Source organism: Sphaerisporangium sp. NPDC049002, assembly GCF_040649355.1.
Lineage (GTDB): Bacteria > Actinomycetota > Actinomycetes > Streptosporangiales > Streptosporangiaceae > Sphaerisporangium.
The window spans coordinates 1-43,568 of the sequence record NZ_JBEZFH010000034.1 but is presented as its reverse complement, the minus strand read 5'-3'; the positions used below and the strand labels follow the sequence as shown (position 1 = coordinate 43,568).

The window sequence follows — 43,568 nt, the reverse complement described above, 5'->3', positions numbered from 1 at the left end:
GATGGCACTGGGCCGTGCATGGAAGACTTGTCATCATGTTGCGCTGGTTGACCGCAGGTGAGTCCCACGGCCCCGAGCTCGTCGCGATCCTTGAGCCTCCTCCTCGGTCCTGGCGTCGTGGTGGCTCACCTCGAAGGCGGGGACCAGGACGCCGCGCTCGATGGAGCCGTCGCCCAGGTTGGTGTCGGTGATGACGATGTGCGTGCTCAACGCGGGTCCCTCGAATCGCTGTCGGTGCGCGTCGCCGGAGCGGATCCGGCGAAGCTGGAGTCCTCGCCCAGGCCCTCGGGGCCCATGGCCAGGTAGCCGCCGTCCACGGGCAGTTCCACGCCGGTGATGAAACTGGCGTCGGAGGAGCACAGGAAGGCGATGGCGCGGGCCACCTCGTCCGGCTCGCCCAGGCGGCGCAGCAGGTGGAAGCGGCCCCAGACCGGTTCCCAGGCGGCCCGGTCGCCGTGCGCGGCCCGGCTCACCTCGGGCGTCCAGATCCATCCCGGGCTGACCGCGTTGACCCGGATGCCGTCCGGGGCGAGGTCCATCGCCATGCACTTGGTCAGCGTCAGGATGGCGCCCTTGGTGGCGTTGTAGGTCCACCGCGCGGGCTGGGCGACGTGGGCGGAGACGCTGGCGGTGTTGACGATCGCGCCCCCCTCGGCGCGGGCCAGCAGCGGATGCGCCGCCTGCACCACGTTGCTGATGCCCTGCACGTTGACGCGCAGCACCCGGTCCCAGTCGGCCTGCGTCACGTCCAGGCCCCGGGCCAGGAAGTTCACGGCGCAGTTGACCACCGCGTCCAGGCGGCCGTGCGCGGCCCCGATGCCGGCGACGGCCCGGCGCACCGCCTCACCGTCGCCGACGTCGACCACCTCGGCGGTGGCCGTGCCCCCCGCCCGCTCGATCGCCTCGCGGGTGGCGGCCAGGCCGGCCGCGTCGACGTCGAATCCGATCACGTGCATGCCGCGCGAGGCGAAGCGCAGGGCCGTGGCGGCGCCGATCCCCGACGCGGCGCCGGTCACGACGCCGACACGATCCGTCCAGTCCATGATTGTTCCGCCTTTCGGTCCGGCGTCCAGGTCAGCCGGACACCCACGCGTTGAGGAAGCTCGGCACGCTGTAGCGCAGCCGGGCAGGCTCGTCGAGGTCGATGCTGTGCACCCGCTTGGACCAGATGAAGCCGATCGGCGCGCTGGTCGTCCACACCCACGGGAGCTCGCTGGTCAGGACGGCGTCCGCCTCGTTCCACAGCTTCTTCTGCTCCTCCGGGGTCTTGGCGACGCGCGCGGCCTCGGCCTTCTCGTCGAAGGAGGCGTCCTTGAACCCGCCGGTGTTGAGGTCACCGCCCGAGTGCAGGAACCGGTACGGCAGCAGGTCAGGAGTGAGGAATCCGGCCATGGTCCAGCAGATCGACGCGTACTTCTTGCCGAAGAACTGCGCCAGCCAGGCCGAGCTCTCCAGCGCGTCCAGCTTCACGTCGAACCCGGCCGCCTTGAGCTGGGAGACGATGACGTCGGAGGCCGCACGGGCGTTGTTGCAGGTGTAGGTGAAGGATGCCTTCTTGCCGGTCTCCGTCTCGTACGCCTTGATCAGCTCCTTGGCCCCCGCGAGGTCGTACTGCGGGTCGGCCTCGGCGCCGTGGAAGGGGTTGCCCTCGGGGAAGAGGCTGACGGCGGGCCTGCCCAGGCCCTCTGTGGTCAGGTCGGCGATCTCCTGGCGGTTGAGCGCCTTCGACACCGCCTGACGTACCCGCTGGTCGTCGAAGGGGGGCCTGGTCACGTTGAGGATGATGCTGTCCTGGTCGCCGCCGACGCCCTGCACGAAGCCGACCTGGGTGTTCGCCTTGGCCGTCTTCATCAGCGTCGAGGAGGTGGTCGCCATCAGATCGACGTCCCCCGCGAGCAGCGCCTGGTAGGCGCTCTGCGGGTCGGCGATGGTCTTGACCACGACCTTGTCCAGATAGGCCTGCTTGTCCTTGTTCCAGTAGTCGGGGTTGCGGACCAGCTCCACCGGGCTGCCCGGCGACCACGACTGGAGCTTGTACGGCCCGACGCCGGCCGCGTGCGCGGTGTAGTCGTCGCCATACTGCTTCAACGCCGTCGGGGAGGCCACGTATCCGGCGGTGCCCGAGCCGTCGTAGGCGAACGCGTACGGCAGGTTGCTGAAGGGCTTTTTGACCTTGATGACGACGGTGATGTCGTCCTTGACCTCGACCGAGTCGACGGAGGACAGCAGCGCCGCGGCCGTCGAGCCTGCGGCCCTGTTCCGGTCGAGGTTGAACTTCACCGCCTCGGCGTCGAAGGGCGTCCCGTCGCTGAACTTGACGCCCGTGGGCAGCGTCATCTCCCAGCTCAGCTGGTCGGCGCTCTCGACCAGCGACTTGGCAAGGTTCGGCTGAGGCTGGTCGCCGATCTTCGGCACCGTCATCAGCGTGTCGTAGACCGCCGAGCCGATCAGCGCCATCGTGTTGGCCGAGCCCTTGGAGGGATCCAGGGTGAGCAGGTCGGCCCCGGCGGCGACGGTCAGGGTTCCCCCGGCCTTCGGTGCCGCTTCGGTGGCGGAGGCGCCGGGAGAGGTGGTGGTGGTGCCGCTCTGCACCGTGCAGGCGGCCATGGTGACCACCGCGGGCGCGAGGAGGAGGGCGAACGCCCTGCTCACGCGGCTACGCCGATATGGGACGCGCATTGACTTGCCTTCTTTCTCGGGGGGTGGTGAAGCCGATGTCAGCGGACGGCGGGCTCGAACGGGTGGTAGCAGGCGACCTCATGCCTCGGGGACAGTTCCTCCAGCGGGGGAGGAGCGGCCGTACACGCCGGGGTGACGGACGGGCACAGCGCGGCGAAGCGGCAGCCCGGAAGGAGCCGGCCGTCCACGTCGTCGGTCGCAGTCCTGGTGCGGATCCGGGGGGTGAGGTCGTCGGTCAGGTCGAGTGAGGGCACGGCGTCCTGGAGGGCGACCGAGTAGGGGTGGCGGGGACTGTTGGCGATGTCCGGCGCCGCGCCCTGCTCGACCACCCGCCCGGCGTACATCACGGCGGTCCGGTCGCACAGGGACGCGACGACGCCGAGGTCATGGGAGATGAACAGCATGGCCAGGCCCTGCTCGGTGCGCAGCTCGGCCAGAAGCTCCAGGATCTGCGCCTGGATGGAGACGTCCAGGGCGGAGACCGGCTCGTCGCAGACGAGCACCTCGGGGCGCAGGATCGTGGCCCGGGCGATCGCGGCGCGCTGGCACTGGCCGCCGGAGACCTCGCTCGGGCGGCGGCCGGCCATCTGCTCGGTGACGCCGACCCGGCCGAGCTCGGCCAGCGCCCGCGCGCGCCGTTCCCTCGGGGTGCCCTTGCCGTGAACCCGCAGCGGTTCCGCGACCGAGTCGAGCAGCGACCGCTTCGGGTTGAACGACGCGGCCGGGTTCTGGAAGATCGCCTGCACCGAGGCCCGCAGCCGCCGGTCGTGGACGCCCACGGGGGCGCCGTGCAGCGTCAACCGGCCGCCGCTCAGCGGGACCAGGCCGAGCATCGCCCGGGCCGTGGTGGACTTCCCGCATCCGGACTCCCCGACCAGGCCGAGGATCTCCCCTGGGTAGAGCCGCACGGAGACTCCCGAGACGGCTTCGGGGCCGCCGCCGTACCGCACGGAGCCGTTCTCCAGCGTGAAGATCGGTCGCTTCCGCTCCGTCATCGGCTCGCCTTTCCTGGGTGCCAGCAGGCGTACTCGTGGCCGGGGGCGTCGCCGAGCGCGAGCAGCGGCGGCTGCTCGTCATGGCAGCGCGCCGTGGCGTGCCCGCACCGGGGCCCGAAACGGCAGCCGGGGGGCGGGGCCAGCAGGTTGGGCGGCTGCCCGGGAATGGGACGGGGCAGAGATTGCTCCGCCGCCCGGTGCCGCGGGATCGCGGCCATGAGCGAGCTGGTGTAGTGCATGCTCGGCCGGGCGAAGACGGCCCGCACCGGGCCTCGTTCGGCGATCCGCCCGGCGTACATCACGGCGACGTGGTCGGTGTGGCGGCCGACGACGCCGAGGTCGTGGCTGACCATCACCAGCCCGATCCCGAAGTTCGCGCACAACTCGTCGAACAGGTCGAGGATGCGGGCCTGCACGGTGACGTCCAGGGCGGTGGTCGGCTCGTCGGCGAACAGCAGCTTGGGACGGCAGGCGACGGCCATCGCGATGGCCACCCGCTGGCGCATCCCGCCGGACAGCTCGTGGGCGCGGGCGTGGACCCGACGGGAGGCCTGCGGGATGCCCACGGTCTCCAGCAGTTCGACCGCCCGCGCCGAGGCCTGGCGGCGGGTCGCCCGGGGGTCGCGGCGGACCGCCTCGGCGATCTGCTCGCCGATCGGCGTGATCGGGTGCAGCGCGCTCAGCGGGTCCTGGAAGACCATGGCGACCTCGCGTCCCCACAGCGCCCGGCGGCGGCGTTCGCCGAGCTCCAGCACCGAGTGCCCGGCGATCACGACCTGGCCGCTGATCCGGGCCGAGCCCGGCCGGGTGAGCCCCATCGCGGTGCGGGCCAGCACGCTCTTGCCGGAGCCCGACTCCCCGACGATGCCGAGGCGTTCGCCGTGGCCGAGTTCGAGACTCACGTGGTCGACCGCGCGGACCGTACCGGCACTGGTCGGGAACTCCACGACCAGGTCCCTGATGCTCAGCAGCGTGTCGTCGGGGGAGGAGGTCATCGCGCACCTGCCGTCGCGGCGTCGGAACGGGACAGGAAGCGGTCGGCGATCAGGTTCAGGCCGAGAATGGTCAGCAGCATGAACATCGACGGCACCGCGACCAGGCGCGGATCCTCGCTGATGAAGATCCGGCCATTGTTGATCATGCTTCCCCAGGAGGGCCGCTCGGGTGGCACGCCCATCCCGAGGAAGCTCAGGCCGCCCTCGATGAGGATCGCCGAGCCCACGCTGACCAGCGCGTACGCCAGGATCGGCTGGAGGATGTTGGGCAGCACGTCGCGCACCACGATCGACCACGTCCGGGTGCCGATCACCTGACTCGCCTCGACGTACTCCCGGCCCGCCACCGACATGGTCTGCGCCTTGGCAAGGCGGACGAACACCGGCGTCATCGGCACCAGGATCGCGATCATCACGTTGCTGATCGAGGCTCCGAGGAACGAGGCCAGCGCCAGTGCCAGCACCAGCCCGGGGAAGGCGAGGATCACGTCCACGACGAAGGAGACGACCCCGTCCACCCAGCCCTTGAGGTAGCCCGCGAGCATGCCGAGCGGCACGCCGATGAGGGCGGCGGCCGCCACCGAGCCGAACCCGATCCCGAGCGAGATCCGCGCCCCGGACAGGGCTCGGGCGAGCAGGTCGCGACCGTAGTTGTCGGTGCCGAGCCAGTGCTGGGCGGAGGGTCCGACGAGCCGTTCGGTCGCCGACATGGTCTCGGTGTCGAGGTGGAGGAACAGCGGCAGCGCCAGAGCGGCGAGGGCGAGGAGCACGAGCCACGTCAGGGACAGCGCTTCGGTGAGCCGCCAGGCGCGCAGCCGCCGTCGCCAGGTGGCGCTCGCGGCTCCGGCCGCCGGGAGGAGTCCTGTGCTCACGCGACCGGCACCTCGCGCCCGCGCCTGACCTGGCGGCCCACCATCCGCGTCTTGCGCAGCCGGGGGTCGATGAAGCCGTACAGCAGGTCCACGACCGCGTTGATCAGCACGAACGAGGTGGCGGCCACCAGCACGACCCCCTGCACGGTGACGTAGTCGCGGGCGCTGACCGACTGGGCCAGGATCGACCCCAGGCCGGGCAGGCTGAACAGGTTCTCGATGATCACGCTCGACCCGATCAGCACGCCGACCACCACGCCGAGTGAGGTGGTGAGCCCGAGCAGGCTGGGCCGGAACGCGTGCCGCACGGCCATCCGCAACGGCGAGATCCCCTTGGCACGGGCGACGTTCATGAACTCCTGTCCGTACGTCTCGACCAGGTCGGCTCTCAGCACCCGCTGGTAGAGCGCGGCCGGACCGGCCGCGAGCGCGAGGGAGGGCAGCAACAGCGAGCCGAGGTTCTGCCCCAGCCCGGCGCCGATCGGGATGAAGCCGTTGGCCGGGTACAGCCCGAGCTTGATCGCGAACACCCAGATCAGCACGAACGCCAGGACGAAGGAGGGCACCGACACGGCCACGAACACCAGCGAGCTGATGCCGCGGTCCACCGCCGTGCCCCGCTTGATCGCGGCGACGGCGGCCAGGGGCACGGCCGCCGCGAGCGCGATGATCTGGCTGAGGACGATGAGCTCGACGGTGACCGGGATCCGCTGGAGGATGATGTCGGCGACCGGTTGCCGGTTGGCGTAGGAGCGGCCGAAGTCACCCCGCAGGATGCCGCCCAGCCAGGTCACGTAGCGGTCGGCCAGCGGCCGGTCCAGCCCGAGCTCCCGGTGCAGCGCCGCCACCGCCTGGGGGGTGCCCGCCTCGCCGAGGATCGCCCGTGCCGGGTCCCCCGGCAACAGGTTGAGGCTCAGGAAGCACAGCATCGACACCACGAGCAGCACGGCCGCCAGGCGGGCCAGCCGCAGCACGACCGTCCGCGTCCTCATCGCGGGCCCAGGTGAACGCGGACCGTGTGGCGGCCGGGACCGAGCCTGACCTGCCCGGCTGCCGCCGAGCCCCCCGCCTCCAGAGCACCCTCGGCCTCCAGTGCGGCGCCGGCCGGCGCGTGCACGGTCGCGTACGCGGCGCCGGGCACCTCCAGTTCGTGCTCGACGACTTCGCCGGACCATCTCCAGTGGCTGCTGATCGGGCCGGCCGGGCTGTCGTAGGCGGACCTGACCCAGTCGAGGTCGCGGGTGTAGGTGGCGCGCACGGCGACCTCGCCGGTCCAGGTGGTCTCCGTCGCGTCGATTCCCGCCACACCCTCGAACAGGTGACGGCCGACCGCGCCGAGGGCGCAGTGGTTGAAGGAGTTCATCTCGGCGGTGGCCAGCGTCCCGTCCGGCTCGATGCCGTTCCACTTCTCCCAGATCGTCGTCGCGCCCTGGCCGACCATGTAGAGCCAGCTGGGCATCTGGTCGCGGAGCAGCAGCCCGGCGGCGAAGTCCGCATGCCCGTGGGCGCTCAGGACGGGCAGCACGTGCTCGACGCCGTGGATCCCGGTGGTCACGTATCCGATCCGCTCGATGCTCTCGCGGAGCCGGTCGGCCATCGCCCGCGCCGCCTCGCCCCGCACCAGGCCGTACCCGACGGCCTGGGCGTAGGCGGTCTGGGTCGCCTCCTTGATGCTGCCGTCGGGCAGCAGGAACGCCTCCAGGTACGCGGCGCGGATCCCCTCCGCCCTGGCCGCGAGCCGGTCCGCCTCGCCGTCCTCGCCCAGCCACCGGGCGATCTCCGAAAGCTGGACGAAGGAGCGGTAGCTGTGCCCCGTCCCGACGATCGGCCGGGGAGTGGTCGAGTACGCGCCGGTGTACTCGAACCCGGTGTGCCGCTTCAGCCCCTCGCGCTCCGGCAGGGACAGCCAGTCCCCGAAGTCCGCGCCGGTCTGGTTGACGCGCAGGCCATCGGGGTTGGCGCGGTCGACGTGGCCGAGGAAGCGCACCATGGCAGGAAGCAGCCGCCGCGCGGCGGCCAGCTCGCCGTACCGCTGGACGAGCAGGTGCACCAGCCGGATGAAGCCGTCGGACCAGCCGGGCGCCCCCGGGCTGAGCGAGCTGGGCGGCACGGCCGGCGCGTAGTTGCGGATGACCCCCTCGGCGTCCTGGGTGTCGGCGGCGTCCTGCGCGAACTTGGCCACGAACGCGGAGACGTCGAAGTGGTAGGCGGCGGTCGGGGCGATCACGCCCGCGTCGCCCAGCCAGCCGTGCCGTTCGTCCCGCTGCGGGCAGTCGGTCGCGGCCTCCAGGAAGTTGTCCCGTACGGTCCACTCCACGTTGCTCGCCAACCGGGTCAGCCGGTCGTCGGAGCACTCGAACCAGCCGGTCCGGGTCGGCAGCCCGGTGACCGAGCGCGCCTCGATGGAGGTCTCCGGCAACACCTTGTACCCGCCGTGCGGCGTCGTCGACGGCAGCCCCCACACCTCGGCGTAGCGGAAACCGTGCATCGTGAACGAGGTCGAAAGGCTATGCGGCCCCCGGTCGGGAACGGTGTAGCGGTCCTCCTGGAAGGCGCCGCGCAGGTTGTCGCGGTAGACCAGCAGGTCCGGCGTGAGGATCTCGCCGTGCCGCACGATCAGCTCGACCGAGGGCGCGCAGGGGGTGGTGAGCCTGGTCCAGCCGACCAGGTTCTGCCCGAAGTCGAAGATGGCCGGGCCTCGCGCGTGCTCGTGGACCAACCGGCCGGGGTGGACCTGGTAGCCGGTGATCGAGTCGTGCGGCTGCGGCAGCACCAGCTCGGGCGCCCCGGCGAACGGCCGGGCCGGAGCCCAGGCGCTGTCGTCGAACCCGTTCAGGTGCCAGCCCCCGGGCTCCTGCCGCAGGTCCTGGATCTCGCCGCGCAGCAGGTCGGATGCCTGGAGGGCGCCGTGCCCCGTGCGCCATCCGCCGTCGGTGGCGAGGACGGGGACACCGTCGACCTCCAGTTGCGCCAGGAAGGCCGGCCGGTCGCCGTAGTGGCCGGGCTCGTTGAGCAGGCCGAGGCGTCCCGCGTACCAGCCCTTGGCCAGGACGGCGGTGAGAGTGTTGCGCCCGGGCCGCAGCGCCGCCGTGCCGTCGAAGGTCTGGTGGTGGACGCGGATGGCGTAGTCGGTCCAGCCGGGCCGGTACAGCTCGCCGGAGGTCAGTTCGACGCCGTTGAGCCAGAGGCGGTAGAGGCCGAGCGCGCTCGCGTACACCCGGACCGTGCCCACGTCCTCGACGTCGAACTCGCGCCGCAGGTACGGGCAGGGGTCCAGACTCTCACGCGGGAACGCCACCGGCTCGGCGGCGATCCACTCTGCCCGCCAGTCGGCGGGCGAGGTCAGCCCGACCTCCCACGACGCGACCTCGCTCGCAAGGCGCAGGCCGGAACGATCCACGGCGGTGACCATCCAGTGCAGCCGCTGCCGCGCGGCGGGCTCCGGCCCGCCGTAGCCCACCCATGGGCGCTCGCCGCCGCCCGACCACAGCACCGAGCCGTCCCGCAGCGCGCGCTCCGATTCGGCGACGGACACCTCGAATGAGGTGCCGGGATCTATCCGGGCGTCGGGCGCGACCGACCAGGACAGGCGCGGCGGCGTGCCGGGCATGCCCAGCGGATCGACGCGCCCCCCGGTGCGCAGCGAACCCAACGCCGAGCTTGTCTGCTGCCTCATCATCGCGAACTGCCCTTCTGGTTTTCGGCCCTCCGGAACGCGCCTCTGTAACGCACCGTTCACACGAGCGGAATCGTGCGCCACCTCGCATCGACCTGTCAAGGATGAGAACCGAAGTTCACATGGGTGAACTTTCCGTAGAGATTTGATCTACTATTTAGATCTTTGATAGCTAGTTTCACATATGTCTGATTTTGGTGTTAAGTGCATGATTAGGCGAATTCGGTTCATGTACATGAACATGGGTCCAACCTCTTGACCCTGCGCCGCACGGTGGGGCAGCATCGCGCCATTCGTTTCGATTACGGCGCGTCCGTCTGTGCGCGCGCCCCCGGTGCCCGGGGGCGCCAGGCCCGCCGGCGGCGCGACACGAAGATCACATGGTTCGGCACTCGGCGTCATGGGTCGAACGCGGATAGTAACTTCGTCGTGAAGTTGATCTATGAGGACGTCCCTCAGAGTGGGAGTTCAAGATTGATGTCACAACGATCCAGATCCGCGATCACCGCCCTGGCCTGCGCCCTGTCGGCGCTGCTGGCCGCATCGGGGACGCAGGTGGCGGCCGGTACGGGCGCGAGCGCCGCCACGTCCGTACGGCAGGCCGTCACGCGAGCCGCGGCCGCGCCGTGCGTCCGGCCGGGGCAGGCGACCTACCCCGTCAGCTACTACTGGAAGAACGCACTCGGCATGCAGCTGGGCAGCGGGTCGGTCTCGGTCGACACCTCCCCACCCCTGTGGGGCGGGCAGATCACGCCGGGCGGCACGTTCACCCTCACGCTGACGCACCGCACGGCCCGGTGGCCGCTACTGGTCAGCCGATACACCACCATGTGGGACCTGTCGTCACTGCTGGCCAACGCTGACGTCGTCAGCCAGTCGGGAGCCGGCTCCATCAGCGGCACCACCCTGTCGATCCCCTCGCAGGGCACCAAGACCGACCCATCCCCGAAGGTCATCACCTTCCAGGTGAGGCAGGGCACCATCGGGGGCTCCATGACCATCCGGCCGACCGGGATCAGCAGCGTCATCGCCGCCCCGGGCCAGCTCGGAGCCAACACCCCCGCCCCGCCGATCCAGATCGCCGGCGGGCAGTCCATCTCACCCACCAAGGCCGCCGACGACACCTCCACCACCACGCAGGGCACAGCCGTCAGCGTGCCAGTCCTGGCCAACGACACCGCGAACTCGCCGACGATCAGCGGTGTCACCAAGCCGGGCAACGGCACCGCGACGATCTCCGGTGGCAACGTGATCTACACACCCACCGCGGGCTTCAGCGGCCCCGACACCTTCACGTACACCATCACCACCGCCTGCGGGACCAGCACCGCCACGGTCACCGTCACGGTCACCTGCGACTACACACCGGTCAACCTGGTCAACGGAAGCTTCGAGTCGCCACCCGTGGCCACGATCAACAGCTCCATCCCCGACGCCTCCATCAACCCGAGCGTCGGCTGGCACACCACCGCCACCGACAACAAGCTGGAGTTCTGGCACAGCGGCCAGACCGGGGGCGGGAGCATCGCCGTCCCGGCGGCGGACGGCCAGCAGTTCGCCGAACTCAACGCCAACCAGGTCTCCACGCTCTACCAGGACCTTCCCACCGTGCCGGGAACACCGATGACCTGGTCGCTGTACCACCGAGGCCGCGCGGGCACCGACGTGATGCGGGTGCTCGTCGGCGCACCGGGCGCGACCGTGGCTCAGGTCCCCACCGGGGCCGCGTCCCCGGACATCTCCGACGGCAACACCGCCTGGGGCTTCTACACCGGGGTGTACATCGTGCCTCCGGGACAGACGACCACCCGATTCGCCTTCGAATCGGTGTCGGCGGCGGGGGGCAGCCAGGGAAGCGGCAACTTCCTGGATGGCGTGGTGTTCGGAACGCCGCCCTGCCTGTACCCGACCAAGAAGGCGGCGAGGACGGGCGGCTCCCCGGGCGCGCGCCTCAACCCCGGCGACGACCACTAGTAAGGCGGTCCGGGGACCACACCGAAGTGGGGTCCCCGGACGTCCCCCCGTCGCCGTCGTCACGCATCCGTCACCGCCAGGCCGAGCCTGGCGGTGACGGATGGGGACCGGAGGTCGTGCCTACGGCGTCCAGGGAGAGCTGACGACCCAGCTCACGTCGGCCGCCCACGAGGTGGCCGAGTCGAACGCATTGGAGCCGCCATTGCTCGCGATGTACACGGTGTCGTTGTAGTGGCGGATGAACCTGGTCGGGAAGTTGTACGACGCGAACGAGGTGCCCTGGCCGCTCTTGCCGGCCTGCGGGCAGAACGTCGCGTCGGAGCGGAACAGCGCGGTGCCGTCCATCGGCTGCCTGAACAGCTGGTAGTTCGAATGCCGCAGGAAGTCACCGGGGAAGTTCCTGGACTCGAACGACACACACGAGTTGTTCGCGAGGCCGCGGCGCACGATCCACGACGCGTCGCCCTTGTCGACGGCCGAGCTGCCGGACGTGATCACGGACGTGACCGCGTTGTTGTTCTGGTGGCGGATGTGGCGCGTCGTACAGCACGCCGTGGTCGCGCGCAGCGAGATCGTCGATCCCGGGTTCAGTGTGCCCCCCGCGACCGGGCTCGCCGCGCCGTATCCGACGGAGACGATGTTGGCCTGCACCGAGTTGTCGGCCGCGTCGGTCGGCAGACCCGCCGTCATGACGCCTTCGAAGAAGGATCCGATGGACCCGTTGCTGTTGTCGCCGCCCGTGCCGAGGACGATGGAGCCCTCCTGGTGCATCGGGGAGTAGCCGCCGCGCGTGGGCTCCGGTCCGGAGTACCGCGTCGTGAGGCCGCCCGATTGCGCGTTGCCGTCCTTGAGCGCGAAGAAGTTCTGGCCGTTGTTCTTCAGCAGCGCGGTCACGAACGGAGCGCTGTTGCCCGTGTTCGACGAGTTCTGGCTGGGGCCGGCGCTGGACTGGAAGAGGCCGTTCTCCAGATCCGCCTGAACCCAGGGGCCGGCTCCGTAGCACGGCGCGAACCAGCATTCCGTACCGAAGTTGATGGCGTCCATGTGGCCGTTGCCGGTGTCGGCGATCTGCACTTCCACGTTGCCGTAGTCGAAGCAGCACCTGTTGTTCACGTGGGTGCCTGACGTCACCATGTACATGCCTTCCGGCTGGCCGTTCACGGCGACGCCCGACGCGGCCGTGTGCCGGTAGCCCATGAGGCCCGAGAACGACGCCCCGTAGACCGTGTGCCCGCCGGCGGTCACCGGCAGCGCGTCCGCGGGGACGCCGGAATTGGCCGGCCCCGCCGTACCCGCAGGCTCGATGAACAGGTCGTTGTGGCGGGCGGTCTGGTCGTAGATGACCGTGATGACGCACGCCGTGTTCGCGCAGAACGAGTCCTGCGCGGCGGCGTTCGCGTAACCCCCGGCCGCCAGTAGGCCGATGTTCTGCGTGGCGTTGTCCGAGGAGCGCCGCACCTGGTAGAGATTGCCGCCGTAGGCCGCGAAGAGCGCTCGCGTGGTGCTGTGCGCGGCCACGCACGGCGTGCCGGCGGAACCGTAGATGTCGCAGGGGAGTGGCCCCGCGGCCTGGGAGACGCCGGGTAAGCCGACCAGCGTGCCGGCGATGAGCGCGACCGCCGTGGCCGCGAGCAGTAAAGCCTTTCTCACGCACTGAAGTCGAGACCGAACGATCGTGACCATTTCCGCTCCTGTGGGGGGTGACACGTGAATGCCTGAAGCGCGGATCAGCGATCGGCAATTTGTTAGCGCTAACAAATATGCCGTCGATTCGTGGAGTGCCGATGTCCGTTCGACTAGATCATCCCGCGCTTCTCACGGGGTAGGGGCTCGTCGGAGGTATTCCGGCTGGCGCTCCGTCGCGGCCCGCGATCACGAAGAGAGGGGCGAGCGCGCCATCCGAGCCCGGAGTGAACGCCTCCGGACCTCACTAATGTTTGCGCTAACATTTCACGGCGTCCATTGGGCATTTTCCACTCCTCCGGATCCCGGCGATGGTAACCCCGGTATGAGACGGCCACAAGTGCCATGCCGCGAACCCGCCGCCCGACTCTCGCCACGGCACGCCCTCGCGCTGGCCCGGCCATGTCCGGCTCCCCAAGACGCCCACCCGAGCGGATGTAACTTTCACGCCTCTGCCCACCGCTTGGCGCGGTCGCCGCGGCCGGTCCGCGCCGCCCGTCCCGCGCCGCGTCCTCGCGGCGCGGGAGCAGTGTGACCCAGGTGGCTGACTGCGAAACGTGAGGAGTCAGATCAACGGAAGGCGGCGTATTCCCGTCATGGTCGGTGCGGGCATGAACTCCACGGGGTCATCCGGATCGGTGCGCAGGGGATCGAACCGGTCGAGCAGGATGTTCAGCGCCACGCGTCCCTCCAGCCGGGCCAGGGGCACGCCGAGGCAGAAGTGGATGCCGTGGCCGAAGGCGAGATGCGGGTTGGGGGCACGACCGGGGTCGAAGGCGACGGGGTCGGGGAACTGCCGAGGATCTCTGTTGGCCGATCCGAGCCAGACCATGACCATTTGATCGGCCGGTATCGTCACGCCGCCGAGCTGGGCTTCGCGGGTGGTGGCGCGGCCGAGCAGGGCGAACGGGGTGAACAGGCGCAGGGATTCCTCGATGACGGCCGGGATCGAGGCGCGGTCGGCCCGCACCCTGTCCTGCTGCTCGGGGTAGGCGTCCAGGCAGAGCACGGTGTTGCCGAGCAGCATCGTGGTGGTGATGTGCCCGGCGAGCAGGAGCACGATCGCGAAGTTGACCACCTGGTCGCCGGGCAGCCGTTCGCCGTCCACCTCGGCCTCGACCAGCCGGGTGAGCAGGTCGGTGCGCGGCTGCCGTTTGCGTTCCGCGGCGTGGGCGGCGAGATAGTCGGCCATTTCCTTCCACGGTCCCAGCGTGGCCTGGACTTCCGCCTTCTGCGCGTCGGTGGGCTCGGCGAGTGAGACCTTGGTATCCCGCTGGAACAGCGCGTCGGCCCATCGCTTGAACAGGGCGCGATCGCTGCTGGGCACCCCCAGCAGTTCGGCGATGACGATGACGGGGAGCGGGTAGGCCAGATCGGTCACGAGTTCGAACCGGCCGCGATCGCGCGCCGCGTCGAGCAGCTCGTGGGTGAGGGCGGCGATCCTCGGCTCGAGATCCGCGACCACCTTGCGGGTGAAGGCGCTGCTGACCAGCTTGCGCAGCTTGCCGTGCTCCGGCGGGTCGATCTGGGTGATGAAGCCGTCGAGCGAGAACTCCTCGCTGTCGGGCTTCATGCTCTCGGGGACCACGCGCAGGGTGTCGGAGGAGAACGTCGCGGGGTCGCCGAGGACCTCCTGCAGTTCGGGGTAGCCGTAGACGTTCCACATCCCGGCGCGGGCGTCGAACTCGACCGCCGGGCCCGATCGCGGACCGCGCAGCCAGAAGAGCTGTTCGGGGATGTTGTAGCGCTTGACGATGTCGGTCATCGTCTCTCCTTGGTCGTGATTTCACTGCGGCAGAGCACGCGCTCGGAACATGACCCGGTACCCCGTGGCCATGTTCCGCCGCGCCGGCAGAGCTTGGAAGTCGACCCTTTTCCGCGTTCATTCGGCGCTCCGGTTGTCGTCTCCCTTCTTGCGGTATTCATGCCAGCGCTGGAGGAACTCGTCCGCGTCGCGCTCGGTGAAGGCGAAGAACTCCTTGGTCTCCTTCAGCCGCTCCCGCTGCTCGGGCCGAGCGTCGCCGATGACCGACATTCCGAACTCCAACGCCTCCAGGGCCGGTCGCAGGGCGTCCATCTGGACCCGCATGACGTGCGCCCATCCGCCGCTCACCACCTGGTAGCGATGCTCGCGGTTCGGCGTGGGGACGCGCTCGATCATCCCGGCCATCTCCAACTGCCGGGCGACCATGCTGATCGCGGTCTTGCTCACGCCGAGCTGTGCGGCCAGCTCGGTGAGCGACTGGTGGGGCGGCTCGCAGATCAGCAGCCACGCGTGCAGGCGGCCCATCGTCCGCGTCGCGCCGAGACGATGAGGGCCAGGAGCGCCGCGACGATCCAGGAGGAAATCTCCATGAGGGACGCCTCGGAGACCAGTGACCTGGCGCTGGCCACGGTGGTTACCAGTCGTAAGTAGCCTCATGATGCTTCACTATTGACCCCCACCGGCAAGAGCCTCATTCCCCCCGCGCTGGCCCTCGCCGGCTGGGCCATCGAGCACGTCGCGCACATCGAGGCCAGCCGAGAGGCCTACCAGGCCCGAAACCGATGACCCGATGCCCGTGCCCAGCCAGGGCCGGTATGACGGTGGCGGTCATGGCGCCCGTTCAGCGTGATCGCAGAAATGCCAGTGTGCGGTGCAGCAGCAGCGTGGCGGCGCCGGCGTCGTAGGACGGCAGCGAGCTGTCGGCGAAATAGTGCTGGTCGCCGGGATAGAGATACAGCTCGGCGTCGGGGGCCTCCTCGACGAGCGCGCGGGCGGCCTCGGCGTCGCCCTCGTCACGGAAGACGGGGTCCGCGTCCATGGCGTGGATCCGTACCGGGACCTCGGCGGGCCACGGCCCGAAGTAGGAGGTCGGAACGCACGAGTACACGAGCACGGCGCCGCGGGCGCCGGGCCGCGTCTGGGCCAGTCTCTGCGCGTTCAGCACCCCGAGCGAGAACCCGACGAAGACGACTTCGGCCGGTAGGCCCGAGACGGCGCGGGTGCCGCGATCGAAGATCTCCTCGACGCCGAGCTGTTCCGAGTACGCCACGCCGGCGTCCAGCGTGTCGAAGGTCCGGCCGTCGTACAGGTCGGGCGTATGGACGGTATGTCCCTCGCCCCGGAGTTCCTCGGCGAAGCCGATCACGCCCGGGGTGAGGCCCTGGGCGTGATGAAACAGGACCACTTCGGCCACGGTGACCACCTCCATGACGGCATCCGAGGATACCCGCCTGGCACGTATCGCCGCGGGACCGGCCCCGTCAGGCGGCGCCGGTTCGCGCCGCGGTGACCACCATCGCGGTGTAGCGCATCGTGAAGCGACCTCCCACGGCGTCGACGGCGGCTCCGATGCCCGCCAGCACCTCCGCCTGACTGGCAGGCGGGAACTGGGAGTGGACACCGGAAGTGGGCAGCTGGTCCAGCCACTCGTCCCGGGTGTAGGACCGTTCCCAGTCGAATAGCCACTCCTCCGGGTCGCCGAACGCGCCCGTCGCCCGTACCCCGTCGGCCGCCCTGGTGCTCAGCACCGAGTACCCGTCCGACGCGGCCTTCATCCGGGGGGCGAGCGAGTCGGGCATCACCCGGCGGTAGACCTCGGAGAAGGCTTCCACCAGGTTGGGCGGGGGCTGGAACGCGTTCCAGAACACGGCCAGCCGGCCGCCGGGCCGCAGCGCGTCCGCCGCCTTCGCCGCTCCCGCGACCGGGTCCACCCAGTGCCAGGCCTGCCCGGAGACGACGGCGTCGAACAGCCGGCCGGCGGGATCCCAGGCTTCGAACGCCGCGACCTCGACCTCAAGCCCCCGCTGTCGCGCCCATTCGGCCATCCGCGCGTCGACCTCGACCCCGAGCACCCTGCAGCCGGCCGCCTGGAACTGCCGGGCGGCGATGCCGGTACCGCAGCCGACGTCGACGACGTCGGGGCCGGGGCTCGCGGCGACGACGCGGTCCACCATGGCGCCGGGATAGCGGGGCCGGGTCCGGTCGTAGCGTTCGGGGTCAGAGCCGAATGACTCTGCCAGCTCACGGGCCTGATGAGGCTCGCGCTCGGAGAAGGGCACTCGTTCCGGAGGTACAGTGGGCATGTGCCCACCATAGTGGGCAACCGCCCACTCGACAACCGGGTGTGCCTTGGCGACGAAAGGGATGGATGCACGGTGCCGACAGGGGTGGCCATTCGCGACGCGCGCGAGCAGCTGTTCGACGCCGCCGAGCGTGTCCTGCTCCGGGACGGGCCGAGCGCGCTGACGAGCCGGGCGGTCACCACGGAGGCGGGCTGCGCCAAGGGCGTCCTGCACCGGCACTTCGCCGACTTCGACGGCTTCCTCGCCGAGCTCGTGCTGGACCGCATAGCCCGGATCGACCACCAGGCCGCCGCGCTGCGCGACTCCGCCGGGACCGGCACCGTCGCCGGCAACCTCACCGGCGCGCTGACGGACCTGTTCGGGTCGGTCGCCGTGGCGATCGTCGGCCTCGTCATCTCCCGGGACGACCTGCGCGCCCGGCTGCGCCAGGCCAGGCCGACCGGCGTCCCGCTCCTGACGGAAGCCGCGGCGATGATCGCCTCCTACCTCAGCGTCGAGCGCGAACTGGGCCGCATCGCGGCGGACGCCGACGTCGACACGCTCGCTCCCGCGCTGATCGGCACCGGGCACCTGCTCTTCGCCGACCGCAAAGGCACCCCGCCGGAGCCGGGTGCCGTCCACAAGGCCGTGGCCACCGTCATCGCCGACGTCGTGCAGAGACGGCTTCTGTGAACGGTCCAGCGGCTGGGAACCGGCCGCGCCCAGGAGCGGCGGGCGTGGAGGTCCGCTGAGCCTGCCTTCCCCCGAGGGCATGGGCGAGGTCACGCCGGGTGGTGACCCCGAGCTTGGTGTAGATCTTCTGCAGGTGGTTGTCGACGGTGCGCACCGAGAGGACCAGGGTCTGGGCGATGTCCTTGCTCGGGGTGCCGCCGGCGGCCAGAAGCGCGATGTCACGCTCGCGCGCGGTCAGGGGAACGGCCTCGTGGCCGGTGGCCAGAAGAGGTGTGTCCGCGCCTTCGCAGCGCGCCCTCAGCTCCGTGGCGCGTGCGGCCGTCCCGCCAGCCATTCCACACGTGCCCGGCTCAGCGCGTTCCACGTCGCCCCCTGGCCTGCGGCTCGCCCGGTGAGCAGGCCGGCGGTGCCGCGCGCTCCGATCTCACGAGCCAGCGCGAGCCGGCCGTCCTCCGCCGCCGCGTGCGTGAGCGGGAGCACGTAGGTGAACGCCGGGGAAGGCGGGGCCTGCTCGTCCCGCGGATGCGCCCGGTGGGCGCGCTCGGCCGCCTCGGCCAGGGACCACGCCTCACGGGTACGGCCGAGCAGCGCCAGCGCGGTCGCCTTCGACGAGGTCGCCCACAGCCACCCGTTCACCTCCTTCGCCCGGAGTTCCTCCCGCGGAAGCGCGTCCAGCAGCCGCACTCCCTCGGCGGGCCGGCCGGACATCGTGATCATGGTCGCCCTGTCGATGAGCAGGAGTTCGCGGTCGGCTCCATGGGGGACGCGGGAGAGCGCCTCGTCGTTGAGTTCGAGGGCCTCCTTCGTCCGCGCGCCCATCCAGAACAGGTTGTGGGTGCGCAGCCTGGTCGCGACCCGCCGTTCCCGTTCCGTGGACGCCTGCTCGTACGCGCCGGCAAGCACCGCCTCGGCCTGCCGGCACTGGCCCGTCTCCATGAGTGCCTCGCCGTACAGGAGCCGGGATCCGGTCGTGTGATGTTCGGTGTCCACCGTGCTCAGCAGGGCGAGGACGCGGGCATGGTCGCCGGCGCGGCGAGCCGTGGCCGCACCCCGTACGAGCAGGGCGGGGTCGGCGGTGCCGGTGGCCGCCAGCCGCCAGGAGGCGATGCGCAGCGCGTCGTCGTCGCGGCGGGCGCCATGAGCCTCGATCCGCTCGGCCTGGCGCAGCAGCATGGCCCGGCGCCTGATCAGGGGGGTCTGCGCGCGCAGAACCTTCCCGTACAGGGGGTGGGCCAGGGTCAGGCTGACACGCCGCCCGTCACCGGACGCGCGGATCACCCCGGCCCGTTCGAGGTCGATCAGGGTCTGGGGGAGGGCGTCGACGTCGAGCGGTCCCAGCGGCTCGCACAGCGCGAGAAGCTCCAGGAACCGACGTCCCGTGCCGCCGGCGCACGCCAGCCGCGCGTTGATCAGCTCGGTCAGTCTGGGCGTGTGCGTCGGCGAGCCCGTGGCCAGTTCCCACAATGTCCCCTCGCTCGCGAGTGCCCCGGCGCGGAGGGCTCCGAGGACCAGTTCGCGCAGGTAGAGCACGTTGCCGCCGGACGCGGTGAACAGCTCGTGCAGCGTGCGCCGTCCGACGGGTCCGCCGAGCACGGTCCGAAGCAGCTCCTCGACGGTGTCCTGGTCGAGTTCGGCCAGGTCGACCCGGTGTACCGAGTCCTCCCACCGTATGAGTTCCATGGCGGCGGTGACGGGCCCGTCCGTACGGATCGTCCCGATGAGGAAGATCAGGCCGACGTCCATGAGCTGCCTGGTCAGCACGACAGAGGCCGGGTCCAGCAGCTGCAGGTCGTCCACCAGCACCACCAGCCTGTTCCGCGCCGCCTCGGCCGGCGCCTTGGACACCGAGACGAATCCCGCCACCGGGCCGGCGGGGTCGACGTCGTACGGGAGCAGGTGGGCGATCGTCCCGAACGGGATCCTCGCCGCCGGCGCGCTCGCCGCCGCTCGCACCGCCTCGTATCCCTGGTCCACCGCCGCCGTCACGCACTCCTCCACCAGCCGTGACCTCCCGACGCCGGAGGGTCCGCACACCACGAAGCCCTGGATCCACGGATCGGCGAGCACCTGAGCGAAGCGCGTCAGCTCGTCGTGGCGGCCGACGAGCGGCCAGCGCCCCGTCAGCGGGTACGGGCCGGTGGACGTCTCGCCCATGGCGGCGGCGCCGGTCCATCGCCTCGTCGGTCCGCCGTTCGACCCTCGGCCTGCCGGAACGCCGGGACGCCGAGGGTACGTGACGTTGATCATTACGCTCCGCCTTTCCACGGTGGACGTTCCCCACGATGCGAAAGGCGGATTGAAGATTTCTTGCCGTTCCCTTGGGATCCGGTCCACGGGCCTTGAACATTGATCCCGCATCCGCCCCCGGTCCTCGCAGCCTCCTTGTTCACTACTCTGTGGTACCGTGTAGTGGTACTCGGTACTACAAAGTACCAGGAGATCGAAGAGGACCCACGATGGACGACCTGACGGAGATGCTGAAGGGCACGCTTGAGGGCTGCGTGCTTGAAATCATCGGCAGCGAGGAGACCTACGGGTACGCCATCACGCGCCGGCTTAACGAACTCGGCTTCGCCGACGTCGTCGAGGGGACGGTTTACACCATCCTGCTGCGACTGGAGAAGAACGGGCTCGTCCAGGCGACGAAACGACCGTCCGGGCTGGGCCCGCCGCGCAAGTTCTATGCGCTCAACGACGCGGGGCGCGAAGAACTCGCAACGTTCTGGGCCAAATGGGAGTACGTCACATCACGGATCGACAAGCTCAAGGAGGGCGGGAGATGAACTTCTGGGAGACCATGACAGGCAGCAATCTCACCAGGGAATGGAAGGCGTTCGAATCCCGGGCCGAGGCATTGCCGGCCGGTTACCGGGCGGCGTGGGAAGAGATCAAGGGCCATCTTTCTCCCTACTCGGACTTCACAGGTCGAAACCTGATGCCAATTCTCGACGGTGCTCTGGGGCTGCTCGAAGAGACGGCGGCCGATGGGCGGGGCATTCACGAGGTGCTGGGTGACGACATCGAGGGCTTCTGCGCGGCGCTGGCCGGCGGAGAAGGGGCTCAGAGCTTTCGCGACCGGTGGCGCGAGCAGTTGAACAGGAACGTCGCAAGGAAATTGGGCCGGCTAGGAGGCTGACGTGGGCATCCAAGACATCATCGAGGGCAAGAAGCAGTGGCGGGCGCACATGGCGCGGGTCAAGGCGCTCCCGCCGGACTACCAGATCGTCTACAAGGAGATTCAGAGGTACTTCTTCAAGGTCGGACCGATCGAGTTGCTTGACGGGTCCCTACTCTCAGGGATAGTCGATTTCTTCGAGGAGGGCGTCGCGGCAGGCAAGGGGGTCCTGGAACTCATCGGCAACGATGTCGCTGCCTTCTGCGACGACCTGATCAAGGACTCGCGCACCAACGCGGACATCTATCAGGAGTCCATCAGCGGGAAACCCGGCACGGCCGAGAAGTAACATCCGTCGACCCGGCCTTATACCATTTGATCAGCGCCAGCGCCTGCATCAACGGAATACTGAATGACAGCCGATGAGGTCCGAGGGCCTGTGATCCACATGCGGGGCCTGCAGAAGTCGTTCAAGCAGCTGCGGGTGCTGCGCGGCGTGGACTTCGGCGTGGCGCGGGGCAGCATCTTCGCCCTGCTCGGCTCCAACGGGGCCGGCAAGACCACGGTCGTGAAGATCCTGTCCACGCTGCTCAAGGCTGACGCGGGCACGGCCGGTGTCAACGGCTTCGACGTCGCCACGCAACCGGCGAACGTGCGGGAGTCGATATCGTCGCGTTCGCCTTCGCCATGAACACCTACCGCCGCAGGACCGCCTAGGTAGCTGTTCGGCGCGACCTGGCTCAACATGATCGATGACCAGGCGACGGGCCTGGGCGGCACTGACGTCCCCTTCAGCGACTCAGAGGCCTTCGGGGCCCTGGCCCGCCATCCACGACAGGTTCCAGTAGGAGCGCACCGTGCGGAAGTCGGTGAAGAACAGCCTGGTGGAACAGCGGTTGGACCGGTAGGTGCACGTCGCGGGTCGGCCGTCGTCCCCGCCAATGATCACTCCGGCCGCGAGGACGCTGCTGAAGTCGCTGGTGAGGGTGAACACGGGTCCGCCGCTGTCGCCGCTTCCGCTCGCCAGCTCCCCTTGAAGCTGGTCGCCGATGGACACCGCCCGGGAGATGTGGGTCCCCCAGTCGAGCGTCGAGTCGGTCTTGGTGATCTTGATGTCGCAGTGGGCGCCGCTCCACGCGCCCGAGGAGCACACCAGCGAGCCCTTCCGCGCGGCCGAGGTCCCCACGACCGGCTTGGTGAACTCCGACCCGTCCAGCACGCCGCCGTCCCACATCCAGCCGGTGACGAACTTGCCCGAGTCCACCGCGATGAGCGCGGAGTCCAGCGCGGGATTGACCGCCTCGACATGACCGATCACCACCGGGCCGCCCGTGGCGGAGTTCCCGGTGCGCACCTGGTCTCCGACGGAGTAGCAGTGCGCGGCCGTGATGAGCTTGGCGGGGTAGACCCAGTCGGGGCCCGCCGGGGACATCAGCCCGCCGAAGGACGTGCTGCATTCGCCGATCTGGATGCCCCCCTCGAACGGAGAGGCGCCGCCCCATCGGCCGTCGTAGGGAGTGGGCGCCGACTCCACTTCGGTGTTCACCACCATGGGATCGGCCGGGGCATTGCCGGCGGCCGTCCCCGCGGCGCGGGTGACGCCCAGTTCCAGGCCGCTGCCGTCCGCCAGCGGCGTCACGCGATGGACGTCGCCACCGGCGCTCAGCCCTCGACTGCGGATGATCTCATCGGCGCGCTCGCGCAGCTCGTCGGCCGAGTACGCCGCCGGGTGCACCCGCACGCGGACGCCCCGCGGCGCCTTCGCCGCCACGGCGTCGACCGCCTTGGGCGCGGCGCCCTTCCAGTACAGGTGGACGATGCCGTCCGGCACGTCCAGCACCACGCCGGCGAAACCGGTGCCCGCGGCCCGGCCGGAGGCCTCCAGGTCGTCGGCCAGTGCGAGCATCGGCGCCTGCCGGCGAGCCAGCTCCGTATCGCGGGTGGAGGACACCGACCGGCCATGGCCCGGATCCGCGTCCGCCGGCGGCAGGGGGAGGAGAAGGGTGGCACCGGCGGCGACCAGCATCGCCATCGTCAGCCTTGTGCGCCGGGCCGGCCAGGGAGTAGGACGTGACATCTCTCGCCTATCGTGTGGTGAGGCGACGCCCGGATGGCGTCGACGACGGGAAGAATCATCGCCGCCGACCCGCCACCGCCGGATGAGCAATCACTACTCAACGTCCGGAGGACGCTGGTATGCGGAGCATGACCGAGGGCCCTTTCTGGACACCACGATTCCCGAACCGTCGATGAGACGACGGCCATGAAGCCGCCGATCGTCGACGACGAGCCGGCGGGCTGGGTCGCGGTCGAGCCGCGGACGCCGTACCCCAATGATCGTGTTGTCGGTGGGGCCGGTCACCGCCTCACCCCTCGGTGGAGGTGTCCGGGCCATCCGGCGCCGACGCGGGCGGTGGCGAGGAGCCGAGGTTGACCTGGCGGAAGTCGCGGCCCTGGATGACCGGGCCGTAATGGGTGCCGCCGTGGATCTCGTTGCGCACCGATCCGGTGTCCTGGGCCGTCGAGGGCCGCGGTGACGGCGGGCCGGTCCGGCGGTCGGCGAGAAGCCCGTAGATCGCCAGGGCCAGGCCGGCCAGCCCGATGAACACGCCGATCACGCTGGCGAGCTTGTCGGCCTTGTCGAGTCCGACCGTGGTGAAGTAGACGCCCAATCCGATCACGGCCACCGCGACGAGGGCGCCGCCCACCCATCTCGCAACACGTCCTGACATAACCCAATCATGCAGCCACCGTAAGGTCGCGAAAGGTGATCGGGGCAATTGGTCACGGCGGCGCCGCGTGGCGTGTCGCGGAGGCCCGCGGGGCGTCGCCGCCGCCCTGAGACGACACGCGGTGCGGGCGCCCCAGACGGGGATTCGGACGTCCGTTCCGCTGATTTCGGCACACGGAACATTCCGGACATTTGGCGGTAATTGATCGTCTATACGGTCACGGGCATTACCAGGTTCCTCAAGGAGCGTGTGGTGCCCAAAATCCGCTTCACCGTCACAGCTCTTCTCGCCCTCTCCCTCACCGTGACGCTCACACCGGCGGCCGCCACGGCCAAGGACCACCGGCCGCGCGTACTCGACCTGGAAACGCTCACCGGCGCCCAGGCCGAGGCCATGATGGCCAAGGGACAACTCACCTCCGTCGAGCTCACCCAGGCCTACCTCGAACGGATCGCGGCGCTGAACAAGCGCGGGCCGGGGTTGAACGCCGTGACCCAGATCAACCCGGACGCACTGAAGCAGGCGGCGCTGGCCGACCGCCAGCGGAAGGCGGGCCAGGTCCTCGGGCCCGCGCACGGGCTCCCGATCCTCCTGAAAGACCTCATCGACGTCACCGGCATGTACACCTCGGCCGGCAACTACTCCCTGCGCAAGTCGTACCCGGCGACCGGCGCGGGCATCACCAAGAAGCTGCGTGAGCGCGGGGTGGTGGTCCTCGGCAAGGTGGGGCTCTCGGAGTTCGCCAACAGCTTCGGCAACCAGCCGTCCGGGTTCAGCAACCTCACCGGGCAGGTCGTGAACGGCATCGACGCCGACCAGAACCCCAGCGGTTCCTCCTCCGGAACCGGCACCGCCATGGCCGCGGCGCTTTCCACGCTCGGGATCGGCACGGAGACCTCGGGCTCCATCATCAGCCCGTCGAGCACGCAGAGCCTCGTCGGGCTGCGGCCGACCGTCGGGCTCGTGCCCGGGTACGGGATCGCGCCGATCAGCGCGTCGCAGGACACGGCGGGGCCGATGGTGCGCAGCGTGTCGGACGCGGCGATGACGCTCGCCTCGATCGCCGGTCCCGACCCGGGCAGCGACGCGGAGTACAGCGCGATCTTCGGACCGGACTACCTCGCCACCGGCGTCATTCCGGCCCCGCCCGCGCGGTTGCCTGACTACATGGCGGCCCTGGACGTCGACTTCGTCAAGGGCAAGAAGATCGGATACAACGGCACGCTGACCGACGGCACCCCGCTCAAGATCGCGTACGACGCGCTCACGGCCGCCGGCGCGATCATGGTGCCGCGTCCCACGGCGACCGTAGGCACGCTGCCGAACCTGCCGAGCGGGTACGAGCAGCACAAGACCATCGACGAGTACTACAAGCGCCTAGGCTCCAAGGCGCCGATCCAGTCGCTGGTCCAGGAGGTGGCCGACAACCAGGCCAACGAGCAGCAGGCCCTGAAGTTCGGCAACAACAGCCACCTCAACGCGTCGCTCGCCGACATCACCCCCGGCGGGGCCAACGAGATCGCTTACCGGACGAACCTGCCCATCCGCAAGGCCGCCTGGCACAAAGCCATCGACGACATGATGACCTACACCAACTCCGACCCGGCCCAGCCCGCCGACCCCGTGATCGCGATCCTCGGCAGCGTCCCCAGCGGGCCGCAGGCCGGGTACCCGACGATGACGATCCCCATGGGGTACGCCGCCACGACCCGCCGCGCGGTCAACGTGCAGGTCCACGGGAACGCGTACGACGAGTACAACATCATCGGCGTCGGGTACGTCATCGAGCGGGCCACCCGCCTGCGCCAGACGGCCGCTTCGGTGAACCCGAGCATGTACCGCTGCGCGCACACCGTCCCGGCGCCGCCCTTCGCCAGGCGCGGGCACTGCAACCCCGACTACGACACGATCATGGACCTGCTCGGCCGAGCGCCGCAGCCGCTGCGGTTCTCGCTGGAGACCGAGTCGGCGCAGAGCCTGAGCGCCCGGCTCGCCGCGGGCACGCTCACCTCCGAGGAGCTCGTCAAGGCGTACCTCTACCGGATCGCGCTGACCAACGCCGAAGGCCCGGCCACGCAGGCGGTCCGCTCGATCAACACCGACGCCATCAAGGAGGCCCGGGAGCGCGACCGGGAACGCGACAAGGATAAGCGGGATAAGAATGGCCAAAAGCCGCCGCGCGGGCCACTGTACGGCCTTCCTGTGCTGCTCAACGACGGGTTCGACGTGGACTCGCTGGCGACGACGGGCGGCTCGATCGCCCTGCAGGACCTCCGGCCGTCCGGGGACTCGACGGTGGTGGCCAAGCTCAAGGCCGCCGGGGCGATCATCCTCGGCAAGACGAACATCTCCGAGCTGAACGGCGTCTTCGACACGAACATGCCGAAGGGGTACTCCTCGCTCGCCGGTCAGGTGCTCCTGCCGTCCGACACCGACAAGACTCCGGCCGGTTCGTCCGGCGGTTCGGCGGCGGCGACGGCCTCGGGGCTCGCGGCGTTCACCATCGGCATGGAGACCTCCACCGACTCGGCCCAGCTGGTGGCCCCCGCCGACGCGGCGGGCGTCGTCGGCCTGAAGCCGACGGTCGGCCTGGTCAGCCGCACCGGCGTCCTGCCCGTCGCCCGGTCACAGGACGCGCCCGGCCCGATCACCCGCACCGTGTACGACGCCGCGAGCGCGCTCACGGTGATCGCCGGACCCGACCGGGCCGACCCGGCGACGGCGGGCGCGCCCGTCAGGAACTACACCGAGGGCCTGTCCGCGACCGCCCTGCGGGGCAAGAAGATCGCCGTCGTGGCGAGCACGGCCGCGCCGTACCCCGCGATGGTGACGGCCCTGCAGTCGCTTGGGGCCACGACGACCCAGGTGACACCCGGCACGCCCAGCCCCGACCCGGCGAGCGTCGTGCCGAGCGAGTTCAAGCGTGACCTCGACGCCTACCTGGGCGGCATCCGGCGCGGACCAGGAGCCCGGTCGCTGCAGGCCCTCATCGACTACAACAACGCCAACCCCGTGGAGGGACTGAAGTACCAGCAGGGCCAGCTTCTCGCCGCCCAGGCCGTCGACCTGTCCGACCCCGCCACCAGCGCGGCGTACAAGGCCGACCTGGAGGCGGGCAAGTCGTCCAACCGGGCGTTGATCGACGGAATCCTCACCAACGGAACGCCGGACGACAAGTCCGACGACTTCGACGCCGTCATGGTGCCGAGCGGCAGCGCGCTCGTCGGATACGCCGACCGCGCGGGTTATCCGGCGCTGACGCTCCCCGCCGGGTACGGCGCCACGGCCAGCTCGGCGGGCCACAACCCGATCGGCGTCACCCTCGTCGGCACGGCCTTCAGCGAGGCGACCCTCCTCGCCGACGGCTACGCCCTCGAACAGGCGACGAACGTCCGTCTCGCCCCCAGTTACACCAACCCGAGCATGTGGCGGTGCGTGCCCGGCAGCACGTTCTTCACCGGGGAGCTGTGCAACCCCGGCGACCGCCTCCTCACCTCCCGATCCCGCCACTGACCTCCACCCAAGGGGCCCGCGCCGCCGACCGGCGCGGGCCCTGTAATCGCATCCATGAGTAGTGAGGAGTGGTGGCCGCGCCGCACCGTACTGGGGCCTCGCCCGCAGGGGGGCGGGGGGCGGAGCGTGCGCGAAACAGCATAAGCAGCTTAAATAAACGTGCGATATGTTTCGGGGTGTGGACGACAACGCGAGCGACGACCTGGATGTGGACGCCTTCGCCACGGCATTGGAGAACTTCAACCGCTTCTACATCCGGCTCCCGACGCTGGAGAAACTGTCGTTCACGACGCTGTCGGTGCTGGACACCCTCGCGGCCGGAGGCAGCCCGATGCGGCAGAGCGACCTGACCAGGACCGAGCAGGTCAGCCAGCCCGGCATCACTCAGCTGATCACCCGCCTGGAGCGCGACGGGCTGGTGGAGCGCCGCCCCGACCCGAGCGACGGGCGCGCCGTCCTCGTCCACATCACCGAGGCCGGCCGGCAGGTCGGCCGGTCACGCCACGACGACCGGACCCGCCACCTGGTCCCGCTCATCGCCCGGCTGACCACCGAGGAACGGCAGGCGATCGCCAGGGCGCTGCCCGCCCTGACCCGCCTGGCCGAACTCGGGCGAGACGGCTCGTAGACCGGCCCCCTTCGGTCTCACTATCGACCTCGCGGGCGGCAGGCCGGCACCGGCAGGACCATTCGAGAACCCGGTGGGCAGGAGATACGTCTAGATGGATGTGCATCGCGCCCTGAGGATCTCCGTCCTGCCCCTTGTCGTCGCCTGCCTGGCGGGATGCGGCGGCACCGCGCCTTCCGGCAGGCCCTGCACCCTGATCGGCACGCGGGTCGGGGTGGCCCTGCTCGTCGAGGCGCCGCTGGCCGCCAAGGTGAAGCGGGCCACCATGCGGGTCTGCTGGGACGGCTCCTGCCACGACGCCGAGCTCGTGCTCGCCCCCTCCACCGTCAGCGTCCCCACGCCGAAGACCTGCGGATCGGACCCCGGGGAGACCTGCGGGGCGCTCCTCACGCCCGACGGCGGGTCGCAGGCCTTCGGCGACGTCCCCGGCCTGCCCAAGAAGGCGGTGCGGGTCGGTGTGGCGCTGTTCGACGACCAGGGCGCCTCCGTGCTCGACCGGGAGATCGAGGTGACCCCCAAGGGCGCCTTCCCGAACGGCCCCGACTGCGGCGAGGGCGGCCCGCAGGCCGGCGTCGTCGCCGACGAGACCGGGCTGCGTGAGCGCGCCTGAGCGGCGGCGTGCCACCACTGCCGGGTCGCCGCTCGCGGCCATCCTGATGACCCGGTCCGCGAGGTCGTCTTCCGTGCCCCGCTCCCAGTGATCTTGCCGAAAAAGCATTTTTGCATTTTTGGTAAGATTTGCTACGGTGGTGGACATGACCGCTGGAGACAATGCCGGTACCGGGCTGCGGGAGCGCAAGAAGCGGGAGACCCGCGTCGCGCTGAGCCAGGCCACGATCCGCCTGTGCGTCGAGCGCGGATGGGGCGACGTGACGATCGAGGACATCGCCGCGGCGGCGAACGTGTCCGTGCGCACCTTCCGTAACTATTTCTCCAGCAAGGCCGAGGCGATAGCCGCCGGCCACCTGGAGCGCGCGCTGCGCATCGCCGACGAGCTGCGAGCGCGGCCGGCCACCGAGCGGCTGTGGGACTCGATCGTGAGCGCGGTGCAGGCCCATTTCGCGCCGGACGAGGGCCACGGTGGCGGGTCTCCCCACGACCAGCGCTGGCGAGACGGTCTCCGGCTGCTGCTGGCCGAGCCGGCGCTGCAGGGTGAGGTACTCAAGGCGAACGCGGCCGCGCAGGACGAGCTGGCCAAGGCGGTCGCCGAGCGCACCGGCACCGACGTGGCACATGACGTCTACCCGAAGCTGGTCGCCGCCGTGGTCGGCGCGGGCAGTGCCGTGGCCGTGGAGCACTGCATGAGCGCCGATCCGCCGATTCCGCTCGCGCCGCTGCTGCGCGAGGTGTTCGCCCAGCTCACCGCGGGCCTTCCCGTCCCATAGGAAACCCGCGCGAACCGATCACGCCCGGCCAGCGCCGGGCCGATCCGTCCTGCCCTTTTCCGTGCGAACAAGGAGAATCGATGATCGCAGATGTCGTCATCGCCGGCGGAGGTCCGAACGGGCTGATGCTGGCCTGCGAACTGGCCCTTGCGGGGGTCCGGCCGGTCGTGCTGGAGCGGCTGCCGGAGCCGAGCCAGGAACCGAAAGCCAACGGACTGCTCGGCCAGGTCGTGAGAATGCTCGACCGCCGCGGCCTGCACGAACGTCTCAGTGGTAGCCCGGAGCCACCACGGCCGAACTCCGCGTACTTCATGTTCGGCGCGATGGGCCTGGACCTGAGCCTGCTGCGGGACAGCCCGATCTATGCCCTCCCGGTGCCGCAGCGACGCATCGTGCAGGTCCTTCAGGAGCGCGCCGTCGAACTGGGCGTGGAGATCCGGCGCGGACACGAGGTCGCCGACCTGTCGCAGGACGACGACGCGGTCACCGTCGACGCCGCGGGGCCGGGCGGGACGTACCACCTGCGGGCCCGGTACCTCATCGGCGCGGATGGAGCGCACAGCACCACGCGCAAGCTCTCCGGCATCGGGTTCCCCGGCGTCACCTACGACCGGATGACGGTCCGCTCGGCGCACGCGTCGATCCCGGCGGACTGGGTCGACCCCGCGACCGGTGCGCTGAACGTGCCCGGCCGGGGCGCTGTTCTGCCGTTCCTGCCCCACCGCACCGAGCACGGCGGGTTCTCCTACGCGCCGATGCCCGGCCACCCGCCGCTGGTCAGCGCCTCAGAGTGGGACCAGCCCGAGACCGGCGCTCCGATGAGCCTCGACGAGCTGCGGGCGAGCGTCCGCCGCGTGCTCGGCGTCGAGGTGCCGCTCGGTCCGCCCGACGGCGAAGGTCCGCACGTGCTGCGCCGGCTGACCGGCGGTAACACCCGGGTCGCCGAACGGTTCGCCGACGGCCGGGTGTTCCTGATCGGCGACGCCGCCCACGTGTACGCCGCCACGGGGGGCGGGCCCGGGCTCAACCTGGGCCTGCAGGACGCGATCAACCTCGGCTGGAAACTCGCCGCCGAAATCCGCGGCAGCGCCCCGCCCGGCCTGCTGGACAGCTACGAGACCGAGCGGCGGCAGGCCGCCCAGCGCATGGTGATGAACGCGCGGGCGCAGTCGGCCCTGATCGCCCCCGGCGGCGATGTCACCGGACTGCGCGAGGTGTTCACCGAACTGCTTCGCGACACGAGCACCGTACAGCGCCTGGCCGAACTCACCGCGGGCGCCGACGTCCGCTACGACATGGGCGAACCCGAGGCGCACCCGCTGGTCGGCCGGTTCGCCCCCGACATGGAACTGCGCACCCCGGCCGGGCCGGTCCGGCTGGCCGAGCTGACCAGGAGCGCACGACCCCTGCTGCTCGACCTCACCGAAGACGCGTCCCTGGCGCGGACGCTCGCCCCGTGGCACGGCCAGGTCGATGGCGTCACCGCGCGCGCCCCGCACCCCGCGCCCACCGCACTGCTCCTTCGGCCGGACTGCTATGTGGCCTGGGCATCCGCGTCGCCCCAACCAGATCCCACCGAGCTGGAAGCACTCCGGGCGGCCTTGCGGCGGTGGTTCGGTGTAGTCGAACCCGCCCGCACCTGACTGAGCCCTGCGGGGCGCGGATTCTGATACCACGATTTCGCGTCGCCCGCCATTCGCGTCGAGAGCGTCTCCATGGCCAGGACAGGCGTACGCTCCTTCGATGATCGCTGCTTGGGAGCCCACGATGGCGGGCGTGCTGCGCCTGCCCTCGGGCCGGCTCGTTCGCGGCCGTGGACTGCGCCGCCCTCTTCCGGTGGGGCCGGCGCCCGCCTTCGCGCTGTACCTGCTGGGCCACGAGCCGCCCCCGGTGCCGTGGGAGGCGCGCTGGCTTCGCTGGCCGGACTTCTGGCTGCCGTCCGACCGGGTGGCCACCGGGGACGCGCTGCGCGAGGCATGGGCGCGTGCCGAGACCGAACGCGTCGAGATCTCCTGCGCCGGCGGATCCGGGCGAACCGGTACGGCGCTGGCCTGCCTCGCCGTGCTGGACGGGGTGCCCAGCCGAGAGGCGGTCGCCTACGTCCGGAAGCACTACTCCTCACACGCTGTCGAGACCCCCTGGCAACGCCGCTTCGTCACCCGCTTCCGGTAGGGGACTCGCCGGGCAGCCTCACTCTGCGGGCGCGACCGGTGTCCGTCCCCGGCCGCGAAGGGCTGGCCGCCGGCGATCCGGCCGCAGGCGTCGTGACCGAATTGCCCTATTGACACGTCCCAAACGGCCCGCGAAACTCACCGGAAACCTCTCACCCAAGACGTGTCGGGCCGGGGCGCCACTGTAAACGTTTACAGAAACGTCCCGCCCTCAGGCAGGGGACCCCCACCGGCCCCGGCGAAGGAGTGGCCAGATGGTCGTTTCTCGATGGCGTGCGCTCGGCCTACTGGCAGCCCTGGCGCTCGCGATGCTCGCGGTCATGCCCGCGGAGGCGCGGGGAGGCAAGCCGAAGACCGGCACGATCACCGCCTCCTCCGCGCCCTCCACCGCGCTCGGCGAGCCCATCGCCTACAACGTGTACCTGCCCGACGGCTACGTGCGGGGCGGCGGGCGCTATCCGGTGCTGTACCTGCTGCACGGCAGAGGCGACTCGCTGCAGTCCTGGACCCAGGTCAAGGACACCCTGGACGAGATGATCCAGGACGAGCGGATCCCCGCGCTCATCGCGGTGATGCCCGACGCCCCCTGGAGCGAGCGCGGCAACTGGTACGTCGACTCGCGGTACACCGGAAGCGACGATCCCGGCAGGCCTGTGGAGACCGCGCTCACCCGCGACCTGGTGAACCACGTCGACGCCACCTACCGCACGGCCGCGATCCGCTCGGCGCGCATGGTCGGCGGCTACTCGATGGGCGGCGCGGGCGCGCTGCGGTACGCGCTGGCCCACCAGGACCTCTTCGGCAGCGCCCTGGTGCTGAGCCCGGCCGTGTACACCCCGCTGCCCCCGGCCGACTCCTCGGCCCGCGACTACGGCGCGTTCGGGCTCGGCGGTCAGAAGTTCGACGACGAGGTGTACCAGCGGCTCAACTACCCCCGCCTGCTGTCGGAACTCGACCCCGACCTGCCGGTGCGGCTGTTCATCGCGGTCGGCGACGACGAGTACGCCAACCCAGGCCCGGCCGACGCCCGGCACGATCTCGACTTCGAGTCCGAGGCGCTCTACAACGCCGCGCGGCGGGCGCCCGGCGTCTCGGCCGAGATGCGCATCCTCGACGGCGGCCACGACTGGAGCGTCTGGGGACCCGCGTTCGAGCAGGGCATGGCCGACCTCGGTCCCGCACTCAGCGTCGTCCCCCCGGCGGGGCTGCCCGCTCCGCTGTACGGGACCGCCGGCACCGACTGGGCGGGCGGCGTCGCCTCCCACGCCGACGGCTCGACGACCCTCGGCTACGCGGCGAGCGGCGCGGTGGACGGCCAGGCCTACGCGGGCGGGCTGGACGTCGTGCTGAGGCGCCTCGGCGCGGACGGTACGGCGCGGTGGACCAGGCAACTCGGGACGGCCGCCGACGAGCGCCTCTACGGCGTGGCGGCGCTGCCCGACGGCGGCGTCCTCGCCGCCGGTTACACCCGGGGCGACCTGGACGGCCACCACGCGGGCAACGCCTCCGACGACGCCTTCGTGGTCCGCCTGGACGCCAACGGCGAGGTGCGGTGGCTGACCCAGTTCGGCGCCGCAGGCGTCGCGGACCGCGCGTACGGGCTGACGGCCACCTCCGACGGCGGCGCCTACCTCGCGGGATACACCAAGGGCGCGCTGTCCGGCGCGAACAGCGGCGACAAGGACGCCATCCTCGCCCGCGTCACGTCCGGCGGGCAGGTCGCCTGGGTACGCCAGTTCGGCGGACCCGGCGAGGACAAGGCGTACGGAGTGGCGGCCGACGCCACCGGCGCGTACATCGTCGGCGGCGGACCCGCCGGGCTGCCGGGCACCACCGCGCTCGGCGGGCAGGACGGCTGGATCGCCCGGTACGACGCCGACGGGACCAGGCGCTGGGTGACCACGGCGGGCGGCGCCGGAGACGACCGCCTCAACGCCGTGACGGTGACGAGCGGCGGCCTCGTGCTCGCGACCGGGTCCGTCGGCGGCGACCTGCTCGCCGTCGCCCACACCTCCGCGGGCAAGCAGAAGTGGGCCACCACCGTCGCGACCCCCGCCACGGACGCGGGGGCGGCCGTCGTGCCGCTGCCGAACGGCGAGGCCGAGGTGCTCGGGTACACCCGTGGCCGGGTCGGCGTGGTGGCCGGGCAGGCCGACGTCCTGACCGTACGCCTGTCCGCCAAGGGCAAGCAGGTGGCGGCGGCCCAGTTCGGCTCGGCCCGTGACGACGGCGCGGACCCCTTCGCCGAGCCCAACCTGTTCGCCGCTCCGGGCCCGGACGGGAAGGTCCGCGTCACCGGCCTCACGTACGGCACGGCGGCCGGCGCCACCGCACCGGGCAACGGCGACGTGTTCACCGCTGTCGTGGACCCGGTGACCGGCCTGCCCATCTGACGACCGAACGCAAGGCGGCGCGCCCGCGAACCCCAGGGTGAGGCGCGCCGCCGGGAAGCCCGCGCGGGCGCGGGCAACGCCCGGCACGGCCCAGGTGTATTAGAGGTCATGACATTGGACGGACAGACGTGACCGGCGCGGAAGGCGATGGGTTCGCCGCGTTCGTGGCAGCACGCGGCACGAGTCTGCTTCGGGTCGCCTACCTCGCGTGCGGCGACGAGAAGGAGGCGGAAGACCTCCTGCAGACGGCGCTGGAGCGCACGTACCGGAACTGGGACCGGGTGCGGTACGACAACCCCGAGCCCTACATCCGCCGCATCATCGTCAACGGCTCCATCAGTCGAAGGCGATCGCCAAACTCCGTGTGGCGTTCGGCGAGCGATCGATGGAAGGAGTGATCAGGAATGTCCACTCTTGAGGACGACCTTCGCCAGATGATGGCGGACGAGACCACGAGGCTGCGTGCCGCGCCCGACCTGAACGCGGTCCCGCCTGGCCTGCCTGGCCCCCCCGAGCCCGCGCGAGGCCCGCCTGGTAGCCTGCCACCAGGAGCCAATTGAACACGTTCAATCGGAGGCGCCGTGACCCCGCTGGTCAACGTCATCGTCATGATCGGCATGCTGGTCGTGGTGCCGGCCGGGCTCACACTGATCGACACGCCCCGCGCCGTCAGGCACGTGTGGGTCGCGGGCGCGGTGCCGGGCGCGCTCTCACTCTGGCTCGCCCGGGGTACGGCCGCGACGGCGCTCGCCGTCGTCTACGCCCTGGCCACCGCGGTGCCGGCCGGCCACGCGGCCGTACGGGCGTGGCGGCACCGGTCCCTGGCGCCGCGCGAGGTGGCGGTGCTCACGGCCCTTTCGGCACCGGCCGTCGCGGGCCTGGCGCTGGTGTGGGAGCGCGCGGGCCACGCCCTGCTCGGCTTCAAGCCCGCCATCCTCGCCCTCACCGTGGCGCACTTCCACTTCGCCGGGTTCGCCGCCGCGCTGGTGGCCGGTCTGGTGTGCCGCGCAACCGGGGACCGTGCGATGGCAAGGGCTGCCGCGCTCGCGGTGCCCTGCGGCACGGCCCTGGTGTTCCTCGGCTACTTCGTCGACGACTGGGCAGAACTGGCGGGTGCGGTGGTACTCACCGCGGGAATGTGGCTCGTCGGGTGGCTGACATGGACACAGGTGCGGCGCGGGGCCGCCGACCGGCTGACCCGCGTCCTGCTCGGCGCCTGCGCCCTGACGCTCTCGGCGACCATGCTGCTGGCGCTGAGCTGGGCGGTGGGCGAGGCGACCGGGCTGCCTCACCCGTCGGTGGAATGGATGGCCGCCACCCACGGGGTGTGCAACGCCGCCGGGTTCGCGCTGTGCGGGCTGGCCGCCTGGCGCAGGCTACGGACCCGGCCCCTGTGATCCGACGACCGATCAGGCAAGGAGCGCGATGGACCTGGAACGGTACGACGACGCGGAGCTGACCTACGCCGAGGCGGGGGCGACCCGCACGGGCGAGCTGCCGCAGGGCTACCGGCACCTCAGGCGCCGCTATCCCATGGGCGACGGCGCCTGCCTGGGCCGCGCGGCCGACGCGCTGCTGACCTGGCGCATGCACGCCGCTCTCGGCCTGTCGCCCCAGGCCACCGCGCCGAGGGCCGCGCCGGGAGTCGTGGTGGTCTCCCACCTCGGGGTCGGCCCGCTGGCGATCGCCGCCCCCTGCCGGGTCGTGTGGACCGTCGAGGAGGACCGCCGCGCGGGGTTCGCGTACGGCACGCTTCCCGGCCATCCGGAGTCCGGCGAGGAGTCCTTCCTGCTGGAGGTGGCCGGCGACGGGTCGATGTCGTTCACGGTCAGCGCCTTCACCCGGCCCGGCGGCTGGTACACGCGCGCCGCCTGGCCACTGGTCGCCCTGGCGCAGCGCTACTTCGCCGGCCGCTACGCCTCGGCGCTGCGCCGCCACACCCGCTGATCGCGGGAGCGTCACCGGAGCCGCCGGCCGAAAGGCGGCCCAGGAACCGCTCGTCCTCCCGCACGCTCCCTGGAAGACCTGTTCCGATGGCGGGACCTGAGTCCGTCACGCCTGGGGCCGGGCGTCGACAGGCAGGGACCTGTACTCCCGCCAGGCGGCGAGCGCGGCCTGGCGACCGGAACCGGGATGGGCAGCGTGCCACTCGCGAAGGAAACGATTGAGCTCGAACGGGGCTCCGATCTCCCCACGCTCCTGGTTTCGCGTCGCGTGCCAGTGCTTCACGGCCTCGCCAAGGGTGCGGCCGGCACCGGTGGCGACGAAGTCGCGCATCGCGGCGTCGAAGTGGAACCCGGCACCGACCAGACGGCGAGCACAGGCGGTCGCGCACGCCGGTCGCTTCAGCGAGGAGCCGTCCGTCGGCAACGGACGACAAGCGGTGAAGGCAAGGAGGTTACCCACTCCTTACCACTCTCAACGTATAGCGCACCGGGGGGCTTGCCACAAGACCCGGGTCATGCCGCAGAATCTCCGGCTGTAAGCCAGGACCTGCGGAAATCAGGGATCCACGGCATACGTGTGCTCGCGGATGCGCGCCTCCGGACCGCGCGGACCGCTGAGCCCGAAACGCGACCTAGTCGAAGGGGGGGTCTTCATGTTCGACGTGATCGTCGCCGGTGGCGGACCGACCGGCTTGATGCTGGCCGGTGAGTTGCGGCTGCACGGCGTGCGCGTGCTCGTGCTGGAGAAGGACGCGGAGCCGTCCAGAATCGTCCGCTCGCTCGGCCTGCACGTGCGCAGCATCGAGGTGATGGACCAGCGCGGCCTGCTGGAGCGATTCCTCGCGCACGGCCAGAAGTACGCGCTCGGTGGCCACTTCGCCGGTATCGACAAGCCGAGGCCTGACAGGATGGACACCGCGCACGCGTACATCCTCGGTATCCCGCAGAACGTCACCGATCGCCTGCTGGCCGAGCGCGCCACCGAGGTCGGCGTCGAGATCCGGCGCGGCTGCGAGCTGGTCGGGCTGAGCCAGGACGACCACGGGGTGACCGCCGAGCTGGCCGACGGCACGCGGCTGCGCTCGCGCTACCTCGTCGGCTGCGACGGCGGCCGCAGCACGGTGCGCAAGCTGCTCGGTGTCGGCTTCCCCGGCGAGCCCGCCAGGGCCGAGTGGCTGCTGGCCGAGATGCGGGTGACCGAGGAGCCGGCGACCATCGCCGCCATCGTCGCGGAAGTCCGCAAGACCAACCGCGGGTTCGGCGCCGGGCCCATCGGGGGAGGGGAGTACCGCCTCGTCGTGCCCGCCGAGGGGGTGGCCGCCGACCGCACGGTCCCGCCGACCCTTGAGGAGTTCAGGCAGCGGCTGCGGGTGTTCGCCGGCACCGACTTCGGCGCGCACTCCCCGCGCTGGCTGTCGCGGTTCGGCGACGCCACCCGCCAGGCCGAGCGCTACCGGGTCGGCCGGGTGCTGCTGGCCGGCGACGCGGCGCACGTCCACCCGCCGCTGGGCGGGCAGGGGCTCAACCTCGGTGTCCAGGACGCGTTCAACCTCGGCTGGAAACTGGCCGCCGAGGTCGGCGGCTGGGCACCGGAAGGGCTGCTGGACAGCTACCACACCGAACGGCACCCGGTGGCCGCGGACGTGCTCAACAACACCCGCGCGCAGTCCGAGCTGCTGTCTTTGGAGCCGGGCCCCCAGGCGGTGCGCCGGCTGATGGCCGAACTGATGGACTTCGAGGAGGTGAACCGGTACCTGATCGAGAAGACGACCGCGATCGGGGTCCGCTACGACTTCGGCGAGGGACACGAGCTGCTCGGCCGGCGGATGCGGGACATGGGCCTGAAGCGGGGGCGCCTCTACGAGCTGATGCACGGCGGCCGCGGGCTACTGCTCGACCAGACCGGCCGGCTCTCGGTGGCGGGCTGGGCCGATCGGGTCGACCACGTCGTCGACGGCAGCGAGGAACTGGACGTGCCCGCGGCGCTTCTGCGGCCGGACGGCCACGTGGCGTGGGTCGGTGAAGACCAGCAGGATCTGCTCAGCCGGCTGCCCAAGTGGTTCGGCGCCGCCGTCACCTGAGCACGCGACCGCGGCTCTGGCGACGGGTCAGGCCGCGCCGGGGGACAGGCCGCGTTGCATGAGCACCGTGTCCACCCAGCGCCCGTGCTTGTGGCCCACCTGCCTGAGCCGCCCCGCCTCGGTGAAGCCGAACCGGCGGTGCAGCGCGGCCGAGGCGTCGTCCCCGGTGTCGGCGATGACCGCGATCACCTGCCGGGCGCCGGCGCTCGCGCACCCGGCCAGCAGCGGGTCCAGCAGCGCGCGGCCCAGCCCCCTGCCGGTCCAGCCGGGGGCGAGGTAGATCGAGTCCTCCACCGTGTGCCGGTAGGCCGGTCTGGGCCGCCACGGCCCCGCGTAGGCGTACCCGGCCACCTGGCCGCCCACGTCGGCGACCAGGAACGGCAGCCCCCGCCCGGCCAGATCGTCCAGCCTGCGCTCCCAGTCGGGCACGCTCGGCGGGGTCTCCTCGAAGGTGGCGAGGCTGCCGGTGACGTAGTGGGAGTAGATCGCCGCGACCGTCTCAAGGTCGGCGGGCACGGCCGTACGGATGCGCGTTTCCTCGTTCGACACCTGTCGTCTCCGTGATCGGGTTCAGCCGGACCCGGCAACGCCGCCGGGGTCCCGGGGCGCCAGCCGGGCGGCCCTGGTCTCCAGGTAGCGCTGCTCGGGGATGCTGGTGGTGCCGCGCGCCGCGGCCCTGTAGCGGTCGCGGGCCGCGTCGAGCTCACCGGCCATCTCTAGCAGGTGCGCGCGGACCGCGTCGAGACGGTGGTGACCGGCGAGCCGTTCGTCGCCGTCGAGCTCGGCCAGCAGGTCGAGCCCGGCCACCGGCCCCTTCACCATGGCGAGCGCGACGGCGTGGTTGAGCGTCACCATGGGGTTGGGCGCGACGCGGGCCAGCAGTTCGTACAGCGCGAGGACCTGTGCCCAGTCGGTGTCCTCGGCACGGGGCGCTTCGGCGTGGACCGCGGCGATGGCCGCCTGCACCTGGTAGGGGCCGAGCGTCGCGTGCGACAGCGCGCCGGTGATCAGCGCGATGCCGTCGGCGATGTGCGCGCGGTTCCACCGGCTCCGGTCCTGCTCGGCCAGCGGCACCAGCGTCCCGTCGGGCTGGGTACGTGCCGGGCGGCGCGCGTCGGTGAGCAGCATGAGCGCGAGCAGCCCGGCCACCTCGCCGTCGCCGGGAAGCGACCGGTGAACGGCGCGGGTCAGCCGGATCGCCTCGCCGGTCAGCTCGGCGCGGTGCAGGTCAGGCCCCGAGGTGGTGGTGTGCCCCTCGTTGAAGATCAGATACAGCACGTGCAGGACCACGCGCAGCCGTTCGGCCCGCTCGGGCTCGGGGGGCATGCGGAACGGGATGCCGGTGGCCTTGACGCGCTGCTTGGCCCGGCTGATGCGCTGGGCCATGGTCGCCTCGGGGACCAGGAACGCGCGGGCGATCTGCGCGGTGGTCAGCCCGCCGACGGCGCGCAGGGTGAGGGCGAGCTGGGAGGCCGCCGACAGCGCGGGATGGCAGCACAGGAACAGCAGGGTAAGGGTGTCGTCCTGATCCGGCGGGGTGTCCTCACCCGGGCCCGGCGCCACGGCATCGGCGTCCATGGCCGCGACCGTGACCTCCCTGACCCGGCGGGCGTGGTCGCTGCGCCACTGGTCGGTCAGCCGGCGGGAGGCCACCGTGACCAGCCACGCCTTGGGGCTGTCGGGGATCCCCCGCACGGGCCACTGCACGGCGGCGGCCAGCAGGGCCTCCTGCACCGCGTCCTCGGCGGTGTCGAAGTGCCCGTGACGCCGCAGGAGGATGCCGGCGACCTGCGGCGCCATCTCGCGCAGCAGGTTCTCGACCTGGGTGTCGGTACTCACATCTCCGTCCCGCGTGGTGGTGGGCCGCCGCGCCTGGATGCGGGCGGGCCCGGTCGTCGTGTCGCCGTCCCCGCAGTCAACCAGGTGACGGCCGCGCGGGAATCCCGGCCCGCGCGGAACCGGATGTCGAATTCTCCACGCCCGCTCCGACCCACGGGTGTGAAGTGCCCAATGGAGGCACCTCGCGATCTCACGAGACAGGAGCGGTCTTTTCATGGATGCCAATACCGCGACGGACACCGGCGGCGCGACGGCGGCGGGTCCGCACGCCACCGGCCCGCGGGCCGGGCGGCGGGAATGGGCAGGGCTCGGTGTGCTGGCGCTGGCGGCCCTGCTGGTCTCGATCGACGTGTTCGTGCTGCTGCTGGCGCTGCCCCGGCTGAGCGCGGACCTCGGGGCCGGCGCCACCGAACAGCTGTGGATCATGGACGTGTACGGGTTCATGCTGGCGGGCCTGCTCATCACGATGGGCACCCTGGGCGACCGGATCGGGCGCCGCAGGCTGCTGCTCATCGGCGCGGCCGGGTTCGGGGCGGCCTCGGTGCTGGCGGCCTACTCCACCGGACCGGGAATGCTGATCGCCGCCCGGGCGCTGCTGGGGGTCGCCGGGGCGACGCTGACGCCCTCCACACTGGCGTTGATCGGCAACATGTTCCGCGACCCCCGCCAGCGGGCCGTGGCCATCAGCGTGTGGATGGTGTGCTTCATGTCCGGCGCCGCGGTCGGCCCGCTGGTGGGCGGGGCACTGCTGGAGCACTACTGGTGGGGGTCGGTGTTCCTGCTGGGCGTGCCGGCGATGGGCCTGCTGCTGGCCTTCGGCCCGGTGCTGCTGCCCGAGTACCGCGACACCGCCGCCGGCCGGCTCGACCTGACCAGCGTGGCGCTGTCCCTGGCCGCGATCCTGCCGGCCATCTACGGCCTCAAGGAACTGGCCAGGAGCGGCTGGCAGGCCATGCCCGTCACGGCGGTGCTGGCCGGCGCGGCCTTCGGGGTGGCGTTCGCCCGGCGGCAGCGCGGGCTGGCCGACCCGCTGCTGGACCTGCGGCTGTTCGCCAACCGTTCCTTCACCGCCGCGATGGGCGCCATGATGGCCGGCACGACGCTGATGGGCGCGATCATGCTGTTCGTCACCCAGTACTTCCAGCTCGTCGCCGGGCTGTCGCCGCTGCGGGCAGGGCTGGCCATGCTGCCGGCGGTGGCCGGTTCGATCACCGGCGCGCTGCTGTCCCCGATCCTCGCCCGCCGCGTCCGCCCGGCCTACCTCATCGGCGCGGGCATGGCCGCCGGCGCGGCCGGCCTGCTGCTGATCACCCAGGCCGGGCCGGAGCACGGCCTGGTGGCGGTGGCGCTCGGGTTCGCCCTGACCAACATCGGCGGCGGGCCCATGGTGGTCCTCACCGTCGACCTGGTCATCGGCGCGGTCCCGCCCGGCAAGGCCGGCCTGGCCGCCGGGATGAACGAGACCGGCTCGGAGTTCGGCTACGCCCTGGGCATCGCCGCCCTCGGCAGCCTCGGCGCCGCCGTCTACCGCGCCCACATCGCCGGCGCCATCCCCGAGGGCGTCCCCGCCCAGGCGGCCGGCGCGGCCCGCGACACCCTCGCGGGCGCCCTCACCGCCGCCTCGGACCTGCCGGGCCCCCTCGGCGCGCGGCTGCTCGCCGCCGCGCGCGAGGCGTTCACCGCGGGAACGCACCTGACCGCCGCGATCAGCGCCGTCCTGCTGCTCGCCACCGCCGTCGCCACCCTCACCCTGCTGCGGCACGTACGTCCCAGCGGCCGGGAGGCGGACGCGCGTGACTGAGGCCGGGGTCAGCGCCAGCCGGAGGCGTCCACGCCGCCGGGGACGGGCGCGGCCGGGTCGTACGGCTCACGGGTGAACACGAAGGTGTTGAGGTCGAGGTGACCGGGCGAGCCGTCGGGGCGGCGCACCAGGCGCAGGGTCTCCCCGGCGTAGTAGCCGTCGAGGCCGAGCCAGGTGCCGTCGGCCTGCGCGGCGAACCGCGAGGACCGGCCGGGGACGCCCACCGGGGCCAGCGACACGTCGCGCCCGGGCAGCAGGCGCAGCAGGTAGGCGGCCGGCCCCCAGTACCAGAGGCCGGTGATCTCCAGCAGGTCGGCGTCGGCGGGGGAGGGCGCCCACTCGCGCGGCAGGGGCGGCTCGTGGGTGTCCAGGATGTCGAGCAGGTCGGTGGCCACCGAGGCGCGCAGCCCCGAGGTGGCGTTCGCCATGACCAGCACGCTCGCCCGGTCGGCCGGATCGGCCCAGACCACCGCGAGGAACCCCGGCATCGACCCGCCGTGCCCGACCAGGCGCCGCCCCCGGTGGCGCAGCAACTGGACGCCCAGGCCGTGGCCGACGCTCCAGGTGTCGCCGTCCTCGACGGCGGCGGGCTCGCGCATCTCGGCGAGCGTGGGCCCACGCAGCACCGCCTCCTTGCCGCCGGACAGGAACGCCGCCCATCTGGCCAGGTCGGCGGGGGTGGACCACAGCTGACCCGCCGGGGCCATCGCACCCGCGTCGTGCTCGGGCTCGGGCAGCAGCACATCGGCCCACGGATGCACGGCGTACCCGCGGGCGTGCGGCTCGCGGGGGCGGGTCGTGGTGTCGCGCATGCCCAGCGGCTCCAGGATCTCCGACCGCACCGCCTCGGCCCAGCCGACCCCGCGGTGCCGCGCGACCAGCTCGCCCAGCAGGGCGAAGCCGAGGTTGGAGTAGTGGAACCGGCGGCCGGGCCGGTGACGGGCGGTCTGGACGTCCAGCGCGCCGGCCAGGGCGTCCATCTCGACGCCGGGGGTGCGTTCCCACCACCCCCCGGGCGGCTCGGCGGTGAGCCCCCCGGTGTGCGAGAGCAGCTGGGCGATGGTGACGTCTCCGACCGGGGTGGCGGCGACGTGCTTGGCCAGCGGGTCGTTAAGGTCGAGCAGGCCCTCGTCGCGCAGCCGCATCACCAGCACGGCGACCATGGTCTTGGTGATCGACCCGATGCGGTATTGGGTGGCGGTGGTGGGGGCGGCGCCCTCAGCCCTGCCCCGGGCTCCGAACCAGACCGGCTCGCCCTCGCGAAGGACCATGGCGGCCAGCGAGGGCATCCGCGTCTCGGCCTGCTCGATGGCCACACGGCGCAGCAGCGCGCGAGCCGTACCCTCCAGAACCGCCGCCATCCGGCCGCCCTCCCCGCATCGGTAAGCCGCTTGGTAGAACAGCTGACACATTACCGGGGATCTTCGGGCAGGCCGCTCGGCCACCCGGTCACGCCCGGCGGGCCGGCCGGGGCCGTGGCGCCGCACGAGGAGCCGTCGCGGCCGCCCGCGACCCCGGGCGGGACGCCCGCCGACACGACGACCGGCGCACCGCCGGGGCGCGGGCTGCGGGAGAATACCCGCCATGACCACCCCGGAGGCAGGCCGTCCCCCCGGCGTCGAGCTGTCCGCCGTCCTCGAACGCATCACCTACGCCAACGAGGAGACCGGGTACACCATCGCGCGCGTGGCCGTCGAACGGGGCGGCGCCGACCTGGTGACGGCGGTCGGGCCGCTGCTCGGCGCCCAGGTGGGCGAGAGCCTGCGCCTCACCGGCCGCTGGGGCTCCCATCCCAAGTACGGCCGGCAGTTCGAGGTGTGGTCGTACACCACGGTCTTGCCGGCCACCGTGCAGGGCATCCAGCGCTACCTCGGCTCCGGGCTGGTCAAGGGCATCGGCCCCAAGATGGCCGAGCGCATCGTCGATCATTTCGGGGTCTCGACGCTCGAGGTGATCGAGACCGCGCCCGAGCGGCTGGTCGAGGTGCCCGGCCTGGGCCCCAAGCGCACCAAGATGATCGCCGCCGCCTGGGAGGAACAGAAGATCATCAAAGAGGTGATGATCTTCCTTCAGGGGGTCGGGGTGTCCACCTCGATCGCGGTGCGCATCTTCAAGCAGTACGGCGACGCCTCCATCACCGTGGTGCGGAACGAGCCCTACCGGCTGGCCGACGACGTGTGGGGCATCGGCTTCAAGACCGCCGACACCATCGCCCAGGCGGTCGGCATCCCGCACGACAGCCCCGAGCGGGTCAAGGCCGGCCTGCGGTACACCCTGTCGCAGGCGGCTGACGGGGCCCCCGTGGCCGAGGCCGTACGCCATCTCAAGGAGCGGGGGCTGCGCGTCCTCG

40 protein-coding genes are annotated in these 43,568 nt (G+C 71.3%); 19 read left to right on the top strand and 21 right to left on the bottom strand.

Features of this window, described 5'->3' with window-relative positions:
* Positions 1 to 33: 33 nt before the first annotated feature.
* From AB0B89_RS10350 to AB0B89_RS10315, 8 genes are all read right to left on the bottom strand, one after another.
* Positions 34 to 210, bottom strand: coding sequence for a hypothetical protein (locus AB0B89_RS10350; RefSeq protein ID WP_358550732.1), 177 nt, complete (start codon positions 208 to 210; stop codon positions 34 to 36).
* Positions 207 to 1,043, bottom strand: coding sequence for an SDR family oxidoreductase (locus AB0B89_RS10345; protein ID WP_358550730.1), 837 nt, complete (start codon positions 1,041 to 1,043; stop codon positions 207 to 209). Before AB0B89_RS10345 ends, AB0B89_RS10350 begins: the two co-directional genes overlap by 4 nt.
* A 31-nt stretch (positions 1,044 to 1,074) precedes the next feature.
* A complete protein-coding gene (locus AB0B89_RS10340) occupies positions 1,075 to 2,652 on the bottom strand; it encodes an ABC transporter substrate-binding protein (protein WP_358550728.1) in 1,578 nt (525 codons plus the stop codon).
* A gap of 65 nt (positions 2,653 to 2,717) precedes the next feature.
* Positions 2,718 to 3,674 carry an oligopeptide/dipeptide ABC transporter ATP-binding protein gene (locus AB0B89_RS10335; RefSeq protein ID WP_358550726.1) on the bottom strand — a complete coding sequence of 319 codons (957 nt, stop codon included), beginning with the start codon at positions 3,672 to 3,674 and terminating at the stop codon, positions 2,718 to 2,720.
* Positions 3,671 to 4,669: an ABC transporter ATP-binding protein gene (locus AB0B89_RS10330; RefSeq protein WP_358550724.1), complete on the bottom strand. Its 999-nt coding sequence runs from the start codon at positions 4,667 to 4,669 to the stop codon at positions 3,671 to 3,673. Before AB0B89_RS10330 ends, AB0B89_RS10335 begins: the two co-directional genes overlap by 4 nt.
* Entirely contained in the window at positions 4,666 to 5,541 is an 876-nt protein-coding gene (locus tag AB0B89_RS10325) for an ABC transporter permease (RefSeq protein WP_358550722.1), read from the bottom strand. Before AB0B89_RS10325 ends, AB0B89_RS10330 begins: the two co-directional genes overlap by 4 nt.
* Positions 5,538 to 6,533 (bottom strand): ABC transporter permease, encoded by a 996-nt coding sequence (locus AB0B89_RS10320; protein WP_358550720.1) that lies wholly within the window; start codon positions 6,531 to 6,533, stop codon positions 5,538 to 5,540. The genes AB0B89_RS10325 and AB0B89_RS10320 overlap by 4 nt, the downstream gene beginning before the upstream one ends.
* Entirely contained in the window at positions 6,530 to 9,217 is a 2,688-nt protein-coding gene (locus AB0B89_RS10315) for a family 78 glycoside hydrolase catalytic domain (protein ID WP_358550718.1), read from the bottom strand. Before AB0B89_RS10315 ends, AB0B89_RS10320 begins: the two co-directional genes overlap by 4 nt.
* A gap of 477 nt (positions 9,218 to 9,694) precedes the next feature.
* Between AB0B89_RS10315 and AB0B89_RS10310 the strand changes: the two genes are divergently transcribed.
* Positions 9,695 to 11,191 carry an Ig-like domain-containing protein gene (locus AB0B89_RS10310; RefSeq protein ID WP_358550716.1) on the top strand — a complete coding sequence of 499 codons (1,497 nt, stop codon included), beginning with the start codon at positions 9,695 to 9,697 and terminating at the stop codon, positions 11,189 to 11,191.
* 120 nt (positions 11,192 to 11,311) lie between these two features.
* Here the strand turns inward: AB0B89_RS10310 and AB0B89_RS10305 are convergent, their stop codons facing one another.
* The 5 genes from AB0B89_RS10305 to AB0B89_RS10285 all read right to left on the bottom strand — a co-directional run bounded on the left by AB0B89_RS10305 (position 11,312) and on the right by AB0B89_RS10285 (position 16,942).
* Entirely contained in the window at positions 11,312 to 12,841 is a 1,530-nt protein-coding gene (locus AB0B89_RS10305; RefSeq protein WP_358550714.1) for an alpha-L-arabinofuranosidase B, read from the bottom strand.
* Between the two features lie 598 nt (positions 12,842 to 13,439).
* Positions 13,440 to 14,639, bottom strand: coding sequence for a cytochrome P450 (locus AB0B89_RS10300; RefSeq protein ID WP_358550712.1), 1,200 nt, complete (start codon positions 14,637 to 14,639; stop codon positions 13,440 to 13,442).
* 117 nt (positions 14,640 to 14,756) lie between these two features.
* Positions 14,757 to 15,164, bottom strand: a complete 408-nt coding sequence (locus AB0B89_RS10295; RefSeq protein ID WP_358550710.1) for a MarR family transcriptional regulator — start codon at positions 15,162 to 15,164, stop codon at positions 14,757 to 14,759.
* 316 nt (positions 15,165 to 15,480) lie between these two features.
* Positions 15,481 to 16,068, bottom strand: coding sequence for a dienelactone hydrolase family protein (locus tag AB0B89_RS10290; protein WP_358550708.1), 588 nt, complete (start codon positions 16,066 to 16,068; stop codon positions 15,481 to 15,483).
* Between the two features lie 52 nt (positions 16,069 to 16,120).
* Positions 16,121 to 16,942: a class I SAM-dependent methyltransferase gene (locus tag AB0B89_RS10285; RefSeq protein WP_358550706.1), complete on the bottom strand. Its 822-nt coding sequence runs from the start codon at positions 16,940 to 16,942 to the stop codon at positions 16,121 to 16,123.
* Positions 16,943 to 17,014: 72 nt separating this feature from the next.
* Between AB0B89_RS10285 and AB0B89_RS10280 the strand changes: the two genes are divergently transcribed.
* On the top strand, positions 17,015 to 17,614 hold the full coding sequence (locus tag AB0B89_RS10280) for a TetR family transcriptional regulator (RefSeq protein WP_358550704.1): 600 nt from the start codon (positions 17,015 to 17,017) through the stop codon (positions 17,612 to 17,614).
* Here the strand turns inward: AB0B89_RS10280 and AB0B89_RS10275 are convergent.
* Both AB0B89_RS10275 and AB0B89_RS10270 read right to left on the bottom strand, forming a co-directional pair.
* Positions 17,580 to 17,948: a helix-turn-helix transcriptional regulator gene (locus tag AB0B89_RS10275; protein ID WP_358550702.1), complete on the bottom strand. Its 369-nt coding sequence runs from the start codon at positions 17,946 to 17,948 to the stop codon at positions 17,580 to 17,582. The genes AB0B89_RS10280 and AB0B89_RS10275 overlap by 35 nt on opposite strands.
* Entirely contained in the window at positions 17,912 to 19,768 is a 1,857-nt protein-coding gene (locus tag AB0B89_RS10270) for a hypothetical protein (RefSeq protein ID WP_358550700.1), read from the bottom strand. Before AB0B89_RS10270 ends, AB0B89_RS10275 begins: the two co-directional genes overlap by 37 nt.
* Before the next feature lie 302 nt (positions 19,769 to 20,070).
* Between AB0B89_RS10270 and AB0B89_RS10265 the strand changes: the two genes are divergently transcribed.
* The 4 genes from AB0B89_RS10265 to AB0B89_RS10250 all read left to right on the top strand — a co-directional run bounded on the left by AB0B89_RS10265 (position 20,071) and on the right by AB0B89_RS10250 (position 21,420).
* Positions 20,071 to 20,397 (top strand): PadR family transcriptional regulator, encoded by a 327-nt coding sequence (locus tag AB0B89_RS10265; protein ID WP_358550698.1) that lies wholly within the window; start codon positions 20,071 to 20,073, stop codon positions 20,395 to 20,397.
* Positions 20,394 to 20,750, top strand: a complete 357-nt coding sequence (locus tag AB0B89_RS10260) for a DUF1048 domain-containing protein (protein ID WP_358550696.1) — start codon at positions 20,394 to 20,396, stop codon at positions 20,748 to 20,750. Before AB0B89_RS10265 ends, AB0B89_RS10260 begins: the two co-directional genes overlap by 4 nt.
* A 1-nt stretch (position 20,751) precedes the next feature.
* Positions 20,752 to 21,078 (top strand): DUF1048 domain-containing protein, encoded by a 327-nt coding sequence (locus AB0B89_RS10255; RefSeq protein ID WP_358550694.1) that lies wholly within the window; start codon positions 20,752 to 20,754, stop codon positions 21,076 to 21,078.
* 63 nt (positions 21,079 to 21,141) lie between these two features.
* Positions 21,142 to 21,420, top strand: a complete 279-nt coding sequence (locus AB0B89_RS10250; protein ID WP_358550693.1) for an ATP-binding cassette domain-containing protein — start codon at positions 21,142 to 21,144, stop codon at positions 21,418 to 21,420.
* 108 nt (positions 21,421 to 21,528) lie between these two features.
* Here AB0B89_RS10250 and AB0B89_RS10245 read toward each other — a convergent pair whose 3' ends face one another.
* Together AB0B89_RS10245 and AB0B89_RS10240 are read right to left on the bottom strand one after the other, a co-directional pair.
* Positions 21,529 to 22,761 carry a hypothetical protein gene (locus tag AB0B89_RS10245; RefSeq protein ID WP_358550691.1) on the bottom strand — a complete coding sequence of 411 codons (1,233 nt, stop codon included), beginning with the start codon at positions 22,759 to 22,761 and terminating at the stop codon, positions 21,529 to 21,531.
* Between the two features lie 334 nt (positions 22,762 to 23,095).
* Complete coding sequence (locus AB0B89_RS10240) at positions 23,096 to 23,461, bottom strand: hypothetical protein (protein ID WP_358550689.1); 366 nt, start codon at positions 23,459 to 23,461, stop codon at positions 23,096 to 23,098.
* A gap of 252 nt (positions 23,462 to 23,713) precedes the next feature.
* On the opposite strand from AB0B89_RS10240, the gene AB0B89_RS10235 reads away from it, so the two are divergent.
* From AB0B89_RS10235 to AB0B89_RS10190, 10 genes are all read left to right on the top strand, one after another.
* Positions 23,714 to 26,974: an amidase family protein gene (locus AB0B89_RS10235; RefSeq protein ID WP_358550687.1), complete on the top strand. Its 3,261-nt coding sequence runs from the start codon at positions 23,714 to 23,716 to the stop codon at positions 26,972 to 26,974.
* A gap of 178 nt (positions 26,975 to 27,152) precedes the next feature.
* A complete protein-coding gene (locus tag AB0B89_RS10230; RefSeq protein WP_358550685.1) occupies positions 27,153 to 27,602 on the top strand; it encodes a MarR family transcriptional regulator in 450 nt (149 codons plus the stop codon).
* A gap of 94 nt (positions 27,603 to 27,696) precedes the next feature.
* Positions 27,697 to 28,212, top strand: a complete 516-nt coding sequence (locus AB0B89_RS10225) for a hypothetical protein (protein WP_358550683.1) — start codon at positions 27,697 to 27,699, stop codon at positions 28,210 to 28,212.
* Between the two features lie 145 nt (positions 28,213 to 28,357).
* On the top strand, positions 28,358 to 28,987 hold the full coding sequence (locus AB0B89_RS10220) for a TetR family transcriptional regulator (RefSeq protein ID WP_358550681.1): 630 nt from the start codon (positions 28,358 to 28,360) through the stop codon (positions 28,985 to 28,987).
* An 80-nt stretch (positions 28,988 to 29,067) separates the two neighbouring features.
* Positions 29,068 to 30,630, top strand: a complete 1,563-nt coding sequence (locus tag AB0B89_RS10215) for an FAD-dependent oxidoreductase (RefSeq protein WP_358550679.1) — start codon at positions 29,068 to 29,070, stop codon at positions 30,628 to 30,630.
* A gap of 100 nt (positions 30,631 to 30,730) precedes the next feature.
* On the top strand, positions 30,731 to 31,159 hold the full coding sequence (locus AB0B89_RS10210; RefSeq protein WP_358550677.1) for a protein phosphatase: 429 nt from the start codon (positions 30,731 to 30,733) through the stop codon (positions 31,157 to 31,159).
* Between the two features lie 253 nt (positions 31,160 to 31,412).
* Positions 31,413 to 33,551 carry an alpha/beta hydrolase-fold protein gene (locus tag AB0B89_RS10205; protein ID WP_358550675.1) on the top strand — a complete coding sequence of 713 codons (2,139 nt, stop codon included), beginning with the start codon at positions 31,413 to 31,415 and terminating at the stop codon, positions 33,549 to 33,551.
* 128 nt (positions 33,552 to 33,679) lie between these two features.
* The gene (locus tag AB0B89_RS10200) at positions 33,680 to 33,949 is read left to right on the top strand and encodes a sigma factor (RefSeq protein ID WP_358550672.1); all 270 of its coding nucleotides are present in this window, start codon (positions 33,680 to 33,682) and stop codon (positions 33,947 to 33,949) included.
* Between the two features lie 183 nt (positions 33,950 to 34,132).
* Positions 34,133 to 34,948: a YndJ family protein gene (locus AB0B89_RS10195; RefSeq protein ID WP_358550670.1), complete on the top strand. Its 816-nt coding sequence runs from the start codon at positions 34,133 to 34,135 to the stop codon at positions 34,946 to 34,948.
* Positions 34,949 to 34,976: 28 nt separating this feature from the next.
* Positions 34,977 to 35,498 carry a DUF1990 domain-containing protein gene (locus AB0B89_RS10190; protein ID WP_358550668.1) on the top strand — a complete coding sequence of 174 codons (522 nt, stop codon included), beginning with the start codon at positions 34,977 to 34,979 and terminating at the stop codon, positions 35,496 to 35,498.
* 105 nt (positions 35,499 to 35,603) lie between these two features.
* Here the strand turns inward: AB0B89_RS10190 and AB0B89_RS10185 are convergent, their stop codons facing one another.
* Complete coding sequence (locus AB0B89_RS10185) at positions 35,604 to 35,957, bottom strand: hypothetical protein (RefSeq protein ID WP_358550666.1); 354 nt, start codon at positions 35,955 to 35,957, stop codon at positions 35,604 to 35,606.
* A gap of 193 nt (positions 35,958 to 36,150) precedes the next feature.
* On the opposite strand from AB0B89_RS10185, the gene rox reads away from it, so the two are divergent.
* Entirely contained in the window at positions 36,151 to 37,578 is a 1,428-nt protein-coding gene (gene rox / locus AB0B89_RS10180) for a rifampin monooxygenase (protein ID WP_358550664.1), read from the top strand.
* A gap of 27 nt (positions 37,579 to 37,605) precedes the next feature.
* Here rox and AB0B89_RS10175 read toward each other — a convergent pair whose 3' ends face one another.
* On the bottom strand, positions 37,606 to 38,127 hold the full coding sequence (locus AB0B89_RS10175) for an N-acetyltransferase family protein (RefSeq protein ID WP_358550662.1): 522 nt from the start codon (positions 38,125 to 38,127) through the stop codon (positions 37,606 to 37,608).
* 21 nt (positions 38,128 to 38,148) lie between these two features.
* Positions 38,149 to 39,378, bottom strand: a complete 1,230-nt coding sequence (locus tag AB0B89_RS10170; RefSeq protein WP_358550734.1) for a DUF6596 domain-containing protein — start codon at positions 39,376 to 39,378, stop codon at positions 38,149 to 38,151.
* Positions 39,379 to 39,631: 253 nt separating this feature from the next.
* Here AB0B89_RS10170 and AB0B89_RS10165 point away from each other — a divergent pair, with 253 nt between their 5' ends.
* A complete protein-coding gene (locus tag AB0B89_RS10165) occupies positions 39,632 to 41,218 on the top strand; it encodes an MFS transporter (protein WP_358550660.1) in 1,587 nt (528 codons plus the stop codon).
* Between the two features lie 8 nt (positions 41,219 to 41,226).
* Here AB0B89_RS10165 and AB0B89_RS10160 read toward each other — a convergent pair whose 3' ends face one another.
* Positions 41,227 to 42,579 (bottom strand): serine hydrolase domain-containing protein, encoded by a 1,353-nt coding sequence (locus AB0B89_RS10160; protein WP_358550658.1) that lies wholly within the window; start codon positions 42,577 to 42,579, stop codon positions 41,227 to 41,229.
* A gap of 223 nt (positions 42,580 to 42,802) precedes the next feature.
* On the opposite strand from AB0B89_RS10160, the gene AB0B89_RS10155 reads away from it, so the two are divergent.
* A partial coding sequence (locus AB0B89_RS10155; RefSeq protein WP_358550656.1) for a helix-hairpin-helix domain-containing protein occupies positions 42,803 to 43,568 on the top strand: 766 nt, incomplete at its 3' end.

Coding starts and splice junctions, on each gene's coding strand:
- AB0B89_RS10345 (WP_358550730.1), bottom strand. CDS start 1,043: ATGGACTGGACGGATCGTGTCGGCGTCGTGACCGGCGCCGCGTCGGGG.
- AB0B89_RS10335 (WP_358550726.1), bottom strand. CDS start 3,674: ATGACGGAGCGGAAGCGACCGATCTTCACGCTGGAGAACGGCTCCGTG.
- AB0B89_RS10330 (WP_358550724.1), bottom strand. CDS start 4,669: ATGACCTCCTCCCCCGACGACACGCTGCTGAGCATCAGGGACCTGGTC.
- AB0B89_RS10320 (WP_358550720.1), bottom strand. CDS start 6,533: ATGAGGACGCGGACGGTCGTGCTGCGGCTGGCCCGCCTGGCGGCCGTG.
- AB0B89_RS10315 (WP_358550718.1), bottom strand. CDS start 9,217: ATGAGGCAGCAGACAAGCTCGGCGTTGGGTTCGCTGCGCACCGGGGGG.
- AB0B89_RS10310 (WP_358550716.1), top strand. CDS start 9,695: ATGTCACAACGATCCAGATCCGCGATCACCGCCCTGGCCTGCGCCCTG.
- AB0B89_RS10300 (WP_358550712.1), bottom strand. CDS start 14,639: ATGACCGACATCGTCAAGCGCTACAACATCCCCGAACAGCTCTTCTGG.
- AB0B89_RS10295 (WP_358550710.1), bottom strand. CDS start 15,164: ATGGGCCGCCTGCACGCGTGGCTGCTGATCTGCGAGCCGCCCCACCAG.
- AB0B89_RS10290 (WP_358550708.1), bottom strand. CDS start 16,068: ATGGAGGTGGTCACCGTGGCCGAAGTGGTCCTGTTTCATCACGCCCAG.
- AB0B89_RS10285 (WP_358550706.1), bottom strand. CDS start 16,942: ATGCCCACTGTACCTCCGGAACGAGTGCCCTTCTCCGAGCGCGAGCCT.
- AB0B89_RS10275 (WP_358550702.1), bottom strand. CDS start 17,948: ATGGCTGGCGGGACGGCCGCACGCGCCACGGAGCTGAGGGCGCGCTGC.
- AB0B89_RS10270 (WP_358550700.1), bottom strand. CDS start 19,768: ATGGGCGAGACGTCCACCGGCCCGTACCCGCTGACGGGGCGCTGGCCG.
- AB0B89_RS10265 (WP_358550698.1), top strand. CDS start 20,071: ATGGACGACCTGACGGAGATGCTGAAGGGCACGCTTGAGGGCTGCGTG.
- AB0B89_RS10260 (WP_358550696.1), top strand. CDS start 20,394: ATGAACTTCTGGGAGACCATGACAGGCAGCAATCTCACCAGGGAATGG.
- AB0B89_RS10250 (WP_358550693.1), top strand. CDS start 21,142: ATGACAGCCGATGAGGTCCGAGGGCCTGTGATCCACATGCGGGGCCTG.
- AB0B89_RS10245 (WP_358550691.1), bottom strand. CDS start 22,761: ATGGCGATGCTGGTCGCCGCCGGTGCCACCCTTCTCCTCCCCCTGCCG.
- AB0B89_RS10240 (WP_358550689.1), bottom strand. CDS start 23,461: ATGTCAGGACGTGTTGCGAGATGGGTGGGCGGCGCCCTCGTCGCGGTG.
- AB0B89_RS10225 (WP_358550683.1), top strand. CDS start 27,697: ATGGATGTGCATCGCGCCCTGAGGATCTCCGTCCTGCCCCTTGTCGTC.
- AB0B89_RS10220 (WP_358550681.1), top strand. CDS start 28,358: ATGACCGCTGGAGACAATGCCGGTACCGGGCTGCGGGAGCGCAAGAAG.
- AB0B89_RS10215 (WP_358550679.1), top strand. CDS start 29,068: ATGATCGCAGATGTCGTCATCGCCGGCGGAGGTCCGAACGGGCTGATG.
- AB0B89_RS10210 (WP_358550677.1), top strand. CDS start 30,731: ATGATCGCTGCTTGGGAGCCCACGATGGCGGGCGTGCTGCGCCTGCCC.
- AB0B89_RS10205 (WP_358550675.1), top strand. CDS start 31,413: ATGGTCGTTTCTCGATGGCGTGCGCTCGGCCTACTGGCAGCCCTGGCG.
- AB0B89_RS10190 (WP_358550668.1), top strand. CDS start 34,977: ATGGACCTGGAACGGTACGACGACGCGGAGCTGACCTACGCCGAGGCG.
- rox (WP_358550664.1), top strand. CDS start 36,151: ATGTTCGACGTGATCGTCGCCGGTGGCGGACCGACCGGCTTGATGCTG.
- AB0B89_RS10170 (WP_358550734.1), bottom strand. CDS start 39,378: ATGGCGCCGCAGGTCGCCGGCATCCTCCTGCGGCGTCACGGGCACTTC.
- AB0B89_RS10165 (WP_358550660.1), top strand. CDS start 39,632: ATGGATGCCAATACCGCGACGGACACCGGCGGCGCGACGGCGGCGGGT.
- AB0B89_RS10160 (WP_358550658.1), bottom strand. CDS start 42,579: ATGGCGGCGGTTCTGGAGGGTACGGCTCGCGCGCTGCTGCGCCGTGTG.